45 protein-coding genes (1 of these 45 running past the window's edge) are annotated in these 57671 nt (G+C 64.1%); 11 read left to right on the top strand and 34 right to left on the bottom strand.

What is annotated here, in order from left to right; translation table 11 throughout:
• On the top strand, positions 1-304 hold the 3' portion of the coding sequence (locus tag D571_RS0112530) for a hypothetical protein (protein ID WP_018937039.1). 3266 nt of this gene lie to the left of the window's left edge; only the last 304 of its 3570 coding nucleotides appear in the window; its start codon lies beyond the left edge, outside the window; the stop codon is at positions 302-304.
• A gap of 47 nt (positions 305-351) precedes the next feature.
• On the opposite strand, the gene D571_RS0112525 is transcribed toward D571_RS0112530, so the two are convergent.
• The 4 genes from D571_RS0112525 to D571_RS0112510 form a co-directional block, all read right to left on the bottom strand.
• Positions 352-2259: a DEAD/DEAH box helicase gene (locus D571_RS0112525; RefSeq protein ID WP_018937038.1), complete on the bottom strand. Its 1908-nt coding sequence runs from the start codon at positions 2257-2259 to the stop codon at positions 352-354.
• A gap of 314 nt (positions 2260-2573) precedes the next feature.
• On the bottom strand, positions 2574-3659 hold the full coding sequence (locus tag D571_RS0112520; protein ID WP_018937037.1) for an acyltransferase family protein: 1086 nt from the start codon (positions 3657-3659) through the stop codon (positions 2574-2576).
• Positions 3660-3891: 232 nt separating this feature from the next.
• Positions 3892-4464: a hypothetical protein gene (locus D571_RS0112515; RefSeq protein ID WP_018937036.1), complete on the bottom strand. Its 573-nt coding sequence runs from the start codon at positions 4462-4464 to the stop codon at positions 3892-3894.
• A gap of 205 nt (positions 4465-4669) precedes the next feature.
• A complete protein-coding gene (locus D571_RS0112510; protein ID WP_018937035.1) occupies positions 4670-7315 on the bottom strand; it encodes an AMP-binding protein in 2646 nt (881 codons plus the stop codon).
• A 280-nt stretch (positions 7316-7595) separates the two neighbouring features.
• Here D571_RS0112510 and D571_RS0112505 point away from each other — a divergent pair, with 280 nt between their 5' ends.
• The 3 genes from D571_RS0112505 (at position 7596) to D571_RS0112495 (ending at position 9218) form a co-directional block, all read left to right on the top strand.
• Positions 7596-8339 carry a class I SAM-dependent methyltransferase gene (locus tag D571_RS0112505; protein WP_018937034.1) on the top strand — a complete coding sequence of 248 codons (744 nt, stop codon included), beginning with the start codon at positions 7596-7598 and terminating at the stop codon, positions 8337-8339.
• A gap of 82 nt (positions 8340-8421) precedes the next feature.
• Positions 8422-8634: a hypothetical protein gene (locus D571_RS0112500; RefSeq protein ID WP_018937033.1), complete on the top strand. Its 213-nt coding sequence runs from the start codon at positions 8422-8424 to the stop codon at positions 8632-8634.
• A 62-nt stretch (positions 8635-8696) separates the two neighbouring features.
• Entirely contained in the window at positions 8697-9218 is a 522-nt protein-coding gene (locus D571_RS0112495) for an MOSC domain-containing protein (protein WP_018937032.1), read from the top strand.
• Positions 9219-9236: 18 nt separating this feature from the next.
• Here D571_RS0112495 and D571_RS0112490 read toward each other — a convergent pair whose 3' ends face one another.
• From D571_RS0112490 to D571_RS0112450, 8 genes are all read right to left on the bottom strand, one after another.
• Positions 9237-9581: a hypothetical protein gene (locus D571_RS0112490; protein ID WP_018937031.1), complete on the bottom strand. Its 345-nt coding sequence runs from the start codon at positions 9579-9581 to the stop codon at positions 9237-9239.
• 80 nt (positions 9582-9661) lie between these two features.
• Positions 9662-10666 carry an MDR family oxidoreductase gene (locus tag D571_RS0112485; protein ID WP_018937030.1) on the bottom strand — a complete coding sequence of 335 codons (1005 nt, stop codon included), beginning with the start codon at positions 10664-10666 and terminating at the stop codon, positions 9662-9664.
• Between the two features lie 410 nt (positions 10667-11076).
• Complete coding sequence (locus D571_RS0112480) at positions 11077-14340, bottom strand: SNF2-related protein (RefSeq protein WP_018937029.1); 3264 nt, start codon at positions 14338-14340, stop codon at positions 11077-11079.
• Positions 14341-14506: 166 nt separating this feature from the next.
• Positions 14507-14629 carry a hypothetical protein gene (locus tag D571_RS14590; RefSeq protein WP_255349496.1) on the bottom strand — a complete coding sequence of 41 codons (123 nt, stop codon included), beginning with the start codon at positions 14627-14629 and terminating at the stop codon, positions 14507-14509.
• A 167-nt stretch (positions 14630-14796) separates the two neighbouring features.
• Positions 14797-17142, bottom strand: a complete 2346-nt coding sequence (locus tag D571_RS0112470) for a S8 family serine peptidase (protein ID WP_232196980.1) — start codon at positions 17140-17142, stop codon at positions 14797-14799.
• Positions 17143-17243: 101 nt separating this feature from the next.
• Positions 17244-18614, bottom strand: coding sequence for a hypothetical protein (locus tag D571_RS0112460; RefSeq protein ID WP_232196979.1), 1371 nt, complete (start codon positions 18612-18614; stop codon positions 17244-17246).
• Between the two features lie 625 nt (positions 18615-19239).
• A complete protein-coding gene (locus tag D571_RS0112455; protein WP_018937024.1) occupies positions 19240-20208 on the bottom strand; it encodes an IS5 family transposase in 969 nt (322 codons plus the stop codon).
• Positions 20209-20278: 70 nt separating this feature from the next.
• Positions 20279-21370, bottom strand: coding sequence for an IS630 family transposase (locus tag D571_RS0112450; protein WP_026287837.1), 1092 nt, complete (start codon positions 21368-21370; stop codon positions 20279-20281).
• A gap of 316 nt (positions 21371-21686) precedes the next feature.
• Here D571_RS0112450 and D571_RS0112445 point away from each other — a divergent pair, with 316 nt between their 5' ends.
• From D571_RS0112445 to D571_RS0112435, 4 genes are all read left to right on the top strand, one after another.
• The gene (locus D571_RS0112445; protein WP_156815793.1) at positions 21687-26288 is read left to right on the top strand and encodes a hypothetical protein; all 4602 of its coding nucleotides are present in this window, start codon (positions 21687-21689) and stop codon (positions 26286-26288) included.
• A 14-nt stretch (positions 26289-26302) separates the two neighbouring features.
• Positions 26303-26944 carry a hypothetical protein gene (locus D571_RS14345; protein WP_156815792.1) on the top strand — a complete coding sequence of 214 codons (642 nt, stop codon included), beginning with the start codon at positions 26303-26305 and terminating at the stop codon, positions 26942-26944.
• A 1196-nt stretch (positions 26945-28140) separates the two neighbouring features.
• Complete coding sequence (locus D571_RS13825; protein WP_018937020.1) at positions 28141-30057, top strand: hypothetical protein; 1917 nt, start codon at positions 28141-28143, stop codon at positions 30055-30057.
• A 232-nt stretch (positions 30058-30289) separates the two neighbouring features.
• Positions 30290-31063, top strand: coding sequence for a response regulator transcription factor (locus D571_RS0112435; protein WP_018937019.1), 774 nt, complete (start codon positions 30290-30292; stop codon positions 31061-31063).
• A gap of 14 nt (positions 31064-31077) precedes the next feature.
• Here D571_RS0112435 and D571_RS0112430 read toward each other — a convergent pair whose 3' ends face one another.
• From D571_RS0112430 to cpaB, 12 genes are all read right to left on the bottom strand, one after another.
• Positions 31078-33483, bottom strand: coding sequence for an ATP-binding protein (locus D571_RS0112430; RefSeq protein WP_018937018.1), 2406 nt, complete (start codon positions 33481-33483; stop codon positions 31078-31080).
• An 87-nt stretch (positions 33484-33570) separates the two neighbouring features.
• Positions 33571-33993, bottom strand: coding sequence for a response regulator (locus D571_RS0112425; protein WP_018937017.1), 423 nt, complete (start codon positions 33991-33993; stop codon positions 33571-33573).
• Between the two features lie 13 nt (positions 33994-34006).
• A complete protein-coding gene (locus D571_RS0112420) occupies positions 34007-34474 on the bottom strand; it encodes a TadE/TadG family type IV pilus assembly protein (RefSeq protein WP_018937016.1) in 468 nt (155 codons plus the stop codon).
• A gap of 30 nt (positions 34475-34504) precedes the next feature.
• On the bottom strand, positions 34505-36367 hold the full coding sequence (locus tag D571_RS0112415; RefSeq protein WP_255349495.1) for a TadG family pilus assembly protein: 1863 nt from the start codon (positions 36365-36367) through the stop codon (positions 34505-34507).
• A gap of 17 nt (positions 36368-36384) precedes the next feature.
• Positions 36385-36693, bottom strand: coding sequence for a DUF3613 domain-containing protein (locus D571_RS0112410; protein ID WP_018937014.1), 309 nt, complete (start codon positions 36691-36693; stop codon positions 36385-36387).
• Positions 36693-37445, bottom strand: coding sequence for a hypothetical protein (locus D571_RS0112405; protein WP_232196982.1), 753 nt, complete (start codon positions 37443-37445; stop codon positions 36693-36695). Before D571_RS0112405 ends, D571_RS0112410 begins: the two co-directional genes overlap by 1 nt.
• A gap of 31 nt (positions 37446-37476) precedes the next feature.
• Positions 37477-38421 carry a type II secretion system F family protein gene (locus D571_RS0112400; protein ID WP_018937012.1) on the bottom strand — a complete coding sequence of 315 codons (945 nt, stop codon included), beginning with the start codon at positions 38419-38421 and terminating at the stop codon, positions 37477-37479.
• Between the two features lie 10 nt (positions 38422-38431).
• Complete coding sequence (locus D571_RS0112395) at positions 38432-39325, bottom strand: type II secretion system F family protein (protein WP_018937011.1); 894 nt, start codon at positions 39323-39325, stop codon at positions 38432-38434.
• A 39-nt stretch (positions 39326-39364) separates the two neighbouring features.
• Positions 39365-40612 carry a CpaF family protein gene (locus D571_RS0112390; protein ID WP_018937010.1) on the bottom strand — a complete coding sequence of 416 codons (1248 nt, stop codon included), beginning with the start codon at positions 40610-40612 and terminating at the stop codon, positions 39365-39367.
• Positions 40609-41823: a hypothetical protein gene (locus tag D571_RS0112385; protein WP_018937009.1), complete on the bottom strand. Its 1215-nt coding sequence runs from the start codon at positions 41821-41823 to the stop codon at positions 40609-40611. The genes D571_RS0112390 and D571_RS0112385 overlap by 4 nt, the downstream gene beginning before the upstream one ends.
• Entirely contained in the window at positions 41823-43091 is a 1269-nt protein-coding gene (locus D571_RS0112380; RefSeq protein ID WP_231372023.1) for a type II and III secretion system protein family protein, read from the bottom strand. The genes D571_RS0112385 and D571_RS0112380 overlap by 1 nt, the downstream gene beginning before the upstream one ends.
• 19 nt (positions 43092-43110) lie before the next feature.
• Complete coding sequence (gene cpaB, locus D571_RS0112375; protein WP_026287834.1) at positions 43111-44091, bottom strand: Flp pilus assembly protein CpaB; 981 nt, start codon at positions 44089-44091, stop codon at positions 43111-43113.
• Between the two features lie 301 nt (positions 44092-44392).
• Between cpaB and D571_RS0112370 the strand changes: the two genes are divergently transcribed.
• A complete protein-coding gene (locus tag D571_RS0112370) occupies positions 44393-44563 on the top strand; it encodes a Flp family type IVb pilin (RefSeq protein ID WP_026287833.1) in 171 nt (56 codons plus the stop codon).
• A 43-nt stretch (positions 44564-44606) separates the two neighbouring features.
• The gene (locus D571_RS0112365; protein ID WP_232196978.1) at positions 44607-45119 is read left to right on the top strand and encodes a prepilin peptidase; all 513 of its coding nucleotides are present in this window, start codon (positions 44607-44609) and stop codon (positions 45117-45119) included.
• Positions 45120-45149: 30 nt separating this feature from the next.
• Here D571_RS0112365 and D571_RS0112360 read toward each other — a convergent pair whose 3' ends face one another.
• The 6 genes from D571_RS0112360 to D571_RS0112335 are packed head-to-tail and all read right to left on the bottom strand — an operon-like array spanning position 45150 to position 50575.
• Positions 45150-45662, bottom strand: a complete 513-nt coding sequence (locus D571_RS0112360; protein WP_018937004.1) for a C39 family peptidase — start codon at positions 45660-45662, stop codon at positions 45150-45152.
• On the bottom strand, positions 45659-46141 hold the full coding sequence (locus tag D571_RS0112355; protein WP_018937003.1) for a hypothetical protein: 483 nt from the start codon (positions 46139-46141) through the stop codon (positions 45659-45661). Before D571_RS0112355 ends, D571_RS0112360 begins: the two co-directional genes overlap by 4 nt.
• Before the next feature lie 24 nt (positions 46142-46165).
• Positions 46166-47341: an ABC transporter permease gene (locus D571_RS0112350; RefSeq protein WP_232196977.1), complete on the bottom strand. Its 1176-nt coding sequence runs from the start codon at positions 47339-47341 to the stop codon at positions 46166-46168.
• A 53-nt stretch (positions 47342-47394) separates the two neighbouring features.
• A complete protein-coding gene (locus tag D571_RS0112345; protein WP_018937001.1) occupies positions 47395-48102 on the bottom strand; it encodes an ABC transporter ATP-binding protein in 708 nt (235 codons plus the stop codon).
• Between the two features lie 7 nt (positions 48103-48109).
• Positions 48110-49276, bottom strand: coding sequence for an efflux RND transporter periplasmic adaptor subunit (locus D571_RS0112340; RefSeq protein ID WP_018937000.1), 1167 nt, complete (start codon positions 49274-49276; stop codon positions 48110-48112).
• 21 nt (positions 49277-49297) lie between these two features.
• Positions 49298-50575, bottom strand: coding sequence for a TolC family protein (locus tag D571_RS0112335; protein ID WP_018936999.1), 1278 nt, complete (start codon positions 50573-50575; stop codon positions 49298-49300).
• 321 nt (positions 50576-50896) lie between these two features.
• On the opposite strand from D571_RS0112335, the gene D571_RS0112330 reads away from it, so the two are divergent.
• A complete protein-coding gene (locus D571_RS0112330; RefSeq protein ID WP_018936998.1) occupies positions 50897-51079 on the top strand; it encodes a hypothetical protein in 183 nt (60 codons plus the stop codon).
• 466 nt (positions 51080-51545) lie between these two features.
• Here the strand turns inward: D571_RS0112330 and D571_RS0112320 are convergent, their stop codons facing one another.
• From D571_RS0112320 to D571_RS13820, 4 genes are all read right to left on the bottom strand, one after another.
• A complete protein-coding gene (locus tag D571_RS0112320) occupies positions 51546-52649 on the bottom strand; it encodes an HlyD family type I secretion periplasmic adaptor subunit (protein ID WP_369773864.1) in 1104 nt (367 codons plus the stop codon).
• A gap of 149 nt (positions 52650-52798) precedes the next feature.
• Positions 52799-54985 (bottom strand): type I secretion system permease/ATPase, encoded by a 2187-nt coding sequence (locus D571_RS0112315; RefSeq protein ID WP_018936995.1) that lies wholly within the window; start codon positions 54983-54985, stop codon positions 52799-52801.
• The gene (locus tag D571_RS0112310) at positions 54982-56334 is read right to left on the bottom strand and encodes a TolC family protein (RefSeq protein WP_232196974.1); all 1353 of its coding nucleotides are present in this window, start codon (positions 56332-56334) and stop codon (positions 54982-54984) included. The genes D571_RS0112315 and D571_RS0112310 overlap by 4 nt, the downstream gene beginning before the upstream one ends.
• 60 nt (positions 56335-56394) lie before the next feature.
• Positions 56395-57671 (bottom strand): Ig-like domain-containing protein (locus D571_RS13820; protein ID WP_018936993.1); only part of this gene is annotated, 1277 nt, incomplete at its 5' end.

The raw sequence follows: 57671 nt of genomic DNA, 5'->3' as shown, positions 1-57671 counted from the left end.
GACCGACAACACCTTGGAGGGCGTGGTGCGACGTGCGGAAGAAACCGGGGGTGACCCCGTAGCGCTGCTGGAGGGCCTGCGTCAGGATCCGATCACCATGGCCAGCGGCACCGAGCAGCGCCTGCGGACCCGGCAGCGTGAACAGCTGGAGTCCTGGCTGAAGGAACACGGCCTGCTGGACGAGCGCGACCCGCTCACCCCGGAGCAGCGCCGCCAGTACGTCCTGGAACGCGTGCCCGCGGATGCCGACCCGGGCGACATCCAGCGCCTGATCGACCACCTGGAACACGAAACCGGCGACTGAAGCCCCGGCCATGCGCCCCATCCGCTACGCGGACGGGGCGACCGCGATCAGCCGTTGGCGGCCTTGCGGCGGATGCCCAGCGTTCCGGGGGCGCGGGACGCGCCGGCACTGCCCTTGCCCGCGCCCTTGCCCGGCCCGCGACCGGCCGGCTTGCCCGCCGCCTGGTACGCGGGACGCTTGCCGGTGGCCGGCTTGCCACCGGCGGGTTTGCGGGAAACAGGCTTCGACTTGCGCGCCGGCGCGTCGTGGCCCGGGCCCTGCGGCGCCGGGATCTCCAGCGTCAGGCCGAGGCGACGGTTCGCGACATGAATGCCGCCCAGCTTGCGGATCGCGCCCTCGTCCAGGCTCTCCGGCAGGTCCACGTGCGAGTGTTCCTGCTGCAGGCCGATGCGGCCGATGTCGCGGCCGTTGAGGCCGCCCTCGTTCGCCAGCGCCCCGACGATCGCGCCCGGCGCGACGCCGTGGGTGCGGCCCACCGGCATGTAGTAGCGCACCATGCCGGATTCGGGACCCGCGTCGCGATCGCCCTGACGGCCGCCTTCGCGGCGCTTGTTGTTGCGCTCGCCGCGATCCCGGCCGCCGGAGCGGTCGTCGCGGCCGGCGCGGGCCGCGCCGGCCAGCGGGTCGGCACCGGCGGTGGCGGAGGCGTCCAGCGGGGAGCCCTCGGTGGCCAGCGCCACCAGGGCACCGGCCAGGTCCTGCGGCGAGGTCTCGCCATCGGCCAGCAGACGCTGCACCAGGTCCGCGTAGCGGCCGCCGGCATCCTCGGTGATGGCGGCCCGCACGCGCTCGGCAAAGCGATCCTCGCGGCGTGCGCGAACCGCCTCGCGGTCGGGCACCGCCTGTTCACGCACGGACTTGCCGGTCAGGCGCTCGATGTCTTTCAGCATGCGCCGCTTGCGCGGCTCAAGGAACAGGATCGCACGACCCTTGCGCCCGGCGCGGCCGGTACGCCCGATGCGGTGCACGTAGACCTCGGCATCGCCCGGGGCATCGAAGTTGAACACGTGGCTGATGCGCGGGACGTCGATGCCGCGTGCGGCCACGTCGGTGGCCACGATCACGTCCAGACGACCGTCGCGCAGGTTGGCGACCACGCGCTCGCGCTCGCCCTGCTCCATGTCGCCGTTGAGGGCCGACGCGGACACGCCGGCGGCACCCAGCCGATCGGCGATCTCGACCGTCGCCGCCTTGGTACGGGCAAAGACCACTGCCGCATCCAGGTCCGGCTCGGTCTCCATCAGACGGGTCAGGGCCTCGAGCTTGTTGCGCTGATCGACCAGGCAGTAGCTCTGGTCGATGTCGACGCCGGCCTCGTTGCCCGCACCCACGCGGATCTCTTCCGGTTCGCGCATGTGACGGTGCGCGATGCGCCGGATCGGCGCCGGCATGGTCGCGGAGAACAGCGTGGTCTGGCGCTCGGCCGGGGTCTGCTCCAGCAGCCACTCGATCTCTTCGACGAAGCCCATGCGCAGCATCTCGTCGGCCTCGTCCAGCACCACCATGCGCAGGCTGGACAGATCGAGGCTGCCGCGACGGACGTGATCCGCCACGCGGCCGGGCGTGCCGACCACCACCTGGGCCCCGTCGCGCAGGGCGCGCAGCTGCTGGCCCATCGGCTGGCCGCCGTAGACCGGCAGGACCTCGATGCCGTCACGCCCGGCGGCGAAACCGGTCAGCGCGTCGGCCACCTGGCCGGCCAGTTCGCGGGTGGGGGCCAGCACCAGCGCCTGCGGGGCGCGGTGGTCGGCCTCCACCCGGTCGATCAGCGGCAGGCCGAACGCACCGGTCTTGCCGGTGCCGGTCTGGGCCTCGCCCAGCACGTCGCGACCACCCAGCAGGGCGGGGATGCAGGCGGCCTGGACCGCGGTGGGAGTGGCAAAGCCCAGATTCGACAGGGCACGGACCAGCGACTCGGACAGACCGAGCTGGTCAAAGGAGGGGGATTCGGACATCACACAGTACTCACACGGGCCGGAAACAGCGATGGCACTGGCGTGCCCCGGGCCCGGCGAAAAGGAATGACCACACGGTCAGCTGCGCACTATACACGAAACGCGAGAGCCGTGGGGGTCAGCCTCGTTCCACTCGATTGCGGCCTCCGGACCTGGCCGCGTACGGGGCGACGTCCGCCCGTGCGATGAGGGTTTCGTGAGTATCCCCGTCACGAGCCTCCACCACTCCCGGACTGGCGGTCACGCGCCCCCGTCGGGGTCACGGAGGCAGCCGATCTCCCCGCGAGGATTCGACCGGATTCATTGGTGTTGACCTATCCACGCCGCCCCGCGAGCCACGGCAGAAACAGCAGGCTCTCCAGCGGACCGCGGTGGAACCGTGAACGCCACAGGACCCCGAAGGCGGCGAAGGCCGCCATCGCCAGCAGGGTCACCACGGTCGCGATCGCGGGGGAGTCCATCACGTGGTCGTCCAGGCCCGAACTCTCGAGGGTTTCCCGCAGCAGCCAGAGCACCAGGAGGTGGGTCACGTAGAAGGTCAGCGCCAGCTGCCCGGACGCGATCAGGGGCCACAGCCAGCGGCGCGCCCGATCGGCGAGGAGCAGGCACAGCCCCAGCACCGCGCCGGCGGTCAGCACCGAGCCGGCCAGCCACAACAGCATCTGACTGTGAGGCTGCGTGACCAGCAACCGGTTCCAGCCCCAGTCGTCGGCATCCACTCCCAGCGCCCGCTGCAGCCCGACGCTGGCCAGCAGCACCCCGGCTGTCCCCACCGCCCCGACCACGACCAGATGCCGGCGCACGGCGGTACTGCGCAGATCAAGACGGCCCAGCCACATCCCGACCGCAAACGGCACGATCCAGGTCACCAGCGGGTACGGGCCGGACAGCACCAGACGGTGCAGCATCTCGCCCGCGGCAAGCCCCGGCATCACGGGCGAACGGTCGAACACCTCGGGGCTGGTCAGCTGCCCGTGCAGAAAGATCGCCGGACCGACGGCCAGCATCAATGCAGCGATGGCCAGCAGTCCGGGTGACGGCAGGCGCAGCATGGCGATCGCCAGCACGAACAGTGCCGCGTAGGCCGGCAGGATCACGTAGATGGCGTCGGGCTCCAGGGCCTGCAGCCCGAGCCCGATCAGGAACAGCAGCGCGGCCCGCCAAAGCAGCTGGGCCTCGGACCCGCCGCGTCGCGGACGCCGGGAGGCGGCCAGGAAAGATACGCCCACCCCGGCCAGCAGCATGAACAGCACCGACGCCCGACCCTGAGGCAACGCGTACAGCTGCCCGCCGAGCGTTTCCAGGCCCACCGGCCCCACATGCGCCGACAGCATGCCGGCCACGGCCAGCGCACGGGCCAGATCCAGGCCCTCCAGGCGCGATGCCGAGACGGCGGTCATGCGGCCACCCTGCTCGCGCCAGCAAACTCGGCCCCGAGCTCGAAGTTCGGGGCGCTGTGTCGAAACGCGACGGATCCGCGCGACCCATGTGGCAGATTGCCACGCCGGCCGTACCGTACCGTACGGCGTCGCCGCCGGGCTCGCCCGCGAATTCGATCTGTCCCTGGGCAGTCCATGCCGGAGGGCTAGCAAATCGCCGGCCACTCCGGGAACGGCCAGGTCTGCGGGTCGATCAGGCCTGGATGTTGACGCTGGACCCGGTGGTGTCCGGGCCCGTGCTGGCCAGGCTGCCGTCCGCCATGAAGGTGGAGCCCATCTCTTCCTCGGCGCCCGGTTCGTCCTGCGCGGCGCCGTTATCCGGGTTACCGGAGCCGGTGTCCGTCGAGGAGTCGCCCGCCTGCATCTCCGAATCGACGGACAGTCCGGTATCGATCTCGCCCGCGGACTGCGTCGCTTCGGTGCCACCGAGTGCGGAGGTACTCCCGGTGTTGCCGGTGGAACCGGTCGGAGCTGCCGGGCTCTGGGTAGCGGCCGCCTGGGTGGCGTTCTGTGCGGGCTGGGCCTGTCCCATGGCCGGGCTGGCCGCGGCCTGAGCCGGCTGCGCCGCCTGCATGCCGCCCTGTGCGCCCGCCCGGGCCGGTTGGGCCAGCTGCGCCGCGGCCATACCGGCGGCCTGCCCGGTCGCCTGGCCCGCCGGGTTCTGCCCGGCCGCGGCCGCGGGGCCCTGGTTCCCGGCGCCATTCGGTCCGTTCATGCCCGCCGTCTGGGCCATGGTGGCCGGATTGGGGCCGATACTGTTGATCATGGCGTGCTCCTGCTCGAAAGGTTTTCCCGCTCCGCATGAACGGAGCCGGGGCAACCCTGCCAAGCGAACCGCATGCCAGAATCTTCCCGACCACGGTCAAGCCGCTCCATGCGGCGACCCGGATCCGCACACACCCCCGGATCGTTCCAGTATCCCCGGAGCACCCTTGCCGATCACTTCCGGCATTCGGCATGCGGCAACCGGGTCATTCCTGCCCCAGTGCCTCCAGGGCCGCCTGCAGGTCGCGGACGATGGCCCGTTCATCCCCGCCGGCAGCCGTCGGATCCACCGGGTCCCCGATCACGATGCGCACCTTCTTGCCCGGCCGCGGGAGACGCTGCCCCGGGGCCATCACCTCGCGGGTGCCCTCGATCCACACGGGCACGACGGGGACGGGCTGCGCGGCCAGCACCAGCCCGATGCCGGGACGCAGGGGCTGCAGGCTTCCGTCGGGCGAGCGCTGGCCCTCGGGGAACCAGATCAGACCGTGGCCGCGCTGCAGACTGGCCGCCGCAAGGGCGAGGCTGCGACGCGGCGCGGCCCCCGGGTCCACCGGCAGGATCCGCGCCGTGCGACTGAAGGCCCGCGACAACGGGCCGGTGAACAGATAGCCCTGCAGTCCCGCCCAGTACAGCAACTCGAGACGCTGCCGATCCAGGGCCGGCAGCAGCGCGAGCGCATCGACGAAGCTCAGATGGCGCGGGGCAATCACGTACGGGGCACTGGCCGGAAGCTGACCGTGCACCTCCACGCGCATCAGCAGCCGGGAGAGCACCCGCGCGCCGGCCAGCACCACCATCCCCGCGGCGCGGCGCAGCGGGCCGGGTGGTTCCAGCGCGGTCTGCTGGTCGGCCTCCAGCAGCGACTCCGGATCGGCGAGCTGCGCCTTCAGGTCGGCCTGCCCCTCGCGGGCCACGCCCGCGGCCGCCGCCTCCCGCAGCAGATCGCGCACCGTCTCGACCCGTTCGATCGCCGAGTCGTCCAGATCGATCCCGGCGCGGTCCTGCAGCGCCAGGGTCAGGTCGACCCAGCTGAGCGAATCGATGCCAAGCTCCTCGGCCAGCCCGGTGTCCGGGGTCAGGCGCCGGTCGTGGAAACGCTCGGCGAGGTAGTTCCACGTGCGTTCCGCGCCCGGGTCGGACAGCAGCTGCTGGTCCTCCGGAGCCATGGATTCCGGCGAGACCGGCTCCGGACGGGCACGCGAGACCGCGTCCTCGCGCCCCAGCTCCTCGAACAGCTCTTCCAGCTTGTGCCGGCGCAGCTTGCCCAGCCGGGTCCGCGGCAGCGGATCCAACGCGACGCGCACCACGCCCGGGCGATGATGGGTAGGCAGGGACTTCGCCGCTTCGTTGACGGCCTCGCGGGTTCGCCGTTCGAGCTCTTCGCCGGCGGCCTCACGCATCAGGCCTGCATCCGGCACCGCCACGACCGCCAGCCGGTCGTCATGCTCCAGCACGCCCGCCTCGCGGATCCCTTCGGCCGACTGCAGCGCGCCCTCCACGCGTTCGGGATCGATGTTCTCGCCGCCGGAGAGCACGATCATGGCGGATTCACGACCGTGCAGATAAAGAAAGCCATCCGCATCGATCTCGCCGGTATCTCCGGTACGGTACCAGCCGTCCGCGTCCAGCACCTTCGCGGTCTTTTCCGGGAGATTGAGATAGCCGGCGAACACGTTCGGCCCGCGGGCCATCACCTCGCCGCGGCCATCGCCGGAGCCGCCGTCGTCGATGGCCAGTTCGACCCCCGGCAGCGCCACCCCCGCGGCGTCCAGACGCACCCGCTCCGGCGGGTTGTAGGTGAGGATCGGCGACGTCTCGCTGAGGCCGTAGCCGGTCGCCACCTCCCATCCCAGTGCCTGCAGGTTGCGCCCCAGCCCGGGGTCGAGCGCCGCGCCCCCGGCCACCACCATGCGCAGGCGCGGCGCCAGGCGCTGGTGCAGGCTCCCGAACAGGCGACGGCCCAGGCGCAGACCGAAGCGCTGGCGCGCCTGTTTCGACAGCCCCAGCATCGCGCGGAACAGCAGCGCCGGCACCCGCCCGCGGCCGGCGACACGATCCTGCAGCGCCTTCCACACGGCCTCGTAGAGCCGCGGCACGCCCAGCATCACGGTCGCCTCGCCATCGCGCAGGCCGCGCACGATCTGCGGCCCGACCAGCGAAAACGGAACGATGATGGACGCCCCCAGGGTCAGCGGCACGAGGATGCCGACCGTGAACGGATACACGTGGTGGAACGGCAGCGGCACCAGCACCCGATCCTTATGGTCCGCGACCTCTTCGGCGCACAGGGCCTCCACGTTGCTGGCCAGGTTGCGGTGGGTCAGCGGCACGCCCTTGGGCGGACCGGTGGTGCCGGAGGTGTAGAACACCGCGGCCACATCCCCGGCTTGAGCCATCGAGTCGGCGGGCTCGGCCTGCAGCAGGCTCGCCCAGGCATTCGGGGCATCCTCTGCGGCGTCGAACAGGCGGACCTGCCAGTCACCGGGGACATCCGCCAGCCGCTCTTCCAGCCCCGAGGTGGTGAAGATGAAGCGCGGGCCCGAATCCGTCAGGGCGTGGCGCAGGTCCTCGGACGGCATCTGCGTATCCAGGGGCACCACGCTGCCGCCGGCATTCATCACGCCCAGCGCCGAGACGATCCAGTCCGGGCTGTTGGGGGCCAGCAGCACCACGCGGTCCCCGCGTTCCAGGCCCGCCTCGCGCAGCCCGGCCGCGAGTCTCGCCGCCCTTTCCAGCAGCTCAGCCCGCTCGGTGGTCTCGTGGCCATCGCGGGTCATGGCCACCACCGCCTCGCGCCCCGACTCGGGGGCGCGCGAGGCGAGGAGTTCGTCGATGGTCCGAACGTTCATCCGCTGGCCTCCGGCGGGACGGCGCCCGCATAAAAAATGTTGTGGGCAGTGCGGCTCCCATCATACGCACGAGCGGGGACCCTCTCGAAACTCCGATTTTTCCGCAGCCACCCTGATCGCAGGCGGGTTCTGCTGAACGCCAACGCACGACTTCCGCGTGCGCATTGGTGAACTGGAACGTGACACACTGCCCTTCTTGCCACCGGTGACCGGCTCCGTTACCTGCATCCCCCGGCCCGGGCGACTACACTGGGCCACACATTCAGCAACGGCCCGCCCCATGACACACCATCCCGCCTCCCTCTCGTCATCGGAGGTCAGCGACGTCAACCAGCGCTTCTACGACCAGCTATGGGCGGACAGCCGACTGGTGCGCCCCGAGCGCTTCAACACCTGGGACCTGATCTCCCGACTGGCCGAGACCCGCGACCGCCGTCTCGAAGTCGGGCCGGGCATGCGCCCGCGTCTGCCGATCCGGGACACCCATTTCGTCGACATCAGTCCGCCGGCCCTGGAGACCCTCGGCCAGGAAGGCGGCATCACCCATGCGGCACCGGTCTCGGACCTGCCTCTCGCGGATGACGGCTTCGATCTGGTGAGCGCCCTGGACATCATCGAGCACGTGGAGGACGACGAGGCCGCACTGGCCGAGATCTCGCGCGTGGCGGCCCCCGACGCCCGGGTCCTGCTCTCCACCCCGCTGCACCCCGAATTCTGGACGCCGTTCGACGACATCGTCGGCCACTACCGCCGCTACGAACCCGATCGCCTGATGGACCTGCTCGATCGCCACGGTCTGGAGATCGAACAAAGCGCGATCTTCGGCATGAAACCCCGCTCCTCGCGGCTGAACGATCTGGGCATGTGGTTCCTCGACCGTCACCGGCCCGTGGCCATGAAGGTGTACAACCGTTTCCTGATGCCCCTGGGCCTGCGCCTGCAGAAACCGCTGAAGCTGCACCCGGGCATGGTCGCCACCGACGGCGTGGAGGAAGTCTTCATGGTCTGCCGGCGCCGCCCCTGAACCGGGCCGCGGCTGCTCATCCTTGTCAGGGGGTGGCCCGGTCGGTCAGGCTTTCCTTTCATCCCGTACGGAGCGACCGCCCATGCACGTCAAGCACTGCGCGCGCCCACTGCTTCTCATCGCCTTCGTGGTTCCCCTGGCCGGCGGCTGCACCGCCATCGGCGTGGCCAGTTCCGCCACCAGCACCGCCGTCAGCGTCACCACCGGCACGGTCAAGGCGACCGGCAGCACCGCCGCCGCCCTGGGGCGCACCATTACACCCAGCGGCGAGGAAGACGAGGACGAAGAAGAATAGCGCGCCCGGCGCTGTCATCCTGCCGCCGGAGGAATCCGGCGGTGCACGGGAAAACCTGAGCCATGTTCACCCTCTTCCGCCGCCGCACCGCGAACGGCACCCTGGACGCCATCTGGATCGCCGATCACGCCGGCGCGCCGATGACCTCATGCGACCGCATCGAAGTCGACCTCACCGGCCTGCAGGGGGATCGCTACCGCCACGGCCGGGGCCACTGGCACACGGTCGAAGCCTGTCGCGTCACCCTGATCGGCGCCGAGGAGCTCGAACGGGCCGCGCGCCGCGCCCGGCGCCTGCGCCAGCCCGCCGAGCCTGCACCCGGCGAACACCGTCGCAATCTGGTGGTATCCGGCCTGGGGCGCAGCCCGCGGGAGGGCGAGCTGCGGATCGGCGAAACGCGCTTCGTGATCGAACGCCCACGGCCGCCCTGCGGCTGGCTCAACCAGGTCGTCGGCTACAACCTTGCGGCCGCCCTGCGCCAAGACAGCGGCATCTGCCTGCGTCCACTGAAGGGCGGGATCCTCCAGGTCGGTGATCCCGTGGAATGGCACGCGGTCGCTCGGGACGATCCCGGAGAGCGATGACCCCTCGAGGGGATGGGCTCAGAGCGGTCGCCACGCCTCGTAGCCACAGCTCATGCAGTGGTAAAGCGCCTCGTAGTGCCCCGCTCGCGTCGCGCTCTCGCGGATGGTGCCTTCCTGAAAAGTGAACCCGCGCAGGGTGCAGCGGGGACATTTCTCGATCGGGTCGCGCGGCGGTCGCGGCTCTTCGGGCTTGCGCGCGGCCCCGGCGCCGTCCTGTTCCTCCGCGGCATCGAGCGCCTGATTCAGCTCGCGGGTCAGTTCCGTTACCAGCTGCCGGGCGGCCGCCGGGTCGTCACGGGTCAGCGCCTCCAGGCGCGAGAGCTGGTCACGGACGTTGCGCAGTCGGGCTGCAAGTTCGGTCATGCGGGTCTCCTGAGCCTCGGTTTCCGCACGATACCCGGGTTCGAACCCGGTCCGCCATAGGGAGTGAGATCCACCACGCCTCAGCGATCGTCAGGATCCAGCCGCACCACCACACGGCCACGGACCTGCCCCTGCAGGATGCGCTCCGCATGGGCGGGTACTTCGTCCAGCCCGATCTCGTGCGTAATGGCGTCGAGCTCGGGTCCGGGCAGGGTCTCGCCGAGACGCTCCCAGGCCGCCAGACGCCGGTCCGCGGGGCACAGCACCGAATCGATCCCCAGCAGGGAGATGCCGCGCAGCAGAAACGGCAGGACCGTGGTGTGCAGCTCCGCCCCGCCGGCAAGACCGCAGGCCGCCACGGACCGGCCATACGCCATGCCCGCGAGCACGTGGGCCAGCGTGTCCCCGCCCACGGTGTCCACGCAGCCGGCCCAGCGCTCGCTCAACAGCGGCTTCGCCGGCCCGGTCGCCAGCTCCTCGCGCGGCAGCACCTCCTGCGCCCCCAACTGGTGCAGATAATTCACGTTCTCGCGCCGGCCGGTCACTGCGGCGACGGTGTAGCCCAGCCGGGCCAGAAGCCGCACCGCCAGGCTGCCCACGCCCCCCGAGGCGCCGGTGACCAGGACCTTCCCGGCGTCCGGATGCAGCCCGTGATCGTCCAGGGCCTGCACCGCGAGCATTGCGGTGAGGCCGGCCGTGCCGGCGGCCATCGCCTGACGCGCGCTGTAGCCCGCGGGCCGCGGAATCAGCCAGTCGCCGTGCAGCCGCGCGCGCTGCGCGTATCCTCCCCAGTGGGTTTCGCCGACCCGGTGACCGGTCAGAATCACGGCATCGCCCGGCCTATGGCGAGGGTCGGAGGATTCCAGCACGGTGCCGGCCAGGTCGATGCCGGCCACGTGGGGATAGTGCCGGACCAGGCCGCCCCGGCCGTTCAGGATCATCCCGTCCTTGTAGTTGAGACTGGAATACTCGACCTGCACGAGCACGTCGCCCGCCGGAAGATCCTCGTTGGTCAGCTCCCGGATGGAAGCCACCGGGCCGTTTTCCTGTTGCTCCAGGACCAGGGCCTTGAAAGATGATTGCATGCCGTGCCCCACCGTCCGGACGCACCCCAAATGAAAAAGGGACCAGTGAGCGCAAGTCACTGATCCCTCTCTCTAAATAATGGCGCGCCCGGGAGGATTCGAACCTCCCTGGTTCGTAGACAGAATAAGCCCACTGTCTGCGATAGGGCTTAGCAGGTATCAGGACGCCTTAATTCTTTCCAGGGACCGTCTAAGTTACTGTTTTGTCGATTGAAAGCATTGCACAGGATATAACGGTTTACCTCAAATAGTCCATCAATGCGGTGTCATCACCGGACGCCTACCTACTCAATGAGCGGGCCGTTCGTCACAGGCCCGTACGGCGCCGCGACTCCCTGGCTCCACCTGCCTGCCCGGCAAACCTCGCCCTCCTGCCCGCTTCGTTCCCAGTGGATCGAGATCCGCTGGCCCTACCGGTCAGGAACGCCGAGGATCGCGGCGACGACTCGATGCTCCGCAGCGTTGTGCAATGGCAGAGTCGAAAAAGCTTCCAATACCTGCGGACCGAACTCCGGTTCGGCCTCGATCAGATCTTGGCGGAGATCCCGGAGCCGTAGCAGCGCACGTCGGTCCTGTGTCAGTCGCTGGTACCAGTACGGCCGTATCAGATCCAGCCATCTATGCGCGACGGCTTCCCAGTCTGGCTCACTTTGCTCCGGGTCATCGACGCTATGGTCAAACAGCTCGCGCAGTCGGAGATAGCTATCCAGACGCTCTTGAGCCTGCTGGCTCGCCGCATGGTGGCACAAGCCATCAACGACGCGCTTCATTTCCTGCAGGGCCCGCTGCTTGCGCAGTGGTAACTGAGCACGCTCGGCCTCGGGCAGCCTTCGGGCAAAGTGTTTCAGCCACTGCGAGGCCGGTTCGTCTATCTCTCCGATGGGCGGATCCTCCGATAGCCGCCGGCGGAGTTCCAAAGAAACCTTGTCCAGCGCAGCCAGCGGTTCGGCGTCGGGGTCGGAGAAAAAGAACCACCGTGGCGATCTTTCCGCTGTCCCGGCGAGGCAAAAGAAGGCCCACGTCGACTCGCTAACCACCACGCTAACCCGGGACAGAACTTTGACCGATCTCTGACGGTAATACTCATAGATATCCGGGCCAACTAATGCGGCCTCTCCCTCGACCAGCCCCCGAACACCCGCAAACGCGTCCTCGGGCTCGGCTTCGTCGGCCGATCGAGCATCGCGCTCATATTCGGAAACCAGGGTATCGGCATCCACGGACATTCGTGCCGTGTTCCGAAGCTCGTCCGGTAGCGGAAGGTTTGTACCGAGAAGATCAGTGACTGCCTCTACCCGTTCCTTGAAACGCGAATCCGCCCCCAGCGAGAACTCCTCTGCGTCTCTTGGCCACCAGACCTCCACCTCAGCATGAGGGCTGTCCAGCCGGTCCACCCGACCCGTGCGCTGTTCGGCCGTACGGATGACCGATGGCATGTCGAGATGGACCAACGCCGAGGCTGCCTGCAGGTTGACCCCTTCAGACAGGCTGTCCGAACACAGCGCGACACCGGCACCCTGCTCCTCCCCCGGCCGGAAAGCACGAAGCACGGCCTGACGGTCCCGACCATCTCCGCCCGTGGCCTGCAGTATCTCCAGACCTGGTACCAGACGTTCCAACTCATCTCGCAGCACCGCGATCGTGATCAGCCAGCTATCGAAAGCCAGGACACGTTCGTGACGTTTGGCCAGGCTCGCAAGGTGGGCTGCCTTGGCCTGCTCGCGCGCCGGGCTCATCCGGCGAACCTCCTCCAGGACTTCGGAGAGGATCCGGTGGTCATGCGCGTGAGCGGCGTTCCAGCCGTCCGGTTCCGTAAGCCACTCCGGAAGCGGTACCGTCAATTTGTTTTTGGGAGGAGGGCCGGGCGCGGCGAGTCGCCCGAGCACATCCCCGGTGTCCGACCCCTTCGTGTAACGGCCCAGACCAAACTCGCTTCGCGCCACCTCGGTCCCGCAGAGGTGCTCCACCAATGCGGCGCGCGAGGAGCGCAGCGCCGCAAGTATCCGGTGCTCGACCAGCTTGCGCGCTACCACCAGCAGGTTGTCCCGGTAACGATCCTCGTTCAGGCCCCTGTTCCTCTGCACCGAGCTAACCTGCAAGGTGGCCGGTATCTGCATCACGCCGTAGAGCTCTGTCAGGCGCTGCCGGATCCAAGCAGCACGGCGGCGGTCGCTTTCCGGTTCGTTCAGTAGGTAGCTGTACGACCGGTGTTCGGGATATCGGCAGATACGACCCACATGGTCCCGATAATTCTCGGGTTCGCGATCAATGAGGGTGTTCAACATGCGCTTGGTTCGCCGCACGGTGAACGTCCGGATCTCTTCGCGCAGTTGGGTCACTTCTTCTTCGCCCAGTGCCAGGTGACGGCCCGTCCGCCGCAACCGGCCCAGCGCATCGAGGGTGCTCTGGCGGAGGTTATCGGCTCCCAGCAAATCCGCGACGCGGATCAGATCATCCACATTGCGATTGATGGGCGTGGCCGTGAACAGGACCACGTCATCGGCCAGATGGTTATGCAAGCTGCGCGTTCTGCGCGAAAGCGGATTGTGAAAATTGTGGCACTCATCCACAGCCAACAGGCGCGCCCGGCGCCGAGATTCTTCGAGCCGCCATGACTTGCGGCCTCCACGACTGAGCAGCCCCTGAGAGAAAACCGCCACCACCGAATCGGCTTGGGAGAGCTCTCGCTCCCATTCCTCAACCACGGCCGAGGGCGCCAACATCAAAGCACGGGGCAGCCCCTTCGTCCCCTGGATCCGTGCCTGCTGAGCGCGCAGCAGGTGCGCGCCCATGCGTGTCTTACCCGACCCTGTGGCGTCAGCGATCAGAACAGCCCCCTGACGATCCAAAAGGTACAGGGCCTGCGCGATCCCCTGACGCTGGGCGGGCCAAAGGGCCTGAAACGCCTCACGGTCCATCTGCCGCAAAAAGCCGCGGGCCCATTCTCCTTCGAGCAGCTCACCGCAGGCGCGAGCCAAAGCGTCCCGCCAGCCCACCACGCTCAGGAGCCGATCCAGCAGCGCCAGCAACCCTTCAGTGTAATCGCAGCCCAGAGACCAGTACTGCTCCGCCAGGGCGGCCGATTCCCGATAACGCCGCGGCTCGCTGGCCGCGGTAAACCGCGCATTGGCCTCGTGCTGACCTTCCAGGCCACTCGCGCTGAAATTGCTCGAACCCAGAGTGACTGCATCGCGCCCCAGGTAGAGCTTGGCGTGCAATGGGCGCTGTTGAGTCCCCGGCCAATAACGTGCTTCGACGCAGCCGTTACGAACCCGTTCGCGAAAATGGATCAGGCGGGCCGACAGGTACAGAGAAACGCCCTGATCCAGCCAGTACTGTTCGACTTCCTCCGGCAGGCTCGGCGGATGCAGGCTCCGGCAACCGCCCTCGCCTGCGCTCGGCTCGTTGCCGAACAGGATTCGAAGGTGTCGTGCTTCACCCAGATCACCCTCCAGACGGATGAGCTGCTCGAGTCCCGCATAGCCGGTCACGATCAACGGCGAGTCGGCATCGGCCAGATCGGCCACCACCCTCCGCCGCACCGAACGCCCAGCAACATTCAGGGGAAAGCGATCAGCCGGAGGCCAGTCACCCGCAACCTCCTGCGGCTCCGCGAGGAAGTCCGCGAAGAGATCGCCGGTGCGTGGATTCCCCGGAAATTCTTCTTCGCTCATGCGTACGCCTCGATCCGCTCCTGGCGTCCCATATTTCTTTCACGCCAACCTCACCCATCTCGCATCCGCACGAGCGAAGTCCTGCCTTCCATGGTCGCATCCACCCGACACTGACGAATCCGTGGCTCCGGACGATCACGAGACCACCCTTTTTCGACGGCTTCGCTCACGGGTTCGAGTCCTCCGGCACGCACTGATCGCGATTCGTGGTGTATCCCTCGCCATCCCAGAAATAGATGGCCGCCGGCACCGCCAGGTCGTCCTTCAGTGGTTCCGGGCGATATTGCATGCACCCTTGTTCGTCCTTCCCGATGGGAACGTAGCGAACCTTGGGCTCCCCGGCGTCGTGCGCCGGTTCCTGATGGTCTACCCCATTCTGACCACCCCCGGCGCAGGCAGTCAGCATGGCGACCCCGGCCAGGGCCGCCATGAGGGGCATCGTGCGACGCCCGGCCATCAGAACCGCACCGCGTAGGTCACGGCACCGGCCAGCTCACCCGAGGCGTTCGAGTCGTGGTTCGGCTGATCCATGTACAGCAGGTTCGCATTGATCCGGCTGTCACGGTCGGGCATGAAGCTGTAGCCCAGTTCCACATCCGTCTGCCGACCTTCGGTGCCGATGCTGGCGGTACGATCCTCGCGGATCACCTCCCCATCCACGGTGCGGCCGACCGGCACGCTGGCCTCGATGTCCCCGCCAGTGACCCGCATCGGCTGGTTTGCCATGAGTGCCACCTGATGATCGTCGCCGTCCCATGCCACACCCAGGGTCGCCTGTTCGGTGCGGAGGTTGTCGATACCCCGAATCATGCCGGCACCGCCTTCCATGCGCCCCTGACCGTATTCGTACTGGCCGGTCAAGCCCAGGTTTCCGGTCACGGCGTACTCCGCCTCGAAACTCGTGACATGCAGCTCGTGCTCGTCACCGAGGTTCAACGCACCATAGCCACGAGAGCCCAGCATGCCGTTGTCCTCGCGGAGCATGCCCTGTCCCACCGACAGCCGCAGATCGTCGGTGGCCTGCATGTGCAGCGCGACGTCCTGGCGGTCCACGCCGTAATCCGACAGGCCCACGGTGTCTTCACTCAGCACCCGCTCGGCCGGATCTTCGCCCGAGCGACCGGACCAGTATTCCGCGCTGATGCTGAACGTATCAGTCAGCCCGACCTCAGCGGCGACGCCGGCCACGTCGTCCAGACCGTGCGTGAACTGCGGCGTAGTACTGGACAGCATGGCGGTGTCCGCATCCTCCAGCACGTTGTCCATCGGGTTCTCCTCACCGCCCTGGAAACCGAACGCGGACATGCGGGTATCACCGAATTCCATGTCGAAGCGACCCGTCACCAGTTCACCGGAATCCGTATGGCGAGCACTTATGCTCACCCCTTCGGCGACTTCAACAGACTCATCCCCGGCGACCGATGCATTCGTCAGGTGCGTTTCCATCCGCTGACGCAGGTGCGTGTTGAGGTTGCTGCTTCCGGCATGCTGCCCCGAGAAGTCCACCTCGTAATCACGACCCAGCTCGTCGAAAGCTACAGCGCCTTCGAACAGTTCCTCGTCCGCCTGAAAATCGTTGCCGAACGCATGCGACCACTGGGCCTGACTCTCGGTGACCTTCTGGTTTTCCGGATCCTCGACCTGATCGCCGGATGCGACCGACGCTTCTCCTTTGGGCTTAAGTGCCTCTTCCAGGTCCGCGTGCCCCTGGCCGAGGTAGTACTTGCCGCAGTTCTGGTCTTTGTTCGGGCCACAGTCGCTTTCTTCATAAAGCTCCGATTCCTGGCTGGCCGTCTCGAGCAGACGCCCAGTAGCCTCGGATGCGTCCAGATGTGGCCACTTCGCAATGATGCCCGTCACCATGCCCGCAATCTGAGGGGCAGCAAACGAGGTTCCAGAGAAAGTCCCCTCGGCGTCATCGCTGGTATTGGTTGCCGTTCGGGCCGTGTAAGGCGCGACAAGGAATCGATCCTGGATTTCTCCATCCTGCCCCGGGTAGTTGCTGCGCGAGTATTTCTCCCAGCCTCGCGAACCGCCCGCAATCAAGATTTGATCCCAGACCTCACCCAGGTATTCGAGATCATCCGGATTGATATACCCATTTTCTCCATCTTCGGTTACATCATCCTTGCTCAGATTGTTTCCATCGTTACCGGCAGCAAACACTGCAGCGGTTCCCACCTCGATAGTTTTGGGATCATCATCTTCCTGCGGCTTCTCGTACTCCACCTCCTGCAGTTGCCCGACCGTCTCTTCGTTGTCCCAAGTCTCCCACTGATCCTCAATGGACGCGTTGATGACCCGTGCCTCCTTTTCTACGGCATGCTCTACGCCTTCCCGGATCCAACTGCCAAACAGGGTTCCGCTATCGTTCGCCGCGGTTACCAGCTCCATTCGTGCATTCCCACTGATCCCAATTTTTTCGCCGCCCATTAGAGCGGCTACAGGCGTTCCGTGGACGTACTTCGGGTCACCATCTTCATCTTCTTCTGCCTCAACGCTATCGCGTACACCGATTGTCTTGGTCCCCGTCAAGCGGCCGTCAAATTCGTCGTGGCTCGGCCGGAACTCGTTATCGATAACCGCGACCTGAACTTCTACCACATCCCCGTCATCATCCAGGATCGTTTGCTGGTCATTCGACGGCAGAGGCGGAGGTGCATCGTCCTCCTCACTATCTCCGTTACCACCTCCACCACCATTGCCACCCCCGCTGCTCGCACAGCCGGACAGCGCCAGCAACGTAGCCGAGACGGCCACGGCGACGAGAGATGGACGGAAACGATCTATTGAAATCATCATGATTCGGCTCTCCCTGATTATCGCCGGGCTCAGCCGTGTGGCACGGGGCTGGCCCGGGTTTCTTTTTTCGTATCACACGGACCGATGACCGCGTTCGGATATCAATCCATCAATTGCTGGCCGATCTCCAGATAGGCCTCCCGGGTCATCGTGTCCCGGTCTTTATCGTCGAACACGGCCCGACCGGCTTCGCCTTCGTGGGGATCGAGCGGCACTCGGTTCCGGTCGGCCATCTCTTCTTCAAGCTGGGTTTTGAACAAGGAGATCGACCATTCCCAGGATTGCGAGGCAACCGCATCCTGAGCAGCCATCACGGCCACGACCATGCCTTCCTCGCCCTCAACCGGGAACGTCCCCTCGTCGGTCATCTCCCCCGCCGGTTGGGCGTGGTCTTCCACGGTTGTCCGGATCAACGCATCGCGATACTCACGACGCGACCGCTGGAGAGCCTGCTGCTCTTCCCGAACCTCCGAGGACCGCACGTTCGGTTCCGCACCTTCCACTCTGTCCAGGCGCCCCTGAACACGCTCTCGCTCGCGTTCGGAACGTGAGTGCTTCCGGTTTAGATCGCGTGCACTTCCATGCTTCGCGTCCGCCTCATTCTCCCGTTCGGATAGCGTTTCCAGGGCCTGACGACGCTGGCCGCGGAGACTGTCCTCGGGTGCATTGCGTCCCAGAGGGCCGAGCTTCCGGGACACCTCGAATGCCTCCAGCAGCCTCGAGGCCAGGATTGGATCCAGAACCTCGTTGATCCCTTCGCCATCGCGGTAAGGGGTCGGCGTTGCCAGGAGGCACACACCGTGGGAATCCCGAGCATCCACGGTCCGCGCATCGTCCGGGTTCGGGCACTCCTCGCCAGGCTCCCTCTCCCAGTCACGCCACGAATAACGACGCAGGTTATCCAGCGTGTTGATCGGCAGATCTTCCGCCTCAATCGCCTCGTTCAGTTCCTGGCGGACCTTCTCGCGGATGTCTTCGAACTCCTGTTCGGCTTCCTCGATCTCGTCCTCGAGCTCGCTCACCGCTTCTTCTTCGTCCTGCAGCATTGCCTCGCGCGCTTCGATCGCCTCCTCCGTTTCCGCAAGATCGGCCTCGATCGACGACAGCTCCTGCGAGAGCTCCTCCCGCCGCGCCTCGAGTTCCTCTTCCTGTTCGGCCTTGATCGAGCGCCGGACTTCCAGGTACTCGGCGTGCGCCGCACGCAGGGCCTCGCTTTCCGGGCCATCGTGCAGCAATTCGGGTTTCGAACCGTCACCGGGGGTGTCCAGATAATCGGACAGTTCCTCGAGATGAGCGGCCACTGGCTCCAGCTCCGCCTCGACCTCGGTCGAAAGCATGAACGACCAGCCCGTTTCGACCGTTTCCTCGAATTCGGCCCACATCGTCCGGGCCATTGCACGCTCCTCCGAGTCCACCGCGTCGAAGTCGATCTCGGCCTCCGTGGGATACGAGTCGCAGCCGGTCGCCAGCACCGCCAGCGCCGTACTGACGCCCGCCACAAGAAGAGTCCGCTTCATGTCGCCTCCTTATCGTTTTCCTCGCAATTCGGTCTGCAGTGCATACCGATAGCGTTACCGCATCCCGACCTGCTAGACCGCCTCCTCGACCGACAACCTTGTCGATCCCGGCCGAAACCTACATATCGAGCGGGAATGCCGCAATCGGACGAGGGCAACCTCCCGTTTCGTTCACGGGGGTCACGCTGAATGAGATGCGCATGCAGCGCTTTGCGACGGGCCGGTCAGATTCGTAACCGGGGAAATCTGGCCGGCATCGGGGCTATATGCGCGGCAAACAAACGTGGACGGGCCGGCAGTCGAACACTCTCCGTCGCCCGGAGCTGACGAGTCCCGCAAGGTTGCCGGCCCGGACATCTTCCGCACCGCCCGTTATCGTTGCATTCGAGGTCAACAAAGCCAGAATCTGGCCGAAGGAGACACACGATGCTTAAGGAAGCACTGATCAATGGCCCTGCATCCGACTCCATATCCCGCCGAAGCGCGTTTGGAAGGACATCAGGGCCCCGGCGGCCTGTTTTGGCCCCTGTAACCGCCGTTTTGAGCGGTTACAGGGGCGATTTCCGGTCCTGCAGACACACTATCCCTGCGTGAGGAGCCCCCACCTTCGCGCGCGATACAGGTTCGCCAGGGCGAACAGGCTGTGCAGCTGCGCGGTGTTCTTGGTGAGGCCGCGGTAGCGGACCTTGCGGTAGCCGAAGAGGTTCTTCACCACATGGAACGGATGCTCGACGATCGAACGCAACTGCGCCTTCTGCCGTTCGGCGGCGCGCACCCGCTCGCGCGCCGGGCCTTCCGGCATCGCGCGCACGGTGCCGCGTTTGCAGGCGATGTGCGTCTCGGGACGATGCCCGTCCAGCCGCTTCTCCGCACCGATGTAGCCGGCGTCGCCATGCAGGCTGTCTTCCTCACCATGGAGCAGGTCCGGCACCTGCGACACGTCCGAGACGTTCGCCGCCGTCCCCTTCACGGTGTGGACCAGGCCCGTGACCACGTTCCTCTTTTTGCCTTTCCTGGTCTGGTGCATCTCCGGGTCACGCGCCTTGTTCTCGTTCTTCGTCGACGGTGGGGCGGCGATCAGCGTGGCATCCACGACCGTTCCCTCACGCAGCAGCAGGCCCCGTTCCTGCAGATGGGCGTTGATCCGCTCGAAGATCACCCGGGTCAGGTCGTGGCGCTCCAGCAGGCGACGGAACTGCAGCAGGGTGGTGGCATCCGGGGCGTCTTCGCGGCTCAGGTCGATCCCGACAAAGCGCCGGATCGCCTGGCTGTCGTACACCGCGTCCTCGATCCCTTCATCCGACAGGTTAAAGCACTGCTGCGCCACGTACATCCGCAGCATCCGCTCCAGACCGATCGGCGGGCGGCCGCGCTTCCCCTTCGGGTAGTGCGGCTCGATCGCCTCCACCAGGGCCGCCCAGGGCGTGATGGCGTCGATCTCGCCCAGAAACCGGTCGCGCCGCGTCTGCTTGCGCCTGGCGGAATACTCGAGATCGGAAAACTGCGCTGCGACATGGAACCTTACCTCGGGGCGGAAACCGGCTGCCATTATCCCAGAGCCGCGTACCGGGCGGGAGCGGCAGCGAATTAAATCAGTGTCTCCCTAGTGTCCTTTAACATTAGTTCGCATTATCGTTGAGGCGCTCGCTTACACGGGCGATGGACGCGATGATCTGGTCGGCGGTTTTGCGCCAGATGAATGGTCGGGGTTCATCGTTGTATGTCTCCAGGTATTCGCGGATGGAATCCTCGAGTTCCCGAGTGCTGCGATGCGAACCGCGTTTGATCCAGCGTTCCGAGATGAGCGCGAAGAAGCGTTCGACCAGGTTGATCCATGACGCCGAGGTGGGCGTGAAGTGCACATGGTAACGCGGCCGCGCCGCGAACCACGCACGCACTTTTTCGGTTTTGTGGGTGCCGTAGTTGTCCATGATGAGATGGACGTCGAGGTCGGCCGGAACCTGACGGTCGATCTCGTTGAGAAACGCCAGGAACTCCTTCGCGCGATGTCTTCTCTGGAGTTTGCCGATGACTTCGCCGGTGGCGACATCCAGTGCCGCGAACAAGGTCGTCGTGCCATGGCGCAGGTAGTCATGCGTGCGGGTCTCAGGATGGCCAAACGTTAACGGCAAGGCCGGTTGGGACCGATTCAGGGCCTGAATCTGGCTCTTTTCGTCGACGCACAGTACCAGCGCGCGATCGGGCGGCTGCATGTACAACCCAACGATGTCGTGGACCTTGTCGATAAAGTGCGGATCGGTCGAGAGCTTGAAGGTCTCGAGCCGATGTGGCTTGAGCCCAAAGGCGCGCCAAATCCGGCTGATGGCCATCGCGTTGAGCCCGGTTTCCTTCGCCATCAGGGTCGTGGACCAGTGGGTGGCGCCCTTGGGCTTCTCCTTCAGGGTCTTTTCAATGACCTGCGCCACCTTGTCGTCGTCGATCGTCCTCGGCCGTCCCGAGCGCGGAGCGTCCGTCAGCCCAGCAAGCCGATAACGCTCAAAACGCCTTCGCCATTTGGAAACCGTTTGTACCGACACCCTGTGCCGGGCCGCGATGTCTCGCCCCGGAAGACCTTCGGAACTGTCCAGGATCAGCTCCGCGCGTTGCTTCTCGGCCGCTGGCGTTTTGCGGCGCCGCACCCACCGCTGTAGCTCGGCACGCTCAGAGTCCGACAGCTCCAGCTTGATCGGTTTGCGGCCACGTTGAGCCATAAAGCCCCCTCTCAAATGGAGATCAACCCATGGCCTCTATTTTATAACGAACTAATGTTAAAGGACATTAGATGCGGGCTTAACTAAGGGCCCACCCAACACAAGCTTATACAAACAGGGGGTTGCAGAACTCACCATACGCCCGTACCGTGATTAAACGGTACACGAAGGAGGGAATACGCATGGATGCGTTTACAACAAGAAGTCCTGGTCCGCCAAGCACCGTATCAGGAGCTGATCGGCTATGAGACGCAGATGCTGGGGTCCCAACTCAATCCTGTGCTATCCACCGGATGAAGACGACCGGTATGCACAAATGGCCGACCATCCACATATGGTCGTGCCACTCGTTCGCGGCCATTACATCCCGCACGGCGCCAAGGTTGCCGAATCGATCCGCGACTCGCTCCACACCTATGGCGGACGCTTACCCGCCGGGTATCTGAAGGATCTCCAAACCCTGTGTGACGCCTGCGAACAGTATGGTCAACCCTACGATTCCCCGCGCAGGAACCGACCGTTTTGGGGTGTCGGCGACTGTTCCCATATCTTCGAAGCGCTGCATCCTCATCTCACTGGAGACCGCGTCGCCGGGATGCGGGTGGTACTATTCTCCGCCATACGATCTTTGCGTCACAACTCAGACAAGGATTCAGGTCAGTTAATCCGTCGCTTGGCGCATACGATAGCGCGACAAGAAGAACCGGCGCCTGTTTTCGACAAACTATGTTTGGCCCTACGGGATGACGAATCTTTAACGGCCGAAACAACAGAAGAGATTGCCACAGAACTCGGTTTTCGCCGTAACCCCGGAAGGCGTATCGCCATCGAGACGTTACGCGGCTTATTGCGTTCCCGGGCGAGTGCCGAAACCGCGCAGGCAACCTCGAAAGCGCCTGGCCTCGCGCAGGAAAAAACGGCTGCTCTTGATTTGCCAGACGCTTCACCGGCCGAATCGACTAACGGCGAGCCAGAGCACCCGCGCCCTTCCCTACAGCTCCGACGACCGGACCCACGTCTGCACATCGATGGCCAGCTCACCACCGATATCGAGGCCTCGTTGTCCGCGGACGAAGCAAGGTTCCTATATCACTGTCTGACGAGGCCCAATGATGGCCGATCGGATGATGAGGTGGTGGCGGACTTGGTACTTCTTTTGATGCTCCTAACCGCACGCGATGCAGCGAGCATCATTCACGCACTTGCTAACCAATTTCAACACGATCGATCACAGTTTGAAGACGAACTCAATATCCAAGTACTGCCGGTTGGATGGATATCGAGACCCGGTCCCGGCCTCGAAGCGATCACCGCTTCGGGCGACGAGGGTGATAACCACGATAAAGACATCGTGCTTAGGTTCGGCAAGAAGACCGAAGAGTCCGTCGCCGTTCTGAAAGACATCGCAGGCCGGAGAGATATTCGAGATCTTCCCGAGTCTGTATTCCGTGACCGCATTACGGCTGCCAAGAACCACGTGCCCAGGCTGACCCTCGAACGCTTGCGCCGGACGATGCCGGCATTGGTGTACCACGCGACGGGGCATCCCAGGTCGGCGCAGTTACTGATTGGGACGGATGGATACCGTTCCGCAGCTCCGTTGGCGTATTACTGCCCCGCGCAATCGACGATGGCGGAGGCTTACGCCCGCGCGCTGGCCGCCGCCGACATTGACACCGGGGACGTCGAGGCCGACGGACACATCCGAGTGGGATCGGCTTCAGCAATGGTAGACAGGGAGGCCCTTCGGTCGGCGATACGCCTTGCCACCATGACCGTCCAGAAACGCAGCCGCCAACCTTCCGCTGTGACAAGATTCAATGCGATCGCAATTCATACAGCTTTGATGTTCGCGGCGGCGACCGCCCATCGGCTCACCTTCGATTTACCCGGGACGAAACTGATGAACATGGTCCGATTCGAGGCCGGACCCGGGGTCGCATACGTCTGCGACAAGAGGCACGAGGGTATGGATCGTATCGCCGCGATGCCGACGCGGTTGTGCCGACAAGTTGACCAGATGCTCGCTGTTCTGGAACACGTCCGAACGTCCATCCCCCTCTTGCCCAGCCGGGTACGGGACCGGATCGACGGGGCTCTGACCGGCTCGGGGCCCCTGTTTTTCACAATTGATCTGGACGCACGTCGGGTCCGCCCCATCACGCGGAGCAAACTACAAGATCACCTGGGCAGTGCGGTCGATATCCGTAAGCTGCGGCACTGGTATGCCACACGAGCGGAAGAGCTGGACGCCCACTCCTCGGCCGACATAGCGCAGCAGATGGGTCACCGGGTCGACGGAGAGCCATACACCCATATCGACCCCGATTCCCCCTGGCATTTCGCCCGCCGTCTGGACGAGGCTCTAGAGCACTATCTCGATGACATCGGGCTGGAGTTTATGGGCTCCGTACGCACGGCTCGACGGCGGGAATGGGGCGCCCCATTGAACATCAGCAGGGTTTTGTCTCTGGCGGATGGGCCGGGGGACGCCGAATCTCGTCCGGATGGCATCCCACGATCAGAAATCGGCCCTGCGCACATCGCGGCCTATCGCCTAGCCCAACAAATCGAGGACCGAGCATTGGACGCCCTCCGCAAAGGGCGGCAGGATTCAGGCGTAGCGTGCGTCATCCTGTCGATATTGTGGGGAGTCACCACCAGCGTCGATCGCATCCTCGCGATTCTGGAGACAGGGGAACTCTACCAGCTCCCTCATTTCCCCACGGCAGCAGTCCTCACGTTACCGCCAGCTCAAACCATCCACGGCGCGCAGCTACTGTCCGCGCACCAGACACTCGTCCTGCGCAAAGCCATCGATTGGTACCGTTCAGCCTCCACGAATCCGCTGAATGAATATCGGCAGGCAGCCAGGGGATTAATCGCCGATGAAGCCGCCCTCGAGCATATCTGCCGATTGTCCAGCCTGGCCAGACGAATGACGGCCCCCGGCCACCGCGCGGCATGGGAGCGAGGCGCACTTTCATGTAGCGGCCCGCGCCCCGATCGACTCATTGCCATGGCAACCGGGATGCGCGTCGTCGCCACGGACCCTGAGTGGGACCTACCGTCCCACACGCGATATCTCGGCAAAACCCCGCACCATCTCTATGACCAAATGCGGAAGTCACTCAACCGGTGGCGCCAACAGCCCGATGATGCCCGTCGACGCGACTCTGCCCTGCAGGCCGCAGAACATCTCTCTACGTCCTCGCCCGAAGACTCCCTACCATACATCGTCGCGATTGCTCTCCAAGCGGAACTGGACGTCCCAAAAAGTAAGCGACTTAAACCGTCCACCATCTACGGGTATGTCACCGCGTACTCGGATATCATCACCGAAGCCATGGACGCACTGGACCAGTCCGAGACCGCGAAGGACACCACAGACAGCCTCCTCACGCAGTGGCTGGAACGCCGTATCTACCAAGATGAAAATACCAGTCCCGCACTGTGGATCGCCCGACGAGTCGCCCATCGTCTCCTCCCATCCGATTTTTTGGACCTAATCCGCGCCATCGAGGAGGCCCCGGCCACCGCCAGTCCTAGAGCCGGAGACCCAATCACGTCGGCCGAATGCGCTGCCATCCGTCATGGATTCACCCCGGCCGTCTGCAGTGGATTACCCGACCGACCCGCCCACCACGACACCGTCCTCGCGCTCGCCTACCGCATCCAGTCCCGCTTTTCATTGCGCACCCGCGAACTGGCCAACATCACCTATGCGGATTACTTCGCTGGTCATTACCGAATGCTCATATCGGTCCATCCACGGGTACATCTGCCCCTGAAACGCGTCGCATCTCAGCGCCTGGCCGTCTCTCGATTGACCAAGGAAGAGTCAGAAGATATCGCCCACCCCGTTCGATTGATCCACGGCACTCAAACGCCCAATCAACCTCAACAGGTGTCACTGTGCCCGACACCACCGGGACAGCACCCCACAGATTGGCTTCGGAAATACAATATCCGGTTCGCCACTACGGCCGCCAAACTGTTCAACAAGGACACTCCTCCAATACGGCCCCACGGGTTTCGCCATAGCGCTGCGACTGCACACAGCTACCACCAGCTTCCGGCCCATTACCCTCACGTCTTCTTCGATTTGCCGTATGATCAAGCAACACACCGGTTCCCCCCGCGATGGTCCCTACGCGGCGAAAAATACCATCACGCCCGCCAGTTGGGACACGGGCATCCGGAGACGACACTCACGCACTACGATCATGCCATCCCGCTGATGACAGACGTGCATCAAGGTTGGCGTACGCCCTCGACCGAGACCTTGGCATCATTGGTCGGGGTCACGACCGCAAGCCTCCGCCAAGCCATGCACCGGGCAAAAAATAGGGGCAACCCCGTAGATACGGTACTTGTCGGCCGACTTGACCTGCCCAGCCTCCTGGATCATTACGAGATCACGGAATTCAGACCGGCCAGCGACCAGACTGATGACACAGCATCGGTAGTCTCATCACAAACCACCAAAGAGCAACCCGGACGTATCCGCCTATTGGCGACTACGGCTATCGCACACCGAGAAGGACGCACTGCCGATGACATCGCTGCCGTCCAGGACCGCCCCCTCCACATGGTCCAAGCGGACATTACCCTACTCGAGGATGTCGATGCGGATTGGGGTATTAATTACCTCCATGGTAGCGGAGCCCTACACCGAAAAAGTCGGACCGAGGCCCTGATATATCTGCTCACGGAACTTGCTGACCATATGCCGGTCGGTCGAATGGTAAGCCTCGGACACGCGTTGTTACACGCGACGGAACCCCATTCTGTCGTCCTACGCTATACTGCGCACTACATCCCTGATACGCTCGAGATACCGCGCGTAGGGGATATCCGGCGCCGATGCGTCGCACTCGTCTTGATCACGTACGGGACCATGGACAGCGAGGACTAGTAAGGTAACAGGACATGGATGTAGAGAGCGAGAAAAACGAAGTTCTTATAAAACTTCCACTCGAAAATAAGAAACAAGCTTGGAGCGTGATAACGGAGTTCATAAAAGGATCAAAAATTGAGCAGCTAGGCCTTGACGAGATGCCCACATCGCAAACCTTCGAAACAAACGATGATCACATCGAAGCCACTTTGCGCTTCGGGACCACAGAAGCCGCGAACAACTATCGGGATTTGCTGGAGAACCAGGCACGGGAGTCGACAAGGAGATCGTGGAAGGTACGCAACGAGAAAAAAAAGAAAGCCAATGAGCTCGTTGGCCAAATGGAACTCGATGGTATCAAGCCCTCTGGACCCATCGAAGCATCGCGTTCTGGGCCCGATGAAGACCCAATGCCACAGCCATTAAGGCTCAAGAACCCAAAGCTTCTGATTTCTATCGAGATTAAGACGGGCGACCGAATCCGCCTAAAGGGACGAGACCTTGCAAACATACCTATAAAAGTTGAAGGACTAGACACAGACCTCGAGTATGCCCTACGAGGAAATGGCGATAAGGTCCCGCGTGAGCTTCAAACGGACGAACAGGCCACAATCCTCGAGTCCGCGGTAGAACAGCTAGGGATACTTGCGCGACATTTGCAGACCAACGATTAATTCCAAGGTAACGTTCGAGCACCTCTCCAGAACTCGGACTGACGCAGTTGCTAGAAAGGTGAACAACCATCGCCAATACGCACCCAGGTTTTATAAAAACACAACGCCGACCGGATAAAAACTTTCGATTAATACGCGAAATGGATCAAAAAGCTGTCCCAGTTTCAATTGTTATTGCAGCGGTTATTTTAGCAGGTGCGGCATCGTACCATTGGGCCGAGCAGCGCAAACACTCCACCTGCACACATATTGTTGAAGCCGCCCCAGGAAACACATTAGAATCACATTACCTAATCGATCGCTACCTAGATGGGCAACTCGAAGGGCAAACGGCTGAACATTTGAATCTATTACAACGGCACTACGACGTTCGACTACAAGATTGTTTCAGGTGATTCGAGCATTAGTTGGTCGGTGTCGTAAGTGATGGCATCGACTCCATTCCCCTTATATCAGAGACCGGGAGAAAGCCGCCCAAAGGAGTGAGAACGCACCCTTAGCCATCGCTTCTGGTTGCCCACGGCCAAAACTAGCTGGCGGCTCGTGATGAGACCGGGGACTAGCTGCGACGCTGGATGCATCGAGCACGGCCACGCAAACATACCGCGAATCTACCAATCGGGATGCTATCGGTCACCCGTGAGTTTGGCCCGCTTTTGTGGACAAGTTGATGCGTGCTTGATAGGAGGGGTCCGTCATGCGAGGCACTCTCCCCATTCAGCGATTCTTTTTGACGACCGAGGATCGTGTGGGGCCGCTGGCGACTCACTCTCCAATAGCGAGAAAGGATCCCAAGGAAATCGCTCTGACCATCAATAACGTGGGTGGCCATGTGGACTGGGATGCCGGAGCGGGAATCGGCGGACCGGAGAATGAACAGCTCGATGAGCCCCAGCGGCCGCGCGGAGAACGCGATATCCGTCCAACGCCGCAGCCTGATCGGCTCCGAAGCTGACGCGCGTGAGTGCGTCTTGAGCACCCTTGCCACCATGAATGACCCGCAGCCCCGTCAATGCGTACCGCGCTCAGAACCGCTTCTTGACCCTGCCGCCGGCTGCACAGATCAGAGGTGCTTCCCTAAGCCCCACGACCAACGATACCTTTTTCGCCTCCAGCTCGACCGATCGTTCACTAGGCCTGAGGCATTTGTTCCGGCTAGCGAGGCGACACGCACAGGACGCAGACAAGGAAAAGGCATGAGCCGATACACCCCCCACGCGGATACGACTGCCCTTCTGGAAACGGTGGAGCAGTGGCGCGACACCTGCCTCATCGATGACGGGAGCATCTTTGGTGACGAGACTCTCTGGACCGCTGACAATCTGGCGATCCTTGACCGCGCCTTCATACAGAACCCGCAGGAAGGCAGCGAGAGTTACGCCGAAAAACTGAAGATCCAACTGGCCGATGCACCGCCGACCGCTACCCGGCTGATGGCCGAGCTGAACTGGGTGCTCCTGCTCTTCCCCGCGAACATCAAGCCGGAAACCAAGCGTCAGCAGGTACTCGAGATCTGGGAACTGGGTGGCACGCCATTATCCGCGGATCATCCCGCCCTCACGGATGAGGTCCTTTGTGGCGCCGGCCACGCCGGCACGGCATTCAATACGCATCGGTGGCGTGAACTCGCTTACCTGATCAACATCGCCAAGGCGATGAAAGAGCAGCCACGGGACGGACGGCGGCATGTTCTCTCCGATCCGTGGGTATTCGCCCGCTGGCTGGCCGAAGTTCCCCGCGAAGGCTTCCGGCAACTGCGCCATATGCTGAACTGGTTGCTGTTCCCGGATACCTTCGAAAATTTCACCACCGGGCGCGACAAACGGGCCATCGTGCAGCACTTTGAGGAGCTGCCCGCCGCCCGCGTGAGGAATATGTCGCTCGAGGAAATCGACCATCGCCTCTTCGAGCTGCGCCAACGGCTCGAAGAGGAAGCGGGCCAGCCCTTCGCGTTTCATGAATCGCCCTGGAAGGAACGATGGCAGCCTTCGCAGAAGGTCTGGCTGCTGGCCTGGAACCCCCAAAAATGGCCCTGGGACGAATTCCGTGACGATCGGCTCCGGGTCGCCAAGGGCGAGAGCGTCACCAAACGCTGGAGCACGGCCTCGGGGCAGGTTGGCGAAGGGGATACCGCCTACATCATGCGTCTGGGTGCGGAGCCGCGCGGGTTGATCGCTCAGGGCAATATCGCCAGCGCCCCGTATCAAGCCGAGCACTGGGATCCGGAGCGCGCCAAACAAGGGGAGAAAACCCAATTCGTTGACATCACACTGACGGATCTGCGCGATCCCGACTCGGACGACATTCTTCAACTGGACCGCCTGGAGACCGAGATCAATTCGGACCAGAAATGGACTCCTCAGCAATCGGGTATCGAGATCAAGCCCGCCGTGGCGAAACAGGTCGGCACCCTCTGGGGCAAGCTCCGAAAGCCCAGCACCGCTGACGCAGAGCCTGACTCACCCCAGCAGGAAGCGATCACCATCCAGCGTGCCACGAATGCGATTTACTATGGCCCTCCCGGCACCGGCAAGACGTATTACCTGCAGAAAAATTTGATGCCGTACTACGAAAGCCGGTCCGAAGACATGAGCGAGGACGAGTGGCTTGTCGAACAGATGGCCGGCACCCCGTGGTGGGAAGCGGTGGCCCTGGCCCTTGCCGACCTTGGGGGTGAAGCCACAGTCAACGAGCTGATCGAAAACCGGTTCTTTCAGGCCAAGGCTCGGATCCAGGGTCAAATCGGGAATCCGAACCTGCGTTCCACCTGCTGGAACTCATTGCAGACCCACGCCGTACAGGAATCCGAAACCGTCAAGGTGTCCATTGAAGGACGGCGTTCTCCCCTGATCTTCGACAAGAACGCCAATGGCCGCTGGTTCTTCACGGGAGACTGGGATGAAGCCGGCGCCGATCTGCGGCAGAAGCTCCAGACCCTACGAGCGGGCCCAGGGGTGGACTCACTGCTGTCCCACTTAATTCAACGAGATAGCCCGATTCCTGAGCCGTTTTCGATACAATGGTTTCACCACAAAACGTTGAATCGAAACGAGGAATCGGGCTATCTCGTTGAATTAAGTGGGACAGCAGTGGGGCTACTGCCACAGGGGTAGTGCGTCCGCAGGATCGATCAACGCCCCTGTGACCGCCAAAACCGGCGGTCACAGGGCACCCAAAAGGCCGCCCCGGCCCGATGTCCTTCCTACAATGCGGTAGCGGGAATTGGAGCCGGATGCAGAGCCATTAATCAGCGCTTCCTTAAAGGACCGTGGACACCGGACATACCTTTCCTAGTTCCAATCACCTTGGCATAATTAATACCACATTGAGACAGGAGTCCCGGCGATGTCGGCCACTACGCCCCAAGTTTCCGCGGTTCGCATTCTGGTCGTAGACGACGAACCCGACATCGTCGAGGAAATTCAGGAAAGCCTGGAGGCTGACGGCTACTCCTGTGAACCTGCTTTCAGTGCTCGCGCGGCTCGCAGAAAATTTAGCGAAGATCCATCGATTGGAATCGTCCTCACGGACATCAAAATGCCCACCGAAGACGGATTCCAGTTCATTGAATGGCTCCTGGATCAGCACGAAGGCGATCGCATTTTCGAGACGGCCATCATTACCGGTCATGGTTCCCACGACACCGCGATCCGTGCCCTGCGAGACGGCGTACGCGATTATTTTCAGAAGCCGCTGGACCTTCGGGCCGTATCCGCGTCCATCCAGCAACTTGAGGATCGGGTTCAGAAGCGGCGCGACGAAACCCGCTCGGCCCGGATTTCTCCTCAGCTGGATTCTCTCGACCACGCCATTGCCAGTGTTTCCAACGACCTCGCAACATTGAGAAACCAGCTGGGACTCCCGACTTACACCCCCGAGAGCGGATCCGGACCCGAATCCAATGTAAACCTCGACCGGCCCGAGTTTGGCAAGCTGACCGCCCGCCAGCGGGAAGTTGTGGCGCTGGTTGCCAATGCCTACAGCAACTATCAGATTGCCTACGAGCTTGGCATTACCGAGAATACCGTCAAGTTGTACGTATCACAAATCCTGCACACATTGGGCCTATCGAACCGCACCCAGCTCGCGCTTGCCGCAACCCGCCACCCCCTCTCCTGATCCGTCGCCCGCTTCTATCCGGCGGGCAGCTCGATACGGAAACAAGCACCCCTTTCCTGATTGGTCACCGTTAACCGCCCCCCCATTTCCTGAATGATTCCGAAACTGATGGACAACCCCAGACCGGTCCCTTTCCCGACTTCCTTGGTTGTGAAGAACGGCTCAAACATCCTGTCCTGAACCCCTTCGTCGACGCCTCCCCCCGTATCCGAAACCTCCAGCAAGATAGTCCCGCCATCATCCGTGCTTGCCAGTCGGATCCGGATCGAGTGTCCGGACTCACTTCCAGAAGACACGATGGCATCTCGCGCATTGACCATCAGGTTCATCAATACCTGTTCCAGCTGATCACGGTGACCCAGGACGTTATCCGACACCTCGATCTCCGTATCGAGCTGCAGATCAATGCCATTGTTTCCAAACTGCTCCCGTACCAAGACCAATGCGTTATCAACCGCCTCCCGCACAGAAAAAAGAACCGGGGTCCGGTCGCTGCGTCGTCCGAACATCCGCATCTGGTCGATGATACTCGCGGCCCGCGATACCTGCCCTTCGATTCGGTCGAGCTTGGCCAGCAACGGCTCCGGGTTCTCTTCCCTGCTGTCCAGAAGCCGCCGGGCATTGTGGGCAGCCATGCGTATGACATTGAGGGGTTGGTTGATTTCGTGCGCCGCACCGGTGGCCATTTCTCCGAGTGTCGCCATCTTGGCGGCATGAATCAGCTTCTCACGCGCCTCCCGAATCTCCGTGTTGTCTCGTCCTACCGCCTGCACCTCGACGAGATCGCCCCGATCGTCGAAAAAGCCGCGTTCCGACCACACTACCGACCGAACTCCGAGTTCCGGAAGGACCATCTCCATCTCATGACCCACCGTAGGGTTTGAGGGGCTCAGTCCGGCGAGACGCGTCCCTAGCTGTCGGATTTCGTCTTCACCGAGAAACTCTGGCCACGAATGGCCCTCCGGGCCTTGCTGGGGCTCAAAACCGAATGCATCCACGAATGCTGTATTGGCGAAATTCAGCTTCAGATCCGCACCGAACCGCACGATAAATACGGGGGCATCCTCCACGATAGCCCGGTAGCGACGCTCACTGGCATACACGTTGGCCTCGAACGATTTTCGTTCAGTAATATCCAGAAGGATCCCCACCAAACGACTGTCCGCCCCGGGACCCGTAAGGCGGATTTCCTCATAAACCCAGGAGTAATCGCCGTCCGCATTCCTCAGCCGATACGCTCCTTCGAAACGACCTTCCGATTCCAGCCTTTCCAACCGCTCCCGCACCACTGCAAGATCGTTGGGGTGAGTCCTGGACGCAAGGCTGGCGGTTTCCAGGCAGGCCGGATCCTGACTGCCGGTGATGCTCCACAACGACGCACTCGCATGCGTTACGCGCAATCCTCCAACCCAAAGGTGGCCCAGATACACCAAGACCGGTGCCGACTCCAGCAACACCTCGAACAGCTCATTCGTTTCCTGGTGACGCCGGTCTCCTTCGTCACGTGCACTGACATCCGTAACCGTTCCCCTCCGCACATGGCCGGAGCCATCACCAAGGGCACATACTCCACGGAAACGCAAACGCAGGGAGGACCCTTGACCGCCTCCCGCAGCCCTGACGGTCAGTTCGGCCGGCGCCATTCCCGCTGACCCGCACAGCGACTCGACCCAGGCCTTCAGGCGGCTTCGATCTTCGGCGATCACGCCAAACGCCTCAGCCAGATCCGGACCTTCGGGATCGGCAGCCAGCCGACGGGCCTCCGATGAAAGCCAGAGTCGCCGGGCCTCGGGGTCAAAAGTCCACGACCCCATCGCTTCGACCCTTTCAACCGCATCCGCATGGCTCTGCGTGAGCGAAACCCGCGCAGTTTCCTGACGCGCCGCAAGAATTCCGCCCAGCATGGCGGCAATCGGGGCCAGACCTGACGACCACGTAGCCCAGTCCGCCCGATCCGACAGCGACTCTACCAGCACGGCCCCCCATTCCCTTCCGCCGGCCAGCAATGGAAGCAGAACCAGCGACCGTACACCACGGCGTACAAGCACCCTGCCGGCACAGTCTTCGCGCGAACCTTCCAGAAAAACCACACGACCATGTTCGATCTCGCCGCGTACGGCGGCGCACTCCAGAAGACGCCGGGGTTCATCCGCTCCCGCCGGCGCAACCATGCCTTCATGAAGCACCCAGCTTCGTTCAATCCGCCCGTCCCCCCGGCCCTGTTCCTCTCGTACCACAAGCAGGGCCCGGTCCGCGGCCATCATCCGCCCCAGGTCCGCCAGCACCCGATCCAGATAACGCCCTTCCGCCTGCCGAACGAGCGGCGTCACCATCATCGAGCGGATCAACGTATCAATCGCGTTCCGAGGGTCTTCTCCGTGTTGCCGTACGCCTTCAACAGACTCTGCGTCCATCAGCATGCTGTACTCCTGCCCGGCCGGTCCGGCACAGGCCGCTTATGCCCCTGTCATCACCATCCGATCGCAAAATCGGTCCGGCGCGCACGCTTACCCGTCACAACCATCCGCGGAATGCACCTGCAAGTCTTTTTCCATTAGCAGCCTTTCCGCGCGCTCCAGCGCGGAAAACAGCGAATCGGGATCCACCGGTTTCTCCAGAAAATCCGTTACGCCCTGCCTCAGCGCCGTGATTGCCGTGTCCTTGCTGCCGTGCCCGGTCACCATGATCACCGCATGAGCGTCGCCGAAGTCACGCCGAATCGACTCCAGGATTGCCATGCCGTCCTCGCCCGGCAGTCGCAGATCCAGAAGGACGATGCGGATTCCCGGGTGCTTTCCGAGAACACTCCGCGCCCCCTCACCGTTCGCCTCGTGCCACACCTGATAACCACCGGCCTCCAGGGCCTCCCGCAACTCCTCGTGGATATCCGCGTCATCATCCACGAGCAACACCTTTTTCAAATCGTCCATCGTCCCCTCCTGCCTACATGTCAATCGATGCCTGCGCGCGTAAGTCCCCCGGCATTCTGGGCACAGGGCCGATCCCCGGCAGTTCGATGGGCACCAGCAAGGGCGCCTGCGCGTAGTCATAGACGATCGTAACTTCCAGCACGTCCTCATCCATGTCTGCCGTGATCTCGAAATCCCCCGGGAACAGGGCAAGCATCCGGGCGTCTTCCATGATGCGCTCGGCATGCTCGGCCGAAAGCACCTCCATCCGCTCCACTGCATCATCCGCCGCCGGATCGACCTGGATGGCAACCCGCACGCCTTCCGCAGCGGCGGTGTGCATGTTCTGCATGAGCAGGAGGGGAAAGGAATAAGACACAATCGCGTAAAACACCGCGAAGAAAATCACGAAAGTCAGCGCGAATTCGATCGCCACCGCCCCGCCCTGACGCGACCTGCGGCGTCCATGACGCATCCTCGCAAACGCCTTGTTCGATTCCATCCGGTCTCTCCATCCGCGGCGCGATGAGCGTCACCGCACCAGATCAACGCCACCTTCACGCAACTCCACCACCTGGACATCCATTCCGCCAACCTTCACGCCCAGAATATCCAGGAGCGGGTCGATGAGAATTTCGCCCACCACGTTGAGCAGTGGCGCCACGACGTCCGCCAGCAGGGCGCGCAGGATCGGGGTTACCACAACCGCCAGGACCTCGTTGACCAGATCCGCGACCCCGCATAACAGCCCCCCGAGAAGCCCGTCGCACACTTCCCCTTCAAACGTGGGGAGGACACGGACTTCGAGAATTAGCTCTTCACCCAGGGTCTCCACCCCGTGCCCCAGTGAATCCCCCACGCCGGACGACGTGGATAGCGGCTCCGTGGGCAGTTCGGACCGATCGGTCACCAGGAATTCCAGGGTCTCGGGTCCGCTCGACCCGACGGGGACCTCCGCCTGAAGATCCACCTCGGCCAATCCGAGGATCTTCAGCCGGGAGGGTTCCAATTCGTCCGACTCGCTGCTGGCGAACCGCCCGATGTGCACGCTGGCGAGTCCGGGCAGAGCCCCTACATCCACGCGGGTTCCATCCCCGTTTCCATCCGGGCACGAGACCCCTTCCAGCCACGCTTCGCCCTGAGCGGCCTGAACCGCCAGCCCCAGATCCAGTTCGATATCGTGATTCAGCCCTTCGCCATCCTCCAGTCCGCCCAGGATGCCCAGCCCCAGGTCCACCTGAATCCTCGCCTGAGCCGTCTCCAGATGCGTCCGCCACCGGTCGGCAGGGGCATCGCCGGCCGAACTCCCGGGCACGACACCCGGTGGCCCGATCGCCATCTGCGGCGGTTCGACCAGCTCAATCGACACCCCTGCGTCGACCATGGCCAGTCCGGGCACATCCACCGGCAGTTCAAGTTCCAGGTTGAGGGCGTCCTCCCCGGTGGCCGTCAGGGCCGACATCAGGATGAGCTCCAGCACGTTGAGCTCGGCATCCAGAGCAGCCTCCGGGTCTGAGGGCGCCTCTACGTGAAGCAAGTCCCCGAGCTCCAGCTCGAGCTCATCGACTCTCAGGCCGAGCAGTTGCTGTTCCAGTACCGAGAGGTCCACATCCGCCACGTCCTGCCGGTCCACAGCCGAAATCGACGCCTCGACCAGCTCCAGGACCGACACGCTGGTGGTCAGCAGTTCGTCGACCGTCCCGACCGCCAGATCCACGCCCGCGACCCTGAGGTCGTCGGCAAGCTGCAGCAGGGTGATCGACGTATCGGCCAGCCCCCGGTAGGCCACCGCATCGAGATCGAGATCGCTGCCCAGCAATTCGTTTAGGAGCAGATTCAGCAGGACCGAATCTTCAGCGGAGATCCGTGCCGCCCAGGAACCCGCGGAGATTCCGGCCATGTTCTGGCGCTGTGCCACGGCCTCGGCCGACAGGGCGGTCGTCCCGCCCAGCAGCCCCCCCAGCACAACGCTGGAGGGCACCTCCTCCGTCGCCACCACACGCACGGCCTCCGGCACTTCATCCGGATCGCCACTGCCGAGCTCGAATACCCGAAGTCCGTCCACAACTTCGAGCGCCCCCAGTTGCACCTGTCCGTCACCGGCCTTCAGGTCCCCGGAAAAACCGTTGCGCTCCGCGCTCCGCTGCGCACGCTCAGCCGCATCCACCGAGGTGGCCTGGCAGCCAGTGTGGTGACGGGCAGTCTCCAGGGCCGCCATGTCCGCGATCCGCTGCAGGCCGCGCTGTTCCATGTAAAGGCGCCCCGCATCGATCGCGAGCGCCATGGTGAGCATGACCAGCAACAGCACCAGCGCCGCCATCAGTCCAATAGCACCGCCCTGATGCCGCGGTGTTCCTCGCCGGCGGATGCCGCTTCCCGAGCGCAACGTGAACATATGGCCCCCGACGCGGCTCAATCCGCGCTGAACGAATCCCGATCGATGTAATGCGGAGGAATGGGGTGGCTGAAGCTGTCCAGGTAACGCCGCAGTGCCCGGGTCCGTGCCGCTTCCGACAGTCCCTGAACATGGCCGGAAGCCTGCTCGCCGCCGCGCTGCATCGACAGCCAGTCGCGGGCCCCGGCCGACGGGGATGAATCAACCCCGGCGTCCGCCACTGCCCGTGAACCGACCTCAGTCCCGGCCGTAACAGGCCCGGCCATCATCCCCATCACGAGGAACAGTCCGCCGCTCACCACCGAAAACACGCTTAATGCCTTCATCACTCCACTCCTTCGTTCGGGATTCCGAGTTCAAACTCGTCGGCCGTGCCATCCAGAGGCTGCCCCAAGATGATCTCGCCCTGTGCCTCGAGACGAGTGGCCTCGAGCCGATCGACGCGATCGTTCAGGCGGGACACCATCTCCGCGTCCGCCCCGTGTTCGCGGACCAGGTCATCCAGCGGCCGAGTCTCGCCCCGACTCAGGTACAGGAGCATGAGGTTCTCCAGTGCTCTCGAGCGCCCGTCATCCAGTTCCAGGGCGGTCCTGAGCTCGAACTCGGCATCGTGGTCTTTTCCCAGCAACATCAGCACGAACCCGTAATCATTCCGCACGTCCGAGACGTTGGGCAGCGCCATCCGCGCCTCGCGCAGGTGCTCCTCCGCCGCTGCATAATCCGCCTTCCTCAGGGACAGAATGCCCAGGCCGTGATGGGCTGCCCCTCGGTGGCAAGGATCATTCTTCACCTGCCTGAAGGCATCCCGTGCATCCTCGTGGCCAATACGACTCAGTATCTGGCCACGGGCCAGAACCACCTCGTCGTGCTGCGTGCCCAGGGCATCAAGTTCGGCCAGGGCCGCATACCAGCGGCCCTCCATCGCCTGCTCCTCGGCCATCTGCATCGCCATACGCGTTTCGGTCCCCAGATCGGAGGCACAGTCCAACGCAGCAGTATGCTGCTCAGCTCCATCGCCACCGCCACCGCCCGTGGGCAGCGCCGCACAGCCATGCAGCAGCAATGACGTCACGATCACCGCCAATGAACCTGCAATCCGATGTCGCGTTCTATCCATCACCGACTCCCCCCAGTGCGTCGATCAGGCCAATGAATCCTGGCGCCGCCAGCACCGCGAGCAGGGCCGGGAACAGAAACAGCATCATCACCACGCTCATGCGCGCCGACATCTTGTTCACCCGCTCCTGCACCCGGGTCCGCTGACGGTCTTCGATCAGTTGCGACAGCCGTTGCAGCGGTGCCTTCACATCCCCGCCCTGTTCCACCAGCTGTTTCAGGATCAGGACCGCATCATCCAGCTCCGCGACTTCCAGTCCCTCTGCCATGTCACCGAGGGCCTGCGCCAGCGAGACCCCGGTGCCAACCTTCTGCAGGACCACGTCAAGCTCCGCCGCAAGATCCGGGATCAACGCGCGGCTCTCCGTCGCCACCACGCGCAGGGCCCCGTCTGCCGACTGGCCGGAATCAAACAGCATCCGCAGAAGCTGAACCATCACGTTGACCTGATCGCCGATCCGCCGTCCGCGCTCGTTCGCCACCGCCGCAATCACCCGCCGGGGCAACATCAGTGCCGCCAGTCCACCGGCCCCGACCACAAGGAGGTCGCCTCCCTCAAGGCCATCCCCGGTGGCAGCCAGCAGCAAAAACAGAACAGCCACCAGGACGATCGGAGCGAACTGGACCATAAATGCGGTGGCCCGCCGCTTCGCCGGCCGGATCAGACCTGCACGCCGCAGAAGCCGCGCCAGCTCCGGGTCCGAGCCCCGCAATCTTGCGACCAGCCCCGCAGCGGACGGGCGTGTACGGGCCCTTGCCGGGCGTTCCACCCCAGCGGCCGAGCCGTAGTTCACCGCTTCCGCCCCCGTTGTTCCTTCCAGGCGCGCGGTGATGGCGTCGCGCTCCCCGCTCCCCTGCCACCAGAGCCATGCCGTCATGACACCGCCGCCCAGAAGCAGCAGGACCGCCATCAGTAGCAACCACATGCCGAGCGTCATCACATACCCCTCAAAGACTTCGCAGCATGCGCCAAAGGATCAGAACGCCCAGTGCCTGCCAGACGATCGCTCCCACGAGGACCGCGGTACCGGCGGTGCTTTCGAGCATTGCAGCGTAGTAATCAGGGTTCATGGAGACCGTATAGCCCGCCAGTCCGATCGGCAGCACCGCCAAGACCAGCGCGCTCACCCGCGTCTCGCCCGTAAGCGCACGCAATTCACGGCGCGCCTGCTCCTGCTGCCGGAGCATGCGCACCACCTGCTCCATCAGTTCCACGGCACTGCCGCCGTAACGCATGTTGAACTGGACCCCCAGGGCCAACAGCCGCAGCGGACGCAGATCATAGTCCTCGGCGACACTCTCCATCGCCTCGCCCAGACTCACGCCCAGATCGACCTCCCGCACGACCCGCGCCAGAACCTCCCCCAGCGGGGCACGCATCTCCGCCGCCGCGCTCGTCACTGCAGCCGGGAGCGTCCGGCCGGCACGCAGACTCCGCACCACGTGTTCGGCAAATCCGGGAAGCTGCTGCTGGAGGAATTCACGTCGCCGCCGGGCCGACCAGGTCAGCACGGCGTAATTCATCCCCAGCCCCGCGACAATTCCGCCCAGCAGACCCGGCCAGCCTCCCAGCACGCTGCCCGTCAGGATCACGAGCAGCCACAGCGCCGCGAGCGCGGCGGCAGGAAGGCGGCTTTCACCCATTCCGGCCCGCAGCCACAGTCGTTCCAGCCCGGACCGACGATGCGTCGGATCGCCGTTGGCCACGCTCCCCGCAGTCCTCAGGCGTTCATCGATTGCCGCGTTGTCTACCCGGGTCCAGCCCGCGCGCAGCACCAGCACACCCACGGCAAGCATCGCCACCGCTGCTCCCAGAAACAGGTATCCCTGAGGTTCCATCATCGCCCCCTCCCCTGGCCTGGCGCTCCCGGGGCCATCCCTTCAGTTTCTCCGCAGCTTGCCGGACGCCGGCGCACCTTCCCGGTGCACGATCCGGTCGTGGGCACGGTCCAGTTCGAACAGCACGTTGGTGACGTAATGACCGTCACGCACCGACACCACCTCCGCGACCTCGCTGATGCAGCGACGTCCATTCGGCAACCGCACCAGCTGAACGATCACGTCGACGGCCGCCCCGATCATCTGCCTCACGGTCGCCTCCTGGATCTGGCGACCGGCCATGCCGAACAGGGCTTCCATGCGCAGCAATGCATCACTGGCGCTGTTGGCATGAATCGTGGACATGGAGCCGTCATGGCCGGTATTCATCGCCTGCATCATGTCCATCACCTCGTCGCCGCGGACCTCACCCAGCACGATTCGATCAGGACGCATGCGCAGGGCGTTCTTCACCAGATCGCGCGCCGTTACTTCGCCGAAACCCTCGACGTTCGGAGGACGGGTTTCCAGACGAACGACATGGCGGTGGCCCAGCTGAAGCTCCCCCGTATCCTCAATGGTGACGACGCGCTCCGAGTCGCCGATGAATCCACTCAGTACGTTCAGAAGGGTCGTCTTGCCGGTGCTGGTACCGCCGCTCACCAGGATGTTGGCTCGCCGCTCGACGGCGTTGCGGAGAAAGGACAGCAGTTCCTCGTTGAGCGTGCCGTAGACGACCAGGTCCCTTCCCTGAAGAGGATCTGCCTTGAATTTGCGAATGGAGATGGAGGGCCCGTCCATCGCGACCGGCGGGATAACCGCGTTAACCCGGCTGCCATCCGGCAACCGTCCGTCCACCATCGGGCTCGCTTCATCCAGCCGGCGACCCAGCGGAGCGAGAATGCGTTCGATTACCCGACGCACATGGGCGTCATCAATGAATCGCCGATCCGTCTCCTCCAGACGTCCTTCACGTTCCACCACGATGTGCTGGGCACCGTTGACCAGGATTTCCGACACCGAGGGATCCGACAGCAGCGCCTGAAGCGGCCCCAGCCCGGTCAGTTCGTCCACCAGATCTTCGGCCAGTCGGTCGAGATCCATCTGGGTCAGCGGCAGCTGATGTCCGGCGACGTACTGAGCAACCTTCTCCCGTACGTATTCGAGGACTGCACCTCGCACCCATGACGAGAGTTCCACCTCATCTTCCTCGATGGACTCGACCAGGTACCGATGCAGGTTCAGCTTCAGATCCTGCTCGTCCCCCTGGTCGCGTACCGCTACCCCTCCGCGGGCCACCCCTATCTTCATCCGTTCCTCCTGGTCATGCCGCGCAGCCACTCGCGGACCCCCCCGGGGCGGTCACCCTGGTGGGCATCCAGACGGCGGATCAGCGTCCGGATGCCCGCAACCAGGCTGTCCCGCGGCGCCATCTCGAACAGACTCTTGCCCAGATTGATCGCCCGCATCCGCTGCAGACCATTCCCCGGGAGCGTTGCCAACAACGGCGCCCCGATCCGTTCAGCAACCGTATCCGCATCAGGGGCCAACCGTGACTGAACACGGTCAACCACCACGCGCAACGAGCGGATCTGCGTCCCGGCCGTGCGCATCTGATCCAGGCGTTTCACGTTCTGTCGGAAACTGGGCACGCTCTGGTCCACCAGCTGCAGCACCTCATCGGCATTATTCAGCATCACATGGAGGAAGGCGCCCTGCGGAAGCCCCCCCAGATTCACGACCACATGCGAGTAATGACGCTTCAGGGTGCCCAGCAGCAGATACAACTCGGCGGTGGAAACCTCTTCTTCCCCATCGCCGTCTTCCGGGATGGACAGCACGTGGACCCCCGAGCCGTCGGACGGCAACGCGCTCTCCAGCAACGTCTGGTCGAGGCGCCGGAGGTTGCGCATCGCATCAAAAAAGGTGAAAGACGACTCCAGACCGAGGAGTGTCAGGCAATCACCGGACGGCACGCCCAGATCCAGGAGCAGCACCCGCGAGGACGGTTTCTCGTGCCGCAGACCAACCGCCAGATGGGAAGCAATGAAGGCATTCGACAAATCGGGGCGGGCGTTCATGACCGCCCACACCACGCCCCGATCATCGCGATCATCCTGCTGGACCGGAACACGATCGAGTGCCCGGCGCACCAGTGCCCGTACCTCGCTCGCCCGGGTCCCGACCGCGAGAAAGTCACGTGCACCGGCACGCATCGCGGCCAGCAGCTCGTCGCGTGCATTACCGTCACCGACCGCGATGACGGTCAGCATCGGCCGCGCGGCCGTGATTCCCTCAATCAGGGCCGAGGCACGATTCAGATCACCCGCCGTCACCCCGACGAACATCACCCGGGCATCGCCGAGGTCCAGCAGCCCCAGCACCTCGTCGAGCTGATCCGATTCGGCCGGAACAACTGCGCCGAGGTCACCCAGACTCATCTTCAGCCACTCCAGCTCGCGGCCACCCAGCAGACTCGCCACGAAACGGGAAGGCGCATCCAGTCTCGGTTCTTCCGTCATCACCGGGCCTCTCCGCTGCCGCTCCGGAGACGATCGAAACTGCCGTCCTCCAGGAAGAACTGCTCGGCCGCATTCGGCGAATACTCCCGATACGCCTCCCCCGGGAGATCCGGGAGATCCGCGTCTCGCGACATCGGCTGCACCAGATGCGGGGTCACGATCATCAGCAGTTCTCGATCATCCTCTTCCACCATTGAGTTGCGGAAAAAGGCCCCGAGCACCGGAATCTCTCCCAGTCCCGGCAGGCGATCCACCTGCGACGCGGTACTGCTGCTCACCAGCCCCGAAATCACGAAACTCTCGCCGTCCCCCAGGGAGACCGTCGTATCCGTTCGCCGAACCCGGATACCGGGCACCATGGTCCCCTCGATCTGCACACCCGACGACTGATCCAGCTCGCTCACCTCCGGGGCCACCTTGAGGGTCACCTGGTTCTCGTCGATCACCGTCGGTGTCAGCGAGACCCGGACGCCGAACTCCTTGAACTGCACGTTCACCGAATCGGACCCCGACGTCGGGACCGGAACCGGGAACTCGCCCCCGGCGTGGAACGTCGCGTTCTGCCCGCTCAGGGCGACAAGACTGGGTTCGGCGAGGGTGTAGGCGAAGTCGCTGGATTCCAGCGCGTTGATCAGCGAAAGGAAACGGTCCCCGCCTCCGCCATAAAAGATATTGAAACCATCTTCCGACCCCGGGATGCCCGATGAGGCACCGGCAATCCCCCCGGGCACCCCGCGACCATCCACGACCCCCGGGGTACCGAACAGGAAGTTCGAAGAACCCCGGCGGCCCAGGAACGAAGCCCCGAGTTCCCGCAGCTTGGAACGGCTGACTTCCACCAGCCGGATATCCGCCTGCACCTGCATCGGGAGATCCGCCACCTCCTCGCGGCTATGTTCGCGCTCATGAACTTTCAACGCCTCACTGGCGGATACCGTCACCAGCGAACGTTCCGGATCAGGGTTGCAGGAGGTCCAGACGTACAGCGATGTCAGGCCGCCCCCCACCCCCGTCACCAGGACTTCGTTGCCATTCACGGCGGCCACGTCCGCCACCGCGTCGTCGCCGACCGCGACTCTCTCGATCCGCGTAGGAAACTCGATCCTTTTCTGGGTGCCTTCATCCATATGCTGCATGTGCGGCATGATCTCGTTAACGCGATCACAACCCGCTGTTGCCGGCGCCGCCACCGCCCACGCCAGCGCAGCCACCGCCACCAGCTTCATCATGCGCCGGGGCCCGGGCGCGCCGGCCGGCTTCCCTGTCATTGCGTGCATCACTACCCCCTCACTGCTCGGATGGTTGAATCGCTTCGGAATCGCCGCCACGGTGCAAAAATACCGGCGGCGGCTCCGGCGCGCCGGGTTCGGCTTCCTCGCGCCGCGGTTCCGGCCGCAGATCGTCCAGCGCCAGCAGACCGCGGTCCCCGTCTTCGTCTCCGGGTTCTCGCAGCACGTCCAGGGTCAACGGGTCCTGCCGCTCGCGCTCGTCGTATTCGTTGAAGGCTTCGCGGTCGAAGTCGGGCCGCCGTTCCACCGCCGGCCGCGCGGCCAGACGCAACGAACCGGCATGATCAGCCAGCATCAGACGCGTCGCCTCCTCGTCCGGCACCGCCAGCACGGCGGTACTGGCTCCGCGACGCCGGCTGCCCTCGTCGTCCTCGTCACGATCGACAACGCCATCGGCCGGGACCGCCAGATCCTTGCCATAGGCCAGTACACGGAGATTGCGGTGGGCATGCTGCGCCGATTCATCGACATCGGCCCGCCGTTCGCCCGGCAGATGCAGGAGCACGTCCACACGATCGCCCGGCCGCAGAAAGCCGCCAGCGCCCGTTTCATCATTGACACTGATGGCCACGGCCCGCTCCCCCGGCCCCAGCGAACGGGTCAGCTGACTCGCCCGGGCAAAGCGCGCTTCCGTCAGGGGCTCGTGAGCGCGCACCCGGCTCGCGAGCATCCGCCCCACGACCTCTTCCTTCTTCCCAAAGGCGAGGGGAGGAACCTCGCGCAGGCGTTCCACGTGCAGGTCCTCAGCCCGTACCAGCTCGCCCGCGGCCAGATCCCGGCTGGCGAACACCACGTCCACCCGGTCCTCGTCGACCGAATCTTCAGCGTCCTCTCGGGGGTCCGGCTCTTCTTCCTCACGAGCTTCGATCTCCGGCTCGCTCACGTCCGGCGTGGTGGACAACTGGATCCCCAGCCAGCCCAGCACCAGCGCCGCCGCGAAAAACACCACGGCCAGCCCCATCAGCAATCGGCTGCTCATCAACTCTTCTCCTTTTGCCTCGTTCCGGCGTCATGTCCCATGCTCCGCCGACATGGCCGGTATGACCGCCCGGACTCCACGTCCCCCTCGAGACCGTCGCCCCGCCGTATGGCCTACACGATGGTTTCCGCATAGCGACGGCGGCAATCATACTTAGGTGCTAGTTCTTTCGTAAGTGTTTGCTTATGTACCTTTCAATTTATGGGTATTTGCCCCGGACAAGCCGCTCGCGGAAATTCCTTACGGGTTCAGCATGAATGGAATAACCCGCCCGTGAATTGTGGACATCAAGGAGTACGCCATGAAGTATTTCATCCGTAACCTCTGGAACGACGAAGAAGGAGCTTCTGCCATCGAATATGCGTTGATCGCCGCGTTGATCGCCGTGGCAATTGCTGGAACAGCGGAGGTTTTGGGCGGGCACATTAGTGATCTGTTTGAAACCATCAGTGGTCACATGCCCGAGACCTGAGGGATCGGATGACAACGTGATCGGACAGGCATGCTGACCCGCGATGTGGCCTTTGCTGACAGCCATCGGCCTTGCCCTGTGGGCGCTCGCCTGCGCCGCCCTCGACTGGCGTGAACGACGCATCCCCAACGCCCTGACGGCCCCCGCCATGCTGGCGGGGGCCGTCTATGTGGTGGCGTTCCAGTTCACCCTGCTGGGCCAGGCACCCTGGACCCATGCGCTGGGCGGCATCGGTCTGGCGCTGGCATTCGCCCTGCCGGGCTACCTGCTCGGCAAGCTGGGTGGCGGTGACGTGAAGATGTTGGTGGCGGTGGCACTGCTCGGCGGGTTCCCCGCCGTGCTGGCGGCCGTCCTCGGGGCAGGCGGGCTGGCGGTTTTATTGCTGGGTACCACCCTCGCCGGGCGCTCGGCCGCAGTCACCACTCTGCCTCTGCCTGCCAGCGTGCAGCGGCTCGGTCGCGGGGTCGCGACCGCCGATCTGCGCCGCATCCCGCTGGGGGTCGGCTTCGCCGCCGGGCTCGTCGTCTACGCGTTCCCGCTGGCGTGGCCGGCCTGAAGGCGCCCGGGACCATCCGGGCGCGTATTCCTAAGCGGGCGGGAACCAGTCCAGCGGTGAGGATTCGGCCCGGCGACCGGGCAGATCCTCCGGGCCCTTGAGGGGCAGCCAGTCCGAATCCGCCTGGTCCACGTACAGCACGCGGCCTTCGCCGCGCCCGGCGGTCCACAGCACCTCGAATGCGTCACGGCTTACATACCGATCACCGCGCGCGGGGTCAGCGAGGCGTATGTTCTCCGCATCCACTCCGCGCAGCACGACATAGTGGCCCAGCTCACGCGAGCCCTGCAGATGCAGAATCCCGGGCCGTCCGACACGCCCCAGCGTCGCGGTATCCAGCGCATAGCCATGTGCCCGCAGCCCCAGACCCGCCGCGCAGCGCCGCAGTCGATCCATGTCCACCGCCTTCCGGGTACCCAGTTTACGCAGGATGCCGGCCTCGTCCGCGGGCTGGCCCAGCACCTCCCGCAGGAGGGTTGCCAGGGCCGCCGCGCCGCAGGTGCGGGCATGGGTCTGCCGCACTACCCGTTCGCCGCGGCTCATGCCCACAACCGTGCATAGGCAACGGCCACCACCGCGATGATGGCCCAGACCAGCAGCATCAGGCCCGCAGCCTGCCCCCGGCTCAGGCGGGCGATCTGGTGCAGCAGCACATAGACCAGCCCGAAGGTCACGAGCACGGCGATCAACCCCATCACCGGAACGGGCCCGAGGATCAGCGGTAGCATGATGATGATACTGGCTGCATGAATCTTCAGCGGCGACTCGGTCCGGCCGAGGACCAGAGCCAGAACCACCCAGACGCTGGCCGCAAGCAGCACAGAGAACGAGACCGCCGCCTGCAACGCCTCAAGGAATTCCTCCACGGGCGTCTTTGCACCGGCCAGCAGGCTGAGTGCAGTGTTGAGCACCACGATCACTAGCAGGAGCCCTATCCCCTGCAGCCATTCCGCGACGCCTCCTTCGAGCTCTTCCAGCACCCCCAGAGGGCGGCGCGCCAGTTTGCTGTAAAGTGATGCCATGCTTCCCTCGCGTCATTGGTCCAACTAGTCGTAGCGCAACGCTTCCATCGGGGACAGCGTCGACGCCTTCTGCGCCGGGTAATACCCGAAAAAACCGCCGATCGACGCCGAGAACAACACCACCGCAAGAACAATGAGCAAGTCGAGCTCCGGCGTCCACGGCAGAAACTGCGCGACCAGCAGCAGCGAAAGGCCGGCCAGCGCCAGGCCAATCAATCCACCCACGACCGTCAGCATCGCCGCTTCCCCGAGAAACTGCATTCGGATCCGTCCGGCCGTCGCGCCCACGGCGCGCCGGATCCCGATCTCGCTGACCCGCTCGCTGACCGAGGCCAGCATCACGTTCATCACGCCGATTCCACCCACGACGAGGCTCACTCCGGCAATGCTGACCAGAATCCAGGTCATCGCATCAACGATGCGCCCGGCAAGGCTCGCAATCTCGCCGAAATCGGTCACGCTGTGGGCCGCACCGTTACGTGCCAGGTTGCGCTTCGCCGACATCAGATACAGTTCAATCGAACGCTCTACGGCGTCCTTGTACTCGCGGTCCGCCTCCACGAGGATGTGCTGCACGTGCTGCACCCCTTCCACCTGCCGCTGGACAAAGCTCACCGGCACCAGCAGTTCGGTATCCTGCCCGTCGCCCAGAGCCGCATCCTCGCGTTCCGCAAGCACCCCGACCACCTCGACCGAGCGCTCCTGAAACTGCACGACGCGCCCCAGGGCCGGTCGGTTACCGAACAGACGGTCCGCCAGTTCGGCACCTATCACCCCGACCGCCGAACCCCGGTTTGCATCGCTCTCCGTCAGGCCCCGCCCGCGCGCGATTTCCATGTCCCGCATAGCGAAGTAACCGGGCGTCGTTCCCACCATCGTGCCCACGGCACGCCGGTCACTGCGCCGGAGCTCGCCACGGATCTGATAGACCGGGGCCGCATCACGGACATGTTCGATCCCGGATGCGATCTCCTGCGCATCCCTGGCATGCAGGCTTTCCGCGATCCGCGGATCGAAGAATGACGTCGGGTCTTCGGGGTTCCCGGGGGTCACCACCAGCAGATCCGACCCCAGCACCTGCACCTGGGCCTCGATGTAGTTCTTGGCACCCAGACCAATGCCGATGAGTGTCACCACCGACCAGATGCCGACCGCAATCCCCAGAATGGTGAGTGCGGAACGGACCTTGTGCTCGCGCAACAGGGCGAGCGCATCCCCCAGGCTGGTCAGGAACTCGGCAAGCCGGACATGCATCAGCGGATGCCCTCCCCGACCGGCGGAACCCGACGCAGCTGCCCCTGTTCTAGCCGATAACTGAAAGTCGCCCGCGCAGCCAGGTCCATGTCATGGGTCACGAGAATGACCGCCAGGTCCGGTTCCTGGCCCTGCAGCGTTTCGATGATCCGCATCACCGACGCACCCGTTTCCGGATCCAGGTTGCCGGTCGGCTCGTCCAGCAGAAGGATCCGCGGGCGCACCGCCAGCGCCCGCGCGATCGCCACCCGTTGCTGCTGTCCCCCGGAGAGCTGACGCGGTCGATGTTCGGCATGCGAGTCGAGTCCAACCTGACTTAGCGCGTGTTGCGACCGTTCCGTTTTCTCCCGCAGCGTAAGATCGTCGCGATAATCCAGCGGCATCGCCACGTTGCGCAGTGCGCTCATGCGGTCCACCAGGTGGAAACGCTGAAAAACGAACCCCAGAACCCTGCCGCGAAAAGTGGACAGGGCCTCGTCCGACAGGGACGACGTTTCCGTCCCTTCCACCCGCACCACACCGCGGTCGGGGCGTTCCAGACAGCCCAGTACGTGGAGCAGCGTGGACTTGCCGGAGCCGGAGGGACCGACAATCGAGACGTAATCCCCGCGCGCCACCGTGATGCTGGCACCCCGCAGGGGCTCGACCCGGTGGCCGCCCACCGAAAACCCCTTCTCCACCTTGTCCAGTGCCAGGACTTCGGACACGGGTCCTTCACTCGTCCAGCAGGACGCGAACGTTCGCCAGGTCCCCATCCGCATCTTCAAGGGCCGCGTACTCGTCATCCTGAAAATCGATTTGCACGCCAGCGGGCTCTACGCGCCCCGCATCGTCGACCACCCAGATGACCGTGAAGTCCTTGTCCCTGAGGGACTTCACTCTCTCTTCGTGCTCGCCCTGGAATTCCGACGGCGGCTGATACGCGAGGGCTTCGACCGGCACCGCCCGGCGTTCCCGATTGTCACCGACGTCGATCCGCGCCCGGGCACTCATGCCCGGGTAGAAAGCCCCATTCTCATTCGCCGTCCGGGCAATCACCCGGTAATGCCGCACGCCATCGCTGTTCCGAGCACCCCGTTCGACTTCCTCCACAGTGGCGCGGTGGTCCTCGCCGGGGCGCGCCTCGATGGAAAACTGCACTTCCTGCCCGGCTTCTACTCGACCGACGTCCGCCTCATGCACATCCAGGAACACGCGTATTTCATTCAGGGAAGGAGCGACCTCTGCCAAAGGCGTCGAAGTACTCGACGAAACGGGTTGCCCCGGCTCTGCGTGCACCGACAACAGGACCCCGTCGAACGGACTTTTGATCCGGGTGTTCTCAAGATCCTCACTGGTACGCTGCAGGTGCACACGGGCACGTTCGACCTCTGCTTCGGCCCTTTCCCGTGCCGCTCGGGCCTCCAGATAATCTGCCCGCGCCTGTTCGAACTCCTCGCGCGGGATCAGGTCCTGGTTCGCCAGCCGGCGGGCGCGCTCCTTGCTGCTGCGCGCCTGTTCATACCGGCTCACCGCGGTGGCCTCTTCTGCCTTGGCACTCCAAATTGCCGCTTCGGCCTCGCGGTGCTCATGCCGAACCTGGCGGTCATCCAGCTCGACCAGCACATCGCCTTTGCTGACCTCACCGCGCCCCCGAGGAATCTCCACCACCGCGCCCGGGACCCGGGCAAAAAGGGCCCGCTGCCCGCTGGCCCGCAACTCCCCATCCGCGCGCACCTCGGCCCTGACCACGCGTTCGGGAATCGGCGCAGTCACGGCACCGTCCGGCAGGCCCCCGTCATCCGGCAACACAATGAGTGCCACCAGCAACGCAAGCACCACCGCAGCCACCAGTCCCAACCGCAAGGCAAAGATCTGGTTGCCGTTACGCCCCTGGAACATGCCGCGTATCACCCGGCCGCCCTAGCGCAGCGTGTCGGTCGGAATAGACCCGAGCGCCCAGTAGAGACTCGCCAGAGCTTTCTGGCGATCAAACCGCGCACCTTCCAGTCGCGCCTGGGCTTCCGCCACATCCACCTGCGCATCCGACAAATCCGAAAAGCTCCGCACGCCCTCACGGTAGCCACCCCTGGCGTTGCGCAGATCCTCCTCCGACGCCGCCAGGGCACGCTGAGCCAGCTCGATCCGCTCTTCGGCTTCCACCAGGTCGTTTTCGGCCTCCCGGGCCTGCGTAACGACTTCGTTATAGTGTTGTTCACGCGCCGCCGCCGCTGCCAGCTGCCGGGCCCGTGCCTCGGCCACCCGCGAATCCCGGGCACCTCCGTCAAACATTTCCCAGCGAAGCTCCACACCGACCGTGTAATTGGGTGCGGTGCCCCCGTCGGCAAACTTCTCCACCCGGTACGTCGCGCCAGCCTGCAAGGTCGGGCGGAAACTCCGCCGATGCCGTTCCAGCTCGGCGCGCCGTGCGTCCACCGTTCGTACCTCTGCGACCACGCCCGGATGCTCCTCGGCCCAGTCCGTGTCTTCCAGCGCCTGCCTCCAGTCGCCCGGATCCCGAATGCGACTGCGCGTATCCACATCGAAGTCGGCGCGGTGGGGATGGACGCCCATTGCCCGGATCAGCCGCAGCCGGTGCCGCTCCACCGCGTTACGGGTTTCCGTAACGTCCACCTCGGCCCGCGCCACATCCGCATCGGCCCGCGCCACATCACCGGACGTCGCACGCCCTGCTTGATGCAGCCGCCGCGCCAGCGCCGCCGACTCTTCCTGCCGCGCGAGCGCTTCCTCGTGCACCTCAAGCAGTGCCTGTGCATGCAGGAGATCGAAGTATCCCTTCGCCACTTCCAGCACCGTGTCCGCTTCCACCACGTTCTCGCGTGCCCGTGCCGCCGCTCGGTCGCCCAGCGCCGCATCCTTCTCGCTGCGGCGCTGACCGAAATCCCACAGGATGTATTCGGCCGAGACATCACTGCTGTAACGGGTAAAGCCCGACATGTCCCGATCCGGTTCGTCCACCGTCAAGGAGACTCCACCGAACTCCAGCTCCGGTCGCCCCTCCTCCGGGGAAGCACTGTTGAGTGTGAGATGGTCCACCCCCGCCCCGACGTTCACGCGCGGGCGATAGGCCGCCTCGGCTCGTTCCACCCCGGCCTGTGCCACGTCCCGCTCGGCCCGGGTGCGATGGACTTCGGGGTTATTGTCGAGGGCGATCTGGATTGCGCTTTCAAGGGTGAGCACGTCCGCTCCCGCCACGGGGACGGAGGCTGTCACGAGACTCAATCCCAGCCCCATGAGGGCCTGACGCGTCGCTTCTTTCAACCGAGCATGAAACAAGGTGCGCCTCCATAACTATAAAGAGCGTACATCATGCAAACGGACAGTCCGGAACCGAAGTACCGTTTCCTACTAGTCTTTTCGCTCTTCCTGTTCCCAATACTTCCCTACGTCCACCAATTGCCAGCTCGCGGATCGTTGACGTAAAAAACTGATCCGTATTTACTGGATCCCGTCGGTGATCGCCGACCTGTGAAGGAGCAGACACAGCCAAAGGAGGCAAGCATGTTCCGCGAACTGGACACTGCAGAAATGGAAACCGTCGTCGGTGGCGCCGATGCCACGATCAATCTCGGTGCCCTGGGCACCATCACCATCGACGCCGCCATGCCGGCCCTCGCCGCGGTCGCTGAAGCAACCAACGACCTGCTGATTGGCCTGACCGGAGTGCTCGGCGGAGTCCTCTGAAAAAGAGCGCAAAGCGTGCTCCATTGCTCTCATTCGTGAACGTCACGGGTGAGAGACACGGTCTATCCTCGAGCGCCCCCCTGTCTCGAGGATAGTAGCTCCCCTTACCCATCCGGGGGAGCGCTCAGAGGGAGGAGATCGGATCTCCTTCCTCTGTTTTTTTGTGTGCAAACACAAAAAAGGCGACATACCGACCGGCATGCCGCCCGTACTTCCGGCTGCAACCGGGCCTTAGAGCAGTCCGCCCAGCAGACCGCCACCCAGAAGTTCACTCACCAGATCGAGCACCGGCTGGGCCAGACCCAGGACAGTACCAAGCAGACCATCAATGACATCCATGATTTCGCTCCTTTACATGGGTTTCCTGGAAACCTCCCGGATTCAAACCGAAAGGCAGTCTCACCATATCCACACCACGGGATCCGGTCACCCCTACTTTATTAAGGGGCGACAAGAATGGCGCGCATTATCGCTCGCTCAACGCATCGCCGGCACGGTTAAACGGCTTCAGGAGATATTCAAGAATCGTTCGTTCGCCCGTCTCGATATCCACGCGGGCAATCATCCCGGTCGCGACTGCCACTGACCGACCCGCATCCGTCTCGAGGGAGGTATCCTCCAGTTCAAGAGAGACGCGATAATAGATTTCTTCCGGGTTCACCTCGTCGCGGAAGGTATCCGGCGAGATATCCGTGACAATCCCCTGGAGTTTCCCGTAGCGCGAAGCATCGTAAGCGGTGATCTCCACCTGCGCTTTCTGTCCGGGGTGCACGTGTGCGATGTCACGCGGGGAGATCCTCGCTTCGATGATGAGGTCCTCGTCCTGGGGCACGATTTCCATGATCTTTCCATTAGGCGAGACCACCCCACCCAAGGTCTGGAGCTCGAGGTTCTGCACCCGGCCTTGAACGGGGGAACGCAGGACCAGGCGTTCCAGGGCGTCCTCATGCCCTCTTAACGCCGAGCGGAGAGCTTCTACTTCAGTACGCGTCTCGGCGAGTTCTTCACGCGCACGCACCCGGAAATCGTCCTCCAGCTCCTCTTTCTGCTGTCGCAACTCCGCCATGGAACGCCGCTGCTGCAGCAGTTCGACCCGCGAGGCGGCCCCGGCGTCCACGAGCTCGGCCGTGATCGACCGTTCCTGCTCCACAAGATCGATCGCGGTCTCGATGTTTCGCAGGCTGCGTTCGAAACCCTCCCGGCGACTGTCGAACAGAGCGCGCTCCGGTGCGGTAACGTCGGGTGCGGATTCCAGCGCGTCCGGAAAATCGATTTCGGGCGCCCCGGTGACCTCGGCTTCCAGGCGGCTCTTTCGGGCGAGCGCTCCAAGATAGCGCGCTTCCACCTCTTCTTTCTCCGCCCGTGTCTGTACCGGATCAAGGGCCGCCAGTTTCTGGCCCACGTCGACGGAATCGCCCCGCCGGACGTAGAGCTCGCGCAATATTCCGCCTTCCATCGACTGAATCACCTGCGACCCGGATTGCGGGACGACCGTACCCTGCCCGGTCGAAACCTGGGTCACCTCCGCCAGGAAGGCCCAGATCCCGAACGCCGCGAGCAGGAGAGACACCAGCGACACCAGGCGGACGGCCGTCGGTGCCCGCCCTTCCTCGCCGGGGAAATGGACCGGTTGGGACGACACCGTGCCCCTTGGTGTAGGGCGTCCGTGCCACCAGCGTCGCACGGCCTGCCCAAGATCCGCCCGCCACGTGCCCGCCTTCATCCCTGCGCCCCATCCCGAGCCGCCACATCGTTCCCCTGGCGCAACTTCGCGAGCACGCGGTCGCGTTCGTCGTCCGCAACGACGCGCCCTGCGTCGATAACGATGACACGATCGACCAGGTTGAGCACGTTCCGGCGGTGGCTGGCCACGACCAGCGTATTGCCCGGCGGCAAATGCGCCAGATCGCCGATCACTGCAGCTTCGGCCCGATCGTCCATGCCAGTGGTCGGCTCATCCAGCAACAGCACCGAAGGACGCCGCAGAAGAACCCGGGCCAGTACAATCGCCTGACGCTGTCCACCGGACAGCCCCGCACCCCCCTCGCTCACCATGTAGTCCAGCCCGTCCGGTACCCGCTTCAGCAAGTCGCGAGCGCCGATCCGTCCCAGCACCCGAAGGATCTCATCATCGGTGGCGCCGGGCGCGCCCAGCGTCAGGTTTTCTCTGAGCGAACCATGGAACAACCGGGCGCTCTGACTGACCAGACCCACATCCCGGCGCACATCGGCCGGATCCAGATGGGCCAGATGCACGCCATCGAGCATGACTTCGCCCTCGGCGGCATCAAGCAGACCGGCGAGTCCCTGCAGCAATGTGGACTTCCCTGCTCCGCTGCGCCCGATTACGGCAACCCGTTCGCCCGGCTGAATCTCCAGACGCCCGATCGTCAGTGCCGGACGTGGATCCTCACGTGAATAGATGAGCTTGGTCCGCTCCAGCTGGTAATGTCCACGCAGCAGGGAGCGATGGACCCGACGCTCACCCTCGGGATAATCCACGGACCGGCGCATGACGCCATCCAGTCCCTTCAGCGCCACCCGTGCCTGCTGCCAGCGATTGAGGACCTGGTTGATCTGTGCCATGGGAACCAGCATCCGCGACGCCAGGATGGAGGCAGCGACCAGCGCCCCGGTTGTCAGATCGCCGCTCATCACCATCGGCGCCCCGAACAGGATCACCACCGCAAACGATCCGGTCTGTACCGTCTGCCCCCAGGCGGTGAGCGAATTGGTCAGCAGGCGCTGGCGGAGATTCACCTCGGTGGTGACCGCGTTGTAATGGTTCCACTGGTTCTGAAACCGCGGCTCGGCCTGCAGCGTCTTGATGTCATCTCCCCCCTGGATCGACTCGACCAGCATGCCGTTGCGCCGCGACGCCTCGCGCATGGCCTCGTTGGCCAGACGGCTCAGACGCCCCTGCAGCAAAAGCCCCGGCAGAACCAGCGCGACGAGGGCCAGCGCCGGCACCAGCACCAGACTGCCGGCGATGTACCAGAAAACCACCAGAAACAGGAGAAAAAACGGCATGTCCGCCAGCACGGACACCGTTGTTGAGGTCATGAAGTCGCGCACCCGCTCGAGCTCGCGCAATTGCGCGATGAAACTCCCGGTCGACCGCGGACGCTCCGAATTGCGGATCCTCAAGGCATGCCCGAATACCCGGTCCGAAATGCGGACATCCGCATCTTTGCCCAGCACGTCGATGATACGCAGGCGCGCCACCCGCATCGCGAACTCGAACAGGAGCGCCAGCACTACACCACCGAACAGCACATACAGCGTCGGGAACGACTCCGCCGGAATCACCCGGTCATAAACCTGCATCGCGAACACCAGGCCGGCCAGCGCCAGCACGTTCGCCAGCAGCGACGCCACGAAGACATGGCCATAGGGCCGCAGATCGCGAAAGACGATGCCTCGAAACCAGTCCTGCCGATAGGGCTTGATGTATTCGTCGATCCGGGGGTCTACCTGATTTCGCAGGGGCCGCACCACGAAAACACGCCGTACCTCCGCCTGCAGCGCCTCCGTCACCAGCGCGCTGCGCACATCACCTTCACCTGCCCAGGCCACCTGCCACGCGCTACTGTCGTGGGTTATTCCATCGACGACCCCCACATCACCGCCTTCGAGTTCCACCAGGAGCGGCAACTTCCAGGTATCGAGCCTGTCGAGCACCCGTCGATCCGGAGATTCCGCCAATTCCAGACCCAGCTGCCGTGCGAGTGCCGCCAGCTGGCTGGCGTCGGGCTCCGCATCTCCGGCCCATGCAACCAGCGATCTTGCATGTTCCTCGGAAAACGGACACTCGTAGTAGCGCGCCACATGCAGCAGGGCCTCCAGCCACTCTTCCAGACCATGAGCAGTCGCGGACGCCCCCGCGTCGCGCGCCGTGCCCTTCATTCCTGCGCCCCCAGACCCAGCAGCGCGCTGAGCTTTCCGCCCTGCTCCAGACACCGCACGGCATGCAGGCGCCGGTCATGACGTGCATCCACCAGATCGAAGCGCGCCTGGAAATAATCCTGTTCCGCGCTCAGCAGGTCCAGCAGCGTCCGCGTTCCGGCACCCACATATTGCGTTTCATACAACCCGCGGAGATCGTCCAGCGACTCCAGGCGCCGTTCCAGACCCACGATCCGGGTCTCCAGATCGTCCAGCCGCGTAGCGGCTTCATCCACTGCTCGTGCCGACGCGGCCCTCAGCGATTCACGCCGCGCCGCGGCCGAATCCCTGCCCAGCTCGGCTGCTCGCTCACGCGCGCGGTTCCTGCCGCCACGGAATACATCGGCGGTGACATTTAACAGAACCGTGGATTCACTCTGATTCGGGAGATCGCTGTCGAAGAAATAATCACTCTGGAAATCCACTGACACCGTCGGCCAGCGAGCGGCCCGTTCACGCTCGCGCAGCGCCCTGGCCTCTTCCTGTCGTGCTGCCGCGACCTTCAGACTCGGTGCGGCGTCAAGCCCCTCCCGGTCGATACCCCTGCAACTCGCGGCCCAGTCGTCCGGAAAGGCGTCGTCGATCCGCATCCCCGACGCCACATCAATGTATTCATGCAGCTCTCGCCGGGCACTCTCCCGGTCCGCCCGAACATCGGCCAGTACCAGGCGTGCCTGTTCCGTCCGTGCTTCGACCGCACGGGTATCGGCACGTGCAGCCGCACCGAGATCCGAGCGCCGCTGGGCAAGCTCACCGATTCGTTCCATGGACTCGATCTGCTCGCGGGCAATCGCTTCCATGGCCTGATAACGCTGCATATCGATCATGGCCTGAAGCGCACTACTCGCGACCTCCTCCCGCGTCGCGTGCTGTTCCCCCCTCGCGCGGCTCACCCCGGCACGGGCCCTCTCGATGTCACTGCTCACTTCGCCGAAATCATACAGTCGCTGCGAGGCATTCACGCTCGCTACATCGACATTGCGCCCGAGCGAACTCTGGTATTCCGAACGGGTGCTGGCGGTCACTTGTGGCCAGCGCCGGGAGCGTGCCACCGTGACCTCTTCACGCTCACGCTCCATGTCGATCCGCGCTCGCCGCACGTCCGGGTGTTGGTCCACGGCCTCCCGCGCGAGTGCCGGCAACTGCGTGGCCCCTTGCGCACGGCGGACCTCGCCAGGGGGGCCAGTTTCGCTGGATGCCGAAGAACCCGGGGCCGCTACCGCATCGGCGCCCGCCGCCCCATCCGTCTGTCCCATCACCAACGACGCCGGTACCAGAAACAGTACCAACGCAATTCCCGTCTTTTTCAATGCTCCCCCCTTTTCGGGCACAACCGAACCCTGCCGCCACAACCCGGACGGAGCGGGCTCTTACGTCACATAGAAGCCGACTTCCATGTCGATTCGCCCCTCGTCAATATCTCCCGTGTCGGGATCTTCCACCCGGTATTCAAACTCGTCGGTCTCGCCGATGTTGCCGGCCTCTTCCTCCGCCACATACTCGAGGCTCCCGTCGTCTTCCACGGTCAGGGTGCCGAACTCACCCTCCAGTTCGACCGACCCATCGTCGAGCTCCTCGAGATCGCCGTTCCCCGCCAAGCGGACGCCCACCAGCAGATCTTCAAACTCCGGGTCGCCACGCACATCGACCATGGATGCGAGATCACCTTCATACGATTCAACTCCTTCGACCTCACCGTCGGACGGGTCCAGCTGCTCGTCCGGGTCAACCGTCAGAAGCTCGATGTTCTCCAGGGCCACATCCCCGCTGAGAAGTTCCACGCCTCCCTGGCGGCGCAGTTCCAGCTCATACTCCCCGGACTCCAATCCGGCCGAGGCGACATCCTCGTCCGTTCCGAAAAGGCCAAGGAGGTCCAGCCCCAGCAGCCCGGTGTCTTCCTCCAGTGTTCCGAGCGTTTCGAATTCCTCGTCGGAATCCTCACGATAGGAAAGTTCAATTTCGAAGCCCTGATTCAGCAGCGACAGGACCGAACCGGAGGACGCTTCGAACTGAAGCGCACCCACATCCCCATCCTCAATCGCGAACCTCAGTGAATCGCTGTCTTCGACACCGATACCCAGCAAGCCCCCTTCCAGCACCAGATCGTCCAGTTCCTCGACCTCAAACTGATCCTCCAGACCCGTCACCTCGACTTCCGAGACGCCTCCCAGATCCCGAGCAAAGATCGAGTTCACGGCGACGTCCACAGGGTCCGAAGTAAACCCGTCTTCGGACAGCGCCCGGACCGCCCCCTCGTAACCGAGGATCTCCTCATCGTCGACATCTTCGAAGTCGTCTTCTTCAAAGGCCCACGTACCGTTCTCCACCTCCGAAGTCAGCAGCACCTCTCCGTCATCAGCCAGCAGTTCCACTTCCGTAGCAAGCGGCCCCGCTTCGCCCGCGATGGCAATGCTGTTCTCCTGGGTGACCTCGGGCTCTTGCGGCGTATCCGAAAATTCAACTTCGGTCGGTTCGGACTCGTTCCCGGCGTCATCCGTCGCCGTCACCTCGCCCTCGAAACCGGCCGGATCCTCGGCCGGAAAATCCTCGGCCGGGATCGACCATTCACCATCGGCATCGGTCTCGGTGGTGGCGACTTCCTCGCCTTCGTCGTCCGTCAGCGTGATCGTGGTCCCCGCCTCCGCGG

It is taken from the genome of Thioalkalivibrio sp. ALJ24 (genome assembly GCF_000377785.1).
In the GTDB taxonomy this organism is placed as follows: domain Bacteria; phylum Pseudomonadota; class Gammaproteobacteria; order Ectothiorhodospirales; family Ectothiorhodospiraceae; genus Thioalkalivibrio.
The sequence above is the reverse complement of the archived record's forward strand: the minus strand, read 5'-3'. Positions and strand labels throughout refer to the sequence as shown.

Excerpts from the sequence above, each read along its gene's own strand:
- D571_RS0112525 (WP_018937038.1), bottom strand. The coding sequence starts at position 2,259 with ATGTCCGAATCCCCCTCCTTTGACCAGCTCGGTCTGTCCGAGTCGCTG.
- D571_RS0112520 (WP_018937037.1), bottom strand. The coding sequence starts at position 3,659 with ATGACCGCCGTCTCGGCATCGCGCCTGGAGGGCCTGGATCTGGCCCGT.
- D571_RS0112515 (WP_018937036.1), bottom strand. The coding sequence starts at position 4,464 with ATGATCAACAGTATCGGCCCCAATCCGGCCACCATGGCCCAGACGGCG.
- D571_RS0112510 (WP_018937035.1), bottom strand. The coding sequence starts at position 7,315 with ATGAACGTTCGGACCATCGACGAACTCCTCGCCTCGCGCGCCCCCGAG.
- D571_RS0112505 (WP_018937034.1), top strand. The coding sequence starts at position 7,596 with ATGACACACCATCCCGCCTCCCTCTCGTCATCGGAGGTCAGCGACGTC.
- D571_RS0112500 (WP_018937033.1), top strand. The coding sequence starts at position 8,422 with ATGCACGTCAAGCACTGCGCGCGCCCACTGCTTCTCATCGCCTTCGTG.
- D571_RS0112495 (WP_018937032.1), top strand. The coding sequence starts at position 8,697 with ATGTTCACCCTCTTCCGCCGCCGCACCGCGAACGGCACCCTGGACGCC.
- D571_RS0112490 (WP_018937031.1), bottom strand. The coding sequence starts at position 9,581 with ATGACCGAACTTGCAGCCCGACTGCGCAACGTCCGTGACCAGCTCTCG.
- D571_RS0112485 (WP_018937030.1), bottom strand. The coding sequence starts at position 10,666 with ATGCAATCATCTTTCAAGGCCCTGGTCCTGGAGCAACAGGAAAACGGC.
- D571_RS0112480 (WP_018937029.1), bottom strand. The coding sequence starts at position 14,340 with ATGAGCGAAGAAGAATTTCCGGGGAATCCACGCACCGGCGATCTCTTC.
- D571_RS14590 (WP_255349496.1), bottom strand. The coding sequence starts at position 14,629 with ATGCAATATCGCCCGGAACCACTGAAGGACGACCTGGCGGTGCCGGCG.
- D571_RS0112470 (WP_232196980.1), bottom strand. The coding sequence starts at position 17,142 with ATGATGATTTCAATAGATCGTTTCCGTCCATCTCTCGTCGCCGTGGCC.
- D571_RS0112455 (WP_018937024.1), bottom strand. The coding sequence starts at position 20,208 with ATGGCAGCCGGTTTCCGCCCCGAGGTAAGGTTCCATGTCGCAGCGCAG.
- D571_RS0112450 (WP_026287837.1), bottom strand. The coding sequence starts at position 21,370 with ATGGCTCAACGTGGCCGCAAACCGATCAAGCTGGAGCTGTCGGACTCT.
- D571_RS0112445 (WP_156815793.1), top strand. The coding sequence starts at position 21,687 with ATGGCCGACCATCCACATATGGTCGTGCCACTCGTTCGCGGCCATTAC.
- D571_RS14345 (WP_156815792.1), top strand. The coding sequence starts at position 26,303 with ATGGATGTAGAGAGCGAGAAAAACGAAGTTCTTATAAAACTTCCACTC.
- D571_RS13825 (WP_018937020.1), top strand. The coding sequence starts at position 28,141 with ATGAGCCGATACACCCCCCACGCGGATACGACTGCCCTTCTGGAAACG.
- D571_RS0112435 (WP_018937019.1), top strand. The coding sequence starts at position 30,290 with ATGTCGGCCACTACGCCCCAAGTTTCCGCGGTTCGCATTCTGGTCGTA.
- D571_RS0112430 (WP_018937018.1), bottom strand. The coding sequence starts at position 33,483 with ATGCTGATGGACGCAGAGTCTGTTGAAGGCGTACGGCAACACGGAGAA.
- D571_RS0112425 (WP_018937017.1), bottom strand. The coding sequence starts at position 33,993 with ATGGACGATTTGAAAAAGGTGTTGCTCGTGGATGATGACGCGGATATC.
- D571_RS0112420 (WP_018937016.1), bottom strand. The coding sequence starts at position 34,474 with ATGGAATCGAACAAGGCGTTTGCGAGGATGCGTCATGGACGCCGCAGG.
- D571_RS0112415 (WP_255349495.1), bottom strand. The coding sequence starts at position 36,367 with ATGTTCACGTTGCGCTCGGGAAGCGGCATCCGCCGGCGAGGAACACCG.
- D571_RS0112410 (WP_018937014.1), bottom strand. The coding sequence starts at position 36,693 with ATGAAGGCATTAAGCGTGTTTTCGGTGGTGAGCGGCGGACTGTTCCTC.
- D571_RS0112400 (WP_018937012.1), bottom strand. The coding sequence starts at position 38,421 with ATGACGCTCGGCATGTGGTTGCTACTGATGGCGGTCCTGCTGCTTCTG.
- D571_RS0112395 (WP_018937011.1), bottom strand. The coding sequence starts at position 39,325 with ATGATGGAACCTCAGGGATACCTGTTTCTGGGAGCAGCGGTGGCGATG.
- D571_RS0112390 (WP_018937010.1), bottom strand. The coding sequence starts at position 40,612 with ATGAAGATAGGGGTGGCCCGCGGAGGGGTAGCGGTACGCGACCAGGGG.
- D571_RS0112385 (WP_018937009.1), bottom strand. The coding sequence starts at position 41,823 with ATGACGGAAGAACCGAGACTGGATGCGCCTTCCCGTTTCGTGGCGAGT.
- D571_RS0112380 (WP_231372023.1), bottom strand. The coding sequence starts at position 43,091 with ATGACAGGGAAGCCGGCCGGCGCGCCCGGGCCCCGGCGCATGATGAAG.
- cpaB (WP_026287834.1), bottom strand. The coding sequence starts at position 44,091 with ATGAGCAGCCGATTGCTGATGGGGCTGGCCGTGGTGTTTTTCGCGGCG.
- D571_RS0112370 (WP_026287833.1), top strand. The coding sequence starts at position 44,393 with ATGAAGTATTTCATCCGTAACCTCTGGAACGACGAAGAAGGAGCTTCT.
- D571_RS0112365 (WP_232196978.1), top strand. The coding sequence starts at position 44,607 with ATGTGGCCTTTGCTGACAGCCATCGGCCTTGCCCTGTGGGCGCTCGCC.
- D571_RS0112360 (WP_018937004.1), bottom strand. The coding sequence starts at position 45,662 with ATGAGCCGCGGCGAACGGGTAGTGCGGCAGACCCATGCCCGCACCTGC.
- D571_RS0112355 (WP_018937003.1), bottom strand. The coding sequence starts at position 46,141 with ATGGCATCACTTTACAGCAAACTGGCGCGCCGCCCTCTGGGGGTGCTG.
- D571_RS0112340 (WP_018937000.1), bottom strand. The coding sequence starts at position 49,276 with ATGTTCCAGGGGCGTAACGGCAACCAGATCTTTGCCTTGCGGTTGGGA.
- D571_RS0112330 (WP_018936998.1), top strand. The coding sequence starts at position 50,897 with ATGTTCCGCGAACTGGACACTGCAGAAATGGAAACCGTCGTCGGTGGC.
- D571_RS0112315 (WP_018936995.1), bottom strand. The coding sequence starts at position 54,985 with ATGAAGGGCACGGCGCGCGACGCGGGGGCGTCCGCGACTGCTCATGGT.